Here is a 57,671-nt window from a genome sequence, read left to right as displayed (position 1 = left end):
TCGGCGATCAGATGGCCGGCGCCCGGCCCTATGCCGAAACCGTGGCCGCTGAAGCCGGCGGCGAGAATGAAGCCGGGCAATTCGCTGGTTTCGCCGATTGCGGGCACACCATCGGGCGTGCTGTCGATGAAACCGGCCCAGGCGGCGGAAATCCGGGTTTTGCCGAGGGCTGGCAGAAGCTCCAGCGCCCTTCTATGTGTTTCGCGGATGGCGGCGGCATTGGGTTTCGGATCGAGAATACGAACCCGTTCCATCGGTGTCGGCGCATCGAGCCGCCAGCGTTTCAGCGTCTCGTGGCCGCCGCGAATGCCTTCCAGCCCGCCTGGCCGCAGGCTTCGCCAGCGCTTGAGGAACATCGGGATGAATTCACGGGCAAACCGCATCTGCTGTGCCGTCGGGTCAATGCGCCCCAGCCCGCTGATGGCAAGTGTGTAACCGCCGTCTTTTCTCTTCGTTGCCGAGACGGCGGCGGTGTGCAGCGCATCCGGCAGCCCTTCCGCACCCGGTGTGACGGAGAGGATGGAAGAGCGGACGGAGGCCTGCGGGAAACGAATGCCGAGCTGCCGGCAAAAGGACGACGCCCAGGCCCCGCCGGACATGATGGCGGTTTTGGTGCGGATCGTGCCTTTTTCGGTGACGACGGCGCTGACCCGGCCACCTTCCGTCTCAAGCCCGCGTGCGGCGCAATTCTGATGCACCGTGCCGCCCAGCTTGATGATGGCGCGCGCCACGGCGGGCGCCGCCATGGAAGGATCGGCCGTGCCGTCCGTCGGCGAAAATACGCCGCCCTTCCAGCGCTTTCCCGTGGATCGGCCGCGTTCGCTCGCTTCATCGGCGCTCAGCATATGGGTCGTTACGCCTGCGGTAATGGCAAAATCGCGCCAGCGCGCCCAGCCGGCAAGTTCGGCCTCATTGTCGCTCAGGTAAAACAGCCCGCAGCGGCGAAAACCCGTGTCTTCGCCGCTCTCTGCGCCAAACTCTTCCCAGAGCGCCAGGCTCTTCGTGGAAATCGGCAATTCGCGGGCGTCGCGGTTCTGCTGGCGGCACCAGCCCCAGTTGCGGCTGGATTGCTCGGCTCCGATCAGCCCCTTTTCGACCAGCGCCACCTTCAGGCCGCGCCGGGCGAGATAATAGGCGGCGAAGACACCGACGATGCCGCCGCCGATAATGACGGCGTCTGCGGATTTCGGCAGTTCCGGCGATGTCGTGATCTGTTGCAGCGGGGCGGGCATGGTCGGACTCCTTATATTCGTCCTAATTTACCTCGGCCGGCGTGTAAACGCTGCCAGACTGGGCCTCTTGCCGGAATCTCCTGCTGTTGGGCGAGGCCTCTGCAACTCTTTATGCTGCATCAAAAAAATATCCCCACGTCGACAGGGCTCGCCCATGTGGTAAGATTTCCTTTGCCGCGCCAGAATTTTATGCCGCGTGTTCAAAAAACAAAAAAGGGGTTCCGCACGTGATGAAACTTGACCGGATCGATATCAAGATCCTCTACGAATTGCAGAAAAACGGTCGCATCACCAATGTCGAGCTGGCGGAGCTTGTCAATCTGTCGCCAAGCCCCTGCCTGATGCGGGTGAAGAAGCTGCAGGCGGAAGGTTATATCGAGGGTTATTCGGCGCAGATCAACATCAACAAGCTCGGCCAGACGCTGACGGTGTTTACGGAAATCACGCTGAAGAACCATCGCCAGATCGATTTCGCTCGCTTCCTCGGCGTTGTCGAAAAGATCGACCAGGTGGTGGAATGCCACCTTGTTTCGGGCGGTTACGATTACCTGCTGAAATTCGTCACCTCTGGCATCGTCGAATATCAGTCGATCATGGAACGACTGACCGATATGGATGTGGGCATCGACAAATATTTCAGCTTCGTGGTGCTGAAATCGCCGATCATCAAATCGCATATGCCGCTGACCAGCCTGTTTCCGCTGTGAGGTGGAGGGAGCGCCTCAGGCATCCGCAGACCGATGGATTTGGGAAGGCGTTGCATTCACCCTCCGTCACCCCGGACTTGATCCGGGGTCCAGCGCGATCAAGTCTTTGATTGCATGAGACTTATTTCACGACGCAGACGCGTCGTGGCTGAATGCCGGATCAAGCCCGGCATGACGGAGGAGAGGTTCTAATACCTGTTTGGCATTCGTCCAGCTCACCTTTTCGAAAACGCCCGCACCAGCTCCGCATCCTGCTGGAGATTGTCGAGCCATGTCGGGTCGAGTTTCGGCACCGAGGAAAACAGCAGTTTCGAATAGGGGTGGGATGGCGATTTGATCGCTTCGGTTTCCAGATGCTCCACCTTCTGCCCGCCATACATCACGACGATCTCGTCGCAGATGGTCTCCACCACCGAAAGATCGTGGCTGATGAAGATGTAGGAGAGGTTCAGCTCCCGCTGCAGTTCTCCGAGAAGATCGATGATCGCGGCCGCCACCACGGTATCGAGCGCTGAGGTGATTTCATCGCAGATGATAAGCGAGGGTTCGGCGGCAAGTGCGCGGGCAAAATTGACGCGTTGTTTCTGCCCGCCGGAAAGGCCGGAAGGGTGGCGGTGACGCACCGAGCGCGGCAACTTCACCATATCGAGAAGCTCATCGATCCGGGCGTCGCGCGCCTTGCCTTTCATGCCGTGATAGAAGGTCAGCGGCCGGCCGAGAATATCCTCGATCGGTTTCGAGGGGTTGAGTGCGGTATCGGCATATTGGAACACGATCTGCATCCGGCGCAGCTGGTCGCCGGTTCGACGCCGTGCATCCGTATCCAGTTCCCGGCCTTCAAAGATGACATGGCCGCCGGCCGCCGGCAGAATGCCGGCGATGGCGCGCGCCAGCGTCGATTTTCCGCAACCGGATTCGCCGATAATGCCGAGATTACGACCGGGATGGACCGAAAGGCTGACGTTATCCACCGCACGCACCAGCGGCATCTTGTCTTCGCCCTTTGTTCCGTAACCGGCGATCAGCTTTTCGATGTCCAGCAGCGGCGTTGCCTGCTCCTGTCTGGCGGGTGTGATGACACGCGCCTTGTCATGAAACGCCGTCAGCAGTTCCTTCGTGTAGGGATGCTGGGCATTTTCGAGGATATCCGTGGTCGTACCTGTTTCCTGAACCTCGCCGCCTTTCAGCACAACGATCCGGTCGGCGATCTGGGCGACGACGGCGAGATCGTGCGAAACATAAACGCCGCCGATGCCGTTCTTGCGCATTGCCGATTTGAAGGCGCGCAGAACCTCGATCTGGGTCGTGACGTCGAGCGCGGTGGTGGGCTCATCGAAGATCACCAGCTTTGGATTGCCGATCAGCGCCATTGCGGCGGAGAGGCGCTGAAGCTGGCCGCCGGACACCTGATGCGGGTAACGCTCGCCGATGGTCTCGGGGTTGGGCAGCGACAGCGCCTTGAAAAGTTCCACCGCCCGCGTGCGTGCTTCCTGCGGCGGCATCAGATGGTGGATGCGGGTGACTTCGATGACCTGGTCGATGATCTTTTGCGCCGGGTTGAAGGCGGCGGCGGCGCTTTGCGGCACATAGGCCACTTTCGTGCCGCGGATTTTGGCGCGTTCGACTTCGGAAAGCTGCACCATGTCTTGGCCCGCCACCTTGACGCTGCCGCCGGAAATGCGGCAGCCCGGCCGGGCATAGCCCATCAGGGTCAGCGCGATGGTGGTCTTGCCGGAACCGCTCTCGCCGATCAGCGCGACGATCTCGCCATCGGCGATGTCGATGTCCACGCCCTTGATGATGTCGATACGGCGGCCGGAATCGGTGGTGGCCTCGACTTTCAGTCCACGGATTTCAACGAGATTGCTCATTATTCGCTCCTGTCGCGGATTTTCTGCGGCAGATTGTCGATCAGCAGGTTGACGCTGATCGTCAGGCTGGCAATGGCCAGCGACGGGAAGATGACGGCAGGGGCTGCAAACGGCAGGCCGCCGATGTTTTCACGCACCAGCGCGCCCCAATCCGCATTCGGCGGCTGCAGGCCGAGGCCGAGGAAGGAAAGGCCCGACAGAAGCAGCACGATGAACACGAAGCGCACGCCAAGATCGGCCAGTACGGGCCGGACGATGTTCGGCAGGATTTCGGAACCGATCAGGTAGAGCAGGCTTTCGCCGCGCACCCGGGCGACGGTGACGAAATCCATGGTGTTGACGTTGACGGCGAGCGCCCGGGCGAAACGATAGGCGCCCGGTGTATAGATGACCGAGAGCGTGATGATCAGCACCGGAATGGAAGAGCCGACGGCGGCGACGACCACGAGGCCGAAAAGCTTGCTCGGAATGGAATTTACCGCATCGAGAAACCGGCTGAGCGCCGCATCGAACCAGCCGCCGATGACGGCGGCGCACATGCCAAGCACGACGCCGGAGGTGCAGGCGATGGTGACGGCGGCGAGCGATATACCGACCGTGAAACGCGCGCCCATGAGAATGCGGGAGAACACGTCACGGCCGAGATAATCGGAACCGAGCCAGAGATCGGAGGTCATCGGCCCGAAATAATCGAGATCGACGATCTCACCGACCGGATGCGGAATGAGATAGGGCGCGAAGATTGCGACCATGGCCCAGAAAAAAATGACGAGAAAGCCGAAAACGCCGACTGCGTTGATCTTGTAACCCAAACGCGAGGTCCCCGAAGTTGTTTTGATATTGTCGGCCATCAGCGCAGCCTCGGATTGGACATGATGGCGATGATATCCGCCGTCGTGATGAGGAGGAGATAACCGACGCAGAAGATCATCGCGCAGCTCTGGATCAGCGGCAGGTCGCGGGTTGCGACGCCATCGACCATCAGCTTGGCGATGCCGGGATAATTGAAGATCGTCTCGACGATGATGACGCCGCCGACGAGATAGGAAAGCGACAGCGCCACCGCATTGACGATGGGGGCGAGCGCATTGGGAAGCGCATGGCGAAGCACGATGCGCATGCGCGGCGCGCCCTTTAAAAGCGCCATTTCCACATAGGGCGTATCCAGCGTCTCGATGACGGCGGCGCGGCTCATGCGGATCATCTGTGCGGAAACGACGAAGGTCAGCGTGATGACCGGCATGGCATAGACCCGCAGCACATCGAAAAGCGTGTGAACTTCGCTGACCAGCGACAGCGCCGGAAGCCATTTCAGATAGACGGCGAAAAGCAGCACGGCGAGTGTGGCGATCATGAATTCCGGCACCGAGATGACGCCGATGGTCAGCACGGTGACGGCCCGGTCATAAAGCGTGCCGCGCAGCATGGCGGAGCTGATGCCGAGGGTCAGCGCCAGCGGCACGGCGATGATTGTGGTAATGCCGGCAAGCTTCATGGAGTTGACGAAGCGCGGGCCGATAAGATCGGCAATCGCCATGTTGTTGGCGTAGGACGTGCCGAGTTCGCCCTGCAGCAGGCCGAGAAGCCAGCGGACGAAACGCAGGAGGGCCGGATCGTCGAGATGCATGGCGGTGCGCAGGCCGGCCACGGCCTCCGGCGTCGCCGCCTGACCGAGAAGGATCGTCGCCGTGTCGCCGGGCAGCAGGCTGGTGGCGGAAAAGACGATAAACGACACGATAAGCAGCGTCGTCAGCATGACGACCAGCCGCCTGGCGATAAGGGATAATATCCGGCTGTTCATTCACATGCTCCTGCGACGTGCCTGATTGTGGAGGCTTTCCGCAACGACGGAAAGGCTGCCGGGCGCATTTTCGCGCCCGGCTCCATGGTCTATCAGGCTTCGAGCCAGACGTATTCCGCAAAGGCATAACCCATCATGCCGCCGAGCGGATTGGCTTCCAGGCCCTTGAGTTTGGAGCTGATGGCGTCGACGTTCGAAATATAGGCGGGAATGATGGTGCCGGCTTCTTCGGCGATCATTGTTTCCAGTTCGAAGTAGATTTGCTTGCGCTTGTCCATATCGAGCATGCCGCGCGCTTCCAGCATCATCTTGTCGAACTTCGGCGACTTGTACTGGCTTTCGTTCCACGGTGCGTCGGAAGCGTAGAGCAGGGAGAACAGGATGTCCGGTGTCGGGCGCGGGTTGATGTTGCCGAAATGGACCGGCGCCTTCAGCCAGTAATTGCTCCAGTAACCGTCCGAGGGAACACGCTGCACATCCAGCTTGACGCCGATTTCGGCAGCCGAAGCCTGGATGATCATGGCCATGTCGACTGAAGAGCTTGCCGCATCCGATGCGATGACCGGAATGGACTGGCCGATGAGGCCGGCCTTCTGGAAGTGGAACTTCGCCTTGTCAGGATCGAAGGCTTTCGGCTTGAGGTCCGGATTGTGATAGGGGCTCATCGGCGGAACCGGCTGGTCGTTGCCGACTTCACCGAGGCCGCGCAGGGCCGCCTTGACGATCTGCTCGCGATTGACGATCGACTTCATGCCGGCGACGAAATCGGCGTTATTACCGGGCGCCTGGTCAAGACGCATGTTGAGGTTGGTGTAGTTCCCCGATGTCGTCTTGGACAGAACGACACCTTCCTGCTTGTCGAGCAGGCGCAGCGCACGCGGGTTGATGGAGGCCGCGAGCTGGATATCGCCCGAGAGAAGGGCGTTGACGCGGGCATTGTCGTCCGAAATCGCCATGAATTCGAAGCTGTCGATGTGCGGGCCGCCAGACTTCCAGTAATTGGCGTTCTTGCTCATGATCGAACGCACGCCCGGCTCGAATTTTTCGAGCTTGAAAGCGCCGGTGCCGTTGCCCTTGGAGAAATCCGTGGTGCCATCGGCAACGATCATGAAATGGTGCAGGGCCAGAATGGATGGCAGGTCGGCATTCGCGTTCGCCAGCGTGATTTCGACCGTGCTCTTGTCGAGAGCCTTGAAGCCGGTCATCTGCGCGGCAATCTTGGCGACCTTGGAACCGACGGCCGGATCGAGATGGCGCTTCAGCGAATAGACCACGTCGTCGGCCGTCAGGGCCTTGCCGTCATGGAAGGTGACGCCTGAACGCAGCTTCACAGTCCAGGTCTTGGCGTCCTTCGTTTCGATGGCTTCGGCCAGCTCCAGCTGCGGTGTGCCGGAAACGTCCAGGAAGCTCAAACGGTTGTAGAGCGCGCAGCAACGAACATAGTCCGTCGAAAGCGAGGCCTTCGCCGGATCGAGCGTATCGGCGGTGGAGGAGGACCAGCCGGCAGCTTTCAGCGTGCCGCCGGATACCGGGGTTGCGGCCACGGCGCCAGAGGCGCGGCCGAGGATGGCCGAGCCGGCGGAAAGGGCGACGCCGCCCGCCAGCAGCATGTGAAGCAGCTCACGCCGCGTTGCGCCGCGTCGGATCGCCTGTTCAACGGCGGCGTCGTCGGAGCGGGTCCAGTTTGTAATCCTGTCACTCATGGTCTTCCCCTTTTGTATGATTTGTTGAAATGCGTCTGAAGAAATTTCCGGCATGCCGCATCCCAGTTCGCGGCACGCCATTGGCGGGGCGGCTCAGCCGCCCGTCTGTTTCACTGCTTCGGCAAGGCCGGCCATGGAGGTGAAGTGGTAGTCCGGCTCGGTAAAGTTTTCCGGCTCGATCGTGCCGCCATATCCTTTCTGGGCGTGGCGACGTTCGATCCAGCAATTGGTCATGCCCAGTTTTCGGGAAATGCCGATATCGTGGTACTGGCTTTGCGCAACGTGCAGAATGTCGTCCTTCGATGCGCCCTCGCTTTCCACAAAGGCGAAGACCTTTTCGAAAAAGGCGGGATCGGGTTTTTCGGTGCCGGTGTCATCCGCCGTGAAAGCGGCATGAAAGGGATTGCCGAGTTCCTTCGAGAAATATTCGAAGGCCCAGCGCTGGGCGTTGGTCATGGCGATGAGGCGATGCGTCTTGGCAAGTTCGGCCATGGCGGCGCGGCTGTCTTCAAAGCCTTTCCAGCTTTTTGCCGCATCGCGCAGGCGTTCACCGAGTGCGCGTTCCGCCGGCAAGCCAAGTTCGGGAGCGATGATCAGGTATACGCGGACGAGGTCATCCGGAAACAGGTCGGTCGCGTCGGAATAACGGGCTGCGCGGTAAAGCGCGAGCGCCTTTTCACCATCGACCTCCACGCCGTTTTCCGCGCCGATTGCGGCCAGCGTCGATTTCAGGCCGCCTTCGAAATCGATGAGGGTTCCCACCACGTCGAAGCTCATATATTTGAAGTCGCACAGTTTTTTGGGCAATGTCGGTCTCCGCTTTGCCGCCGTAAGCCTCTTGGGGAGCCTGCGGCAGATTATTCTGTTCCCGGACGGGATCCTTGCCCCGTTCCCATTTACGATTACGCCCTTTTTTATGGCGTTTAGTGCCGTTTGCATTAATAGTTTGGCACTTTCGGCACACCGGATTCGCCGAAATGGATCGGCTCTTCGGCAGAATATTGCGAATATGCGGTGCGTTGCGACATTTCGAGAGGATGCCGCAACGCCACCCGGCTATCGCCTCAGGCCATGGCGGCCCGCACCGCGGGGTCTTCGAGCGTCTGGTCGAGGGTCTTCAGCGTCCGCTCGATGATGGCGTCGATCTCGCTGTCGGTGCAGCAGAGCGGCGGCGCGTAACCCAGAATACCGTTCGCAAAGGCGCGCACGATCAGACCGTTTTCCCAGGCGCGGTCGAAAACCTTGCGTGCGGGGGCCGCAGCGGCCGGCAGCGGCGTTTTCTTGTCCTTGTCGGTCACGAGTTCGACGGCGGCGAGCATGCCGCGCCCGCGGACATCGCCGACCAGTGGATGGTTTCTCAGGCTCTCAAGCCCCGCCATCAGCCTTTGACCGGCGCGGCGGCCGTTTTCCAGCAGCCCGCCCTCGTAAAGTTTCAGCACTTCGAGGCCGACGGCGGCGCTGACGGGATGGGCCGAATAGGTGTAGCCGTGCCCGATTGCGGCCTCGCCTGCGAAGTCGGCTATTGTATCATAGACGTGGTCCGCCATGAAGACGGCGCCCATCGGCACGTAGCCGGAGGTCAGACCCTTGGCGGTGGTGATGAAGTCCGGCACGATATCCTCGTCGGCACAGGCAAACAGCGGCCCCGTGCGGCCAAAGCCGGTGATGACCTCGTCGGCGACGAAGAGGATGCCATAGGAACGGCAGAGGTCGCGCATGGCCTTGATCCAGCCGGGAGGCGGCACGAGAACCCCGCCGGAACCCTGGATCGGCTCCGCATAGAAAGCGGCGACGCGGTCCGGACCGATGGCCTCGATCTTGTCCTTCAGGATTTGCAGGGAGGATGCGATGATGGCGGTCGGGTCGCTTCCCACCGGGTTACGGTAGGCGTAGTGCGACGGGATTTTGTGCTGCCAGTCGTAGGGCACGCCGAAACCGGCATGGAAAGCCGGCAGGGCGGTGAGGCCTGAGCCGGCGGTAGTGGAGCCGTGATACCCCTGTTCGATGGAAATGAACTGGTCGCGCTGCGGCTCCCCTTTCGCGTGCCAGTAATAACGGATGAACCTGATGGTGCTGTCCACCGCATCGGAACCGCCAAGCGTGAAATAGACGTGGTTGAGATCACCGGGCGCGCGGTCGGCAAGCTCGGAGGCCAGCCGGATCGCCGGTTCGCTGCCAATGTCGAAATAGGCGGTGGCATAGGGCAATTCACGCATCTGCTTTGCCGCTGCTTCAACAATGCTGTCGTGCCCGTAGCCGGCATTGACGCACCAGAGGCCGGCAAAGCCGTCGATCAGCTGATGGCCGGTCATATCGGTGACGGTGGCGCCGCGTGCCGATTGCAGCACCCGCACGCCCAGCTTTTCATGGCCGCGGAAGGAGGAGACAGGGTGCACCAGATGGGCGCGATCCAGTTCGATCAGTGAATTGCTTAACATGGGGTCTCTCCGGATTCAGCCCAGGGCCTGGCTGGTCAATGCGAATGTTTTCAGTTTTTTGTCGGCGGGGATTTCGGTTTTCGACCGGCGCATGGCGATGCCGCCGCCGACATGGCCAAGACCGCGTTCGGCAAGCCAGGGGGCAAGGCCCGTATCGGCCGTGGTGTCCACACGAAGGAATGCGCCGGGACGTTCAGAAAACACGAATGCGATCAGATCTTTCGCGATTTCAGCATTTTCCGCCACGACAGGGCCGATGACTTCGCCGCGTCCGAAGGCGCGAAGTGCTGCAAAGCCCTTGATGACCCCCTGTTCCTGGACGAGTGCGAAACGCGCCCTGTCGGCAAGGGCTGCAAAGAGGGCCGTGCGATCCGCACCGAAAGCCTGCGCATCGAGCGCGGCGAGTTCGGCCGGATCAATGGTTGCCGCCCAGGTGACACCTTCCGGCCTTTCGGTCGCGGCCGGAATGCCCTGATGCTGGAGCACCTCGCCGCAGGCGGCGAAGCCCAGCTTTTCATAAAGGGGCAGGCCGTCGGCCGTGGCTACAAGACGGCACTCGCGATTTTCTGCTGCGTCCAATGCCGCGCCCATCAGCTGGCGTCCAAGGCCGCGGCCGCGCATGCTCTCGTCCACGATCACCATATTGACGGTGGCGCAGGTGTCTCCGAGAAGCGTCGCCATGGCGGTTCCGACGACGCGTCCGTTTTCCAGGGCGACGAAACCCTTGCTCAGGGAAAGGACCAGCGCCCAGTCTTCTTTCCGGTGCGGCCAGCCGGCCTGGCGGGAAAGTTCAACGGCCGCGTCGAGGTGGTCCGGTTGAAACGTTTGGATATCGATCAGGCTCGCCTGCATGCCGGAACTCCGTTTTTCTGCTTATTCATTGATAGACCGATGCCGAAAGAAGATTGTCCCGACAAATGGGAAGGTTCGATATGTTTCGCTGTTGCTTTTATCCGCCGCCGCATCTTATGCCGCATCTTGTCCGCACTCGGCCGTAAACCGGGGACCGGCGGCGGCTTCCGGTTTGCCTCGACGCAACTCTCTGCCAAACTGGCGGCTGCATACGCAACAATCTGCTTCCGCGAATGGCAATTGCGGTGCGTCGACCGGGCAAAGGCTTTCTATGATCAATTCATTCCGGCACGGCCGATCCCCAAGCAAGGATGACGACGACATGACCATCTTCCGCCCGAAATACATCTCCTTCGATTGCTACGGCACGCTGATCAATTTCCAGATGGCAGAGGCCGCCCGCGATCTTTATGGCGATCGTCTCGATGAAGCGCAGATGCAGCAGTTCATCAAGAATTTTGCGGCCTATCGTCTGGATGAGATCATGGGCGACTGGAAGCCCTACGCCCAGGTGGTTCACAATTCGCTCTCGCGCAGCTGCAAGCGCAATGGTGTGGCCTTCAAGGATGAAGACGCCACCTTCGTTTACGAGCGCGTTCCGACCTGGGGCCCGCATGCCGATGTTCCGGCCGGGCTTGCCAAGGTTGCGAAGGAAATCCCCCTCGTCATCCTGTCCAACGCCATGAATTCGCAGATCATGTCGAATGTCGAAAAGCTCGGTGCGCCCTTCCACGCGGTTTACACCGCCGAGCAGGCACAGGCCTACAAGCCGCGCTTCAAGGCTTTCGAATATATGTTCGACATGCTGGGCTGCGGTCCGGAAGACATGCTGCATGTTTCCTCCTCGTTCCGTTACGACCTGATGTCGGCCCATGATCTCGGCATCAAGAACAAGGTCTGGGTCAATCGTGGTCACGAGCCGGCCAATCCCTATTACGGTTATGTCGAAATCGCCGATATTTCCGGCCTGGCAGGCGTGGTTGGATTGTAAGGAAAGGTCGGGACCATGAAGTTCGTCTCCTATTGGCACGATACCGCGCCGCAATTTTCAGGTGCCGCGCAAGGTCCCGTCGAAGGTCATTACGATGTCGCTGTCATCGGTGGAGGTTTCACCGGTCTCGGGGCCGCGCGCCAGCTGGCCAAGGCCGGCGCGCGGGTGGTCGTTCTTGAAGGGGAGCGGGTCGGCTGGGGCGCCTCTGGCCGCAATGGCGGGCATCTCAACAACGGTCTTGCCCATTCCTATCTCTCCGCCAAGGCCGAGCTTGGCAAGGAACGGGCTATCGCGCTCTACAAGGCGCTCGATTCCTCCATCGATACGCTGGAGGCGTTGATTGCGGAGGAGGGGATCGAGTGCAATTTCCGCCGGGCAGGCAAGCTTAAAATGGCGTCGAAACCGCAGCATTTCGAAGGTCTGGCGAAGAATTTCGAAGCGGTTCACGCCGAGGTCGATCCCGATACGGCGCTTCTTTCCGCGGCCGATCTAAAGTCGGAGATCGGCTCGCCCTTTTATGGCGCCATGCTCTCGAAAAAGAGCGCCATGATGCATATGGGTCGTTATGTGGCCGGCCTTGCCGAAGCCGCCAGCCGTCATGGCGCGGTGATCTTCGAAAATGCGGCGGTGACGAAGCACATCCAGAACGGCAGGACCCACGAACTGGAAACCCCGCGCGGCAAAGTGACGGCCGACAATGTTCTGGTGGCGACCGGCGCTTACACGCCGTCCGGCTTCGGTTATTTCCGTCGCCGCATCATCGCCGTCGGCAGTTTCATCATCGCCACGCGGCCGCTGACGGATGCCGAGATCAAGGCCTCGGTTCCCGGCAACCGCACCTATGTTAACTCCATGAATATAGGCAATTATTTTCGTCTGGCGCCGGATAATCGCTTGATCTTCGGCGGTCGCGCCCGCTTTTCCGCCACGTCGGACCAGCGTTCGGACGCCAAAAGCGGCGCGATCCTGACGGAAAGTCTGCATCGCATCTTCCCGCAGCTTTCCCATGTGCCGATCGATTATTGCTGGGGCGGTCTGGTGGACATGACCAAGGACCGTTATCCGCGCGCCGGTTTTCATGACGGTGTGTGGTACGCGATGGGTTACTCCGGCCACGGCGCGCAGCTCTCGACGCATCTCGGGATGATTATGGCTGACGCCATTCTGGGACGGCCGGACAAGAACCCGCTGAAGGGGCTTGATTGGCCGGCGGTTCCCGGTCATTTCGGCAAGCCGTGGTTCCTGCCGCTGGTGGGCTTTTATTACAAGATGCTGGACAAAATTCAGTAGAGTGCGGTCGCTTTTCTGTCGCTCGGGTTTTTTACAAATCATCCTCCACACTCGACGTCATCCTCGGGCTCGTCCCGAGGATCTGTCCACCTATCGTAAAATCAATCGGTAGCAGATGCTCGGGACAGGCCCGAGCATGACGGAGGAGAGGTTTGTGGGCGTTCCATCAGTCTAACAGCAGCTGTCCGGCCGTTTTTTGTTGCATCCACACAAAAAGAAGGGCCGCAGAGCGGCCCTTTAGGCGGGGAGGAAAGAAGTGGGCGTCAGGCAAGCCCACCGATATGAAAGGCCTTGGTCTCCAGATATTCTTCGATCCCGATCTGCGCGCCCTCGCGGCCGAGACCGGATTGCTTGACGCCGCCGAAAGGGGCGACCTCGGTGGAGATCAACCCGGTATTGAGACCGACCATGCCAAATTCCAGCGCTTCGCCCACACGCCAGGCGCGCTTGAGGTTCTCGGTGTAGAAATAGGCGGCAAGGCCGAAGGGTGTTCCATTGGCGATGGCGAGCGCCTCTTCCTCCGTCTCGAAACGGAAGAGCGGAGCGACCGGTCCGAAAGTCTCCTCGCTTGCCAGCTGCATCGCCGTCGTTGCGCCCGTCAGCACCACGGGCGCTGTATATTGCGGACCTTCCGGCAGATTGCGCGGCTTGGTGATGACCGTGGCACCCTTGGAAACGGCGTCATCGATATGGGCGCGGATTTTCGCGATCGCCGGTTGGTTGATCATCGGGCCAATGGAGACGCCCGCTTCCGTTCCGGGGCCAACGCGCATGGCGTCGACGCGATCCGCCAGTTTTTTCGCAAACGCGTCATAAACGCTCGACTGCACGAGAATGCGGTTGGCGCAAACGCAGGTCTGGCCGCCATTGCGGAATTTCGAAACCAGCGCACCTTCGATGGCGAGATCGAGATCGGCATCGTCGAACACGATGAAGGGCGCATTGCCGCCGAGTTCCAGCGACAGGCGTTTGACGCTGTCGGCAGCGCCGCGCATCAAAAGCGAACCGACGCGGGTGGAGCCGGTGAAGGAAATCTTGCGAACCGTCTCGTTGGCCATGATTTCATTGCCGATTTCCGTCGGCATGCCGGTAACGATGTTGATGACGCCCGCGGGAATGCCAGCCCGTTCGGCAAGCACGCCGAGCGCCAGGGCCGAATAGGGTGTGAATTCCGAAGGCTTGATGACCACGGTGCAGCCGGCCGCAAGTGCCGGCGCGACCTTGCGGGTGATCATGGCGTTCGGGAAGTTCCACGGCGTGATGATGCCGCAGACGCCGACCGGTTCTTTCAGAACCACGATACGCCGATCCGGCGTCGGGGAAGGAATGATGCTGCCGCCGATACGCCGGGCCTCTTCCGCGAACCATTTGACGAAGGACGCGCCATAGCGAATTTCGCCCTTCGCTTCATCCAGCGGCTTGCCCTGTTCGGTGGTCAGGATCAGGCCGAGATCGTCGATATTCTCGATCATCAGCGCGAACCATTTTTCAAGAAGGGCGGCGCGCTCGGCGTGGGTCTTTTTCTTCCACGGGCCGAAGGCGGCATTGGCGGCTTCGATGGCCGCGCGGGTTTCCGCGCCGTCCATATCCGGCACGGTGCCGATTACCGCCTGCGTCGCCGGGTCGATCACGTCGACCGCCCTGCCCGATGCCGCCGCCTTCCAGGCGCCGCCGATCAAGCCCGTCTGGCGAAAGAGTTCCTTGTCCTTCAAACCCTGCATCATAATTCTCCGAAATCAGTCGAGCGCCGCAAGAACCGCGGCAGTGATGGCGTCTGTCTTGTCCTTGCCCGGCACAGTGCCGATGCCCCGGCCGGTCGCCGTTTCCAGCGCCGTCATGATACGCACGGCCGCGTCTTTTTCGCCGAGATGCTCGAGCATCATCGCGCCGGACCAGATGGCGGCGATGGGGTTGGCGATACCGAGATGGGCGATATCCGGAGCCGAACCGTGCACCGGCTCGAACATGGACGGCGCGCTGCGGTCAGGATTGATATTGGCGGAAGCGGCAAAGCCGAGGCCGCCCTGAATGGCTGCGCCGAGATCGGTCAGAATATCGCCGAAGAGGTTGGAGGCGACGACGACATCGAGGCTTTCCGGGGCCATGACCATGCGGGCCGCCATGGCGTCGATGTGATAGCTGGAAACCTCGACATCGGGATATTCGGCAGCGAGCTTGTGGGTCACCTCGTCCCAGAACACCATCGAATATTTCTGGGCATTGGACTTGGTGATTGAGGCAAGCTTGCCGCGACGCTTCTGCGCCTGTTCGAAGCCGAAACGCAGAATGCGCTCCACACCTTTGCGGGTGAAGATCGAGGTTTCGACGGCAACTTCGTCGTCGGTGCCCTGATGCACGCGGCCACCGGCGCCGGAATATTCGCCCTCAGTGTTCTCCCGGATGCAGAGAATGTCGAAGCCATCGGCCTTCAAAGGCCCCTGCACACCGGGCAGAAGCCGGTGCGGGCGGATATTGGCATATTGCACGAAAGCCTTGCGGATCGGCAGCAGCAGGCCGTGCAGCGAGACAGAGTCCGGCACTTCCGCCGGCCAGCCGACTGCACCGAGGAGAATGGCGTCGAAGCCGCGCAGTGTTTCGATGCCGTCCTTGGGCATCATCGCGCCGGTTTCCTTGTAGAAGGCGCAGGACCAGGGGAATTCCGTTCCTTCAAGCGCAAAACCGGAGCTTTCAGCAGCGGCGTTGAGCACCTGCCATGCGGCGTTCGTCACGCTTTTGCCGATGCCGTCTCCGGGAATGAGTGCGATGCGATGCGTTTTCAAGACATTACCCCTGTTACAGTCCGATAAGGACGCTTTTGCTCTTGCGGTTGGCGAGATAGGCCTCGCGTCCGAGATCCTTGCCGATGCCGGAGCGTTTGTAACCGCCGGTCGGCAATATGTGGTCGCGCGAGCGGCCATAACGGTTGACCCAGATCGTGCCCGCCTGAATGGCGCGGGACAGGCGCATGACGCGCGAGACGTCACGGCTGAAAAGACCCGCCGCCAGACCGTAGGTCGGATGCTCGGAAAGCGCCAGAGCCTCTTCTTCCGTGCGGAAGGTCTGCAGCGTCAGCACCGGCCCGAAGATTTCCTCGGTGACGGCAGGAGAGGTCTGGTCGACATTGGCGATCAGCGTCGGCTGATAGAAATAGCCGGGGCCATCCATCACTGCACCGCCGGTCAGGCATTCACCGCCATGGGCGACCGCCGCCTGCACGATGCCGTCGATGCGCTTGCGCTGCACCTCGGAGATGATCGGCGAATATTGCGTCGTCTCGTCCCAGGTCGGACCGGGCTTCACCGCCTTCATGCGGGCGATGATGGCGGTGGAAAGGGCATCCGCCGCACTTTCTTCGACGATGATGCGCGAGCCGGCCACACAGGCCTGCCCGGCATTGGAGAGGATATTGCCGGCGATGGCCGCTGCCGCCTTCTCGATATCTGCATCGGCGAAGACGAGTTGCGGGCTCTTGCCGCCGAGTTCCAGCGTCATGGGCTTGATGCCGGTGCGGGCGATATTTGCCATGATGGCCGAACCCGCGGCCGTGGAGCCGGTGAAGCTGACCTTGGAGATATCGGGGTGTCCGGTGATGGCATTGCCGGTCACGGGCCCGTCGCCCAGCACGATGTTGATGAGACCTGCCGGCAATCCGGCCTTTATCGCCAGCTGCGCCATGAAGATGCTGGAGAAGGGCGTCATTTCAGAAGGTTTCAGCACCACGGCATTGCCTGCGGCGAGCGCCGGGCCGAGCTTCCAGCCGGCCATGGAGACGGGGAAATTCCACGGCGTGATGGCGCCGACGACGCCATAGGGTTCGGTCATGATCATGCCGAGGCTTGCATCGTCTGTCGGCACCAGATCGCCGCCTTCCTTGTCCGCGAATTCGGCAAAGAAACGGATTTGTTCGGCCGTGACGGCGATATCGCCGGCGATTAGTTGGCCCACCGGTCGCGTCGAGGAGAGCGCCTCGATTTTCGCCAGCGTCTCGGCTTCCTGTTCGATCAGGTCGGCCCAGCGCTGCAAGACCTTTGTGCGCTCGCGCGGGCGCACGCCGCCCCAGTTGCTGCTCTTCAACGCGGCCTTGGCAGTCTGCACAGCCTCATCGACCAGCGCCGCATCCGCCTTGGGACAACCGGCATATTCGATGCCGTCCGAAGGGCGGCGCATGTCGATGCCGTTTGCCGCCGGAACCAGCCGGTCGCCGATGAAGTGGCCGATCGGCAGGGATAAGCTGTCTGGATCGAAGCTGAGCGTCATGTGGAATCCTCTTTGGATATGCCCCAACGCTAATCCCTGATGGCAAGCAGCATCGACCGACTGCGGCGCGGGCGGTGAATGAAAATCCTGTTTTGCCACCGGCAGACAGCGCAATCTTCGGCGGCCGGTATATGCCGCAGGTCAAACGCCGTAGCGGGCGCTTATCCGGTCGAAAATCCCGGCCATCCGCTCGCTAAGGGGGCGGGGATCATCGCCCTCGTTTTCCACCGCTTCAAACACCCGGTGTTTCAGGAAAAAGCGCCATCCCACGGGCGATTTTTGCAGGAATTGCGTCAGAAGATCATAACGTTCCCGGGTCCAGACCGCCTCGAAGGCGAGCCGTTCTGGTCCGTAGCTGATGATATCGTCCGTCTTCCGGCGCGGCGCGGCGCGCAGGGCAGCCGTCGCCTCTTCGTCGATATCATCACCGTTGAGCGCCACCCCATAGTGCCTTGCAGCATTTTCTGCCGAGACCGCACCACGCCGTACATCGCGCAGCACGGCCTGCGGCGGGCGGGTGAAGGGGTCGCCGTAACCGCCGGCTCCCGGTCCTATGACACGAATGACATCGCCCGGGCCGCAATGGACGATATCGGTATTGCCGAGCGAGATTTCGCCCTCGGTATCGGGATTGCGGAGGAAGCGGGAAATCAGCCCCGGGCCTGCGCCGTTGACACCCCAGCTCGCCATCACCGAACGGTTGCGGTTGCGGGCCGTGACCACAGTTTCCGGCGAGGATATTTCAAACTCCATGACAGCGGAAAGCCCGCCGCGAAAACGGCCCGCCCCGCCAGTGTCGCGTTGCAGCCCATAACGGCGGAAGAGGATCGGTACTTCCGCTTCGCTGATTTCAATCGGCGTGTTGCGCAGAAAACCGGTGGCGCCGCCCGCGCCGTCGCTGCCGTCGCAGAAGGGCGTGCCGCCGCCGCCGCCGCCAACCGGGCCGATGGAGGCCATGACCGGGCGGCCGTTCCTGTCGCTGGTCTTGATGTTCATGATGGCGTTTCCGCCGGGTGAGGCGGCGGGGATAAGCTCCGGCAGGGCCTTTGCAAAAGCGCCGATGGTGACGATCTGGGTCATGGCGCAGGTCAGCGAACGCATGCCGACGGCGGCCGGGCGCTGGCAATTGACGATCGTGCCTTCCGGCAGCACGGCCCGCGCCGGGCGCAGGGTGCCGGCATTCAGGAGCAGGCTGTTATCGAGCGTATAAAGCACATAGGTCAGGCCCACCATGACGAGCGAATGCCGCTCTTGGCCGCCGGTCGGCATGTTCAGCGACGAGCCGAGCTGTGGGTCGCTGCCGGTATAATCGAGGATGGCTTCGCCGCCGCGGATTTTCAGCGTCAGCGCCACGCGGCATGGCCGGCCGCCAACGGAATCCTCATCAGCATAATCGGCAAAGAAATAGTCGCCATCGGGCACCCGGGTGAGGATTTGCCGGGTCTGCTCTTCCGCATAGTCGAAAATCTGGCGCACACCGTCCAGAAAATCGTCGAAGCCGAAACGGGCGACGATCTCCTGCATCTTGCGTTCGCCGATATTGACGGAGGCGATCTGGGCGTGGAGGTCGCCGATATTCTGTTCCGGCATGCGGACATTGGCCTTCATCATGTCGATGATGAAGGGATCGAGCCTGCCTTTGCGAACGAGCTTGACCGGCGGGATGCGCAGGCCTTCCTGCTCGATTTCGGAAAGCGAGCGAGACAGCGAGGCGGGAACCGCGCCGCCGACATCGGTATTGTGGATGTGCCCGACCACGAAACAGGCGATTTTGCCCTCATGGAAGACCGGTTTCCAGATGTGGATGTCCGGAGAGTGAGTGGCGACGAAACCGCTATAGGGATCGTTGGTGATGCAGATATCGCCTTCGTCATACTCATCGAACATGGAAAGCAGCGGCGCGTAGTCGATGCCGCTATACCAGGGCGCGCCGAATTGCCGGGGATTGGCGAAGGCCAGCCCTTCGCGCGTCACCACCTGACAGGAAAAATCCTCGGTTTCCTTGACGAAGGCGGAATGGGCGGTGCGCATCAGCGTAAAGGCCATGGCATCGGCGGCGGCCGAGCAGAAATTGGCGAGCACCTTGAGATTGCGGCGATCGATGGTCATGGGTCAAAACTCCCGCTTGGTAATGACGAGATTGCCGAAACGGTCCACATGGACCGTAAAGCCGGGCGGCACGACGGTGGTGGTATCGTCCTGAAGAACGATGGCGGGGCCGTCGAAATCGTGACCGCTCGCCAGATCGTCACGGTGATAGATCGCCATGTCGTGTTCCATGCCGCCAAACCAGCCTTTCGTGTGAAAGCGCGGCTTTGCGGGGCCCGTGGCCACGCCTGTCTGGCGAAGCGGCGGCTTCGGTGTTTTCCCGGAGACGACGAGCCTGAGATTGACCATCTGCACGGCCGCCCGCTCATCGGAATGACCGTAGAGGCGGGCATGTTCTTCGTGAAATGCCCTGTTGATCGCGCCGGCGTCGCCGCTGCCCAGCCATTCCGGCTGGAGTGTGGTTTCGATTTCGTAGGATTGGCCGCGATAGCGCATGTCGGCGGAAAGCCGCATCTCGCAATCGCCGTTAAAACCCTGTTCCTTCAGCCAGTTGCGGCCGGTTTCCTGCATTTCGGCGAGAAGGGGGGCGAGATCGGAGGCCTCCCTGTCGTTCACATCGCAATAGGTGGTGCGGATGAAATCGTTCTTCAGATCGGCAATCAGGCCGCCGAGCGCGGAAACGACGCCCGGGGTGGGCGGCACCACCACACCCTTCATGTCCAGTTCGCGGGCGAGGAAGCAGGCGAGCATCGCGCCGGCGCCGCCGAAAGCGAAGAGGTGAAATTCGCGCGGGTCGATGGCGAAACGGGAGGTCAGGGCGTTCACCTCCGCATACATGCCGGAGACGGCGATATCGACGATGTTGCCGGCGAGCGCCTCGACGGAAAGGCCGAGCTTTTCGGCAAGGGGCGAGAGCGCGGCGCGCGATGCGGCGTGATCGACGGTCACCGCGCCATAACCAAGCGGCATATGGCCGATGAGATTGGCGGCTGCCATGGCATCCGTGATCGTCGGGCGGTCGCCGCCGCGTCCGTAACAGGCTGGCCCCGGCGTCGAACCGGCACTTTCCGGCCCCACCTGCAACAGGCCGAGGCTATCCACCCATGCGACCGAGCCGCCGCCCTGGCCAACAGAGCTGACGGAAACGGAAGGGACATGAATCTGGAAATCGCCGATCAGCTCGCCGACCCCATATTGGGCCTCGCCATCAAGGATAACGGCCACATCGGCGCTGGTGCCGCCGATGTCGAGGCTCATCACCCGGTCAAAGCCGCTGGCCTTCGCCAGATAACCCGCGCCGATGACGCCGGAAGCGGTGCCCGACAGGATCATCTGCACACATTCCCGCCGCGCCTGACCGATGCCCATGACGCCGCCATTGGTCTTGGTGATGAGCAGCGGGCAGGCAATGCCTTGCCTGCGCAGCACCGTTTCGAAACGGTCGAGGTAATGTGCGACGCGCGGCTGGACATAACCGCTGATGACGGCGGTGACGGTGCGCTCATATTCGCGGATGATCGGCCATGTCTCGGCAGAGGAGACCACCGGCAATTGCGGCGCGATGCGTTCGATCATCGCCTTCACGGCAAGTTCGTTTTCGGGATTGCGGTAGGAATGCAGGAAGGCGAGCACGATACCGTCGCAACCGGCTGCAAGGGCGCCGGCGACGGCCTGCGCCACATTCTCTTCGTTCGGGGCGAGCTTTACCTCGCCGGTCGCCAGCATGCGCTCGGCTATGCCGAAAACCCGTTCGCGCGGGATGAGCGGCTCCGGCCGCACGGAATAGAGATTGTGGATCTGCGGAATTTTCAGGCGTGCAACGCCCAGCACGTCCTCGAAGTTTTCGGTGGTGAACAGCGCGACGTTCTGGCCGTTGCGCTGGATGACGGTGTTGACGCCGACGGTGGTGCCATGGGTGAAATAGGAAACGTCCTTCGCTTCGATGCCGTCGCGCTTTTTCAGCGTGTCCAGCGCGAGAAGGATTTCTTCTCCGGGCGCATCGGGGCGGGAAAACACCTTCAGGGTGGAAAGCGAGCCGGTCCCATCGTCGAACACGGCAAAATCCGTGAACGACCCGCCAACATCGACGCCAATGCGATATCCCATCTCTTCCGTCTCCTTTTCCAGTGCGGACGATGCTGTCATCGGGACCGGAAAAGGGCCAAGCATTTATGGGGTAAGGGTCATAGCCCCAGGTTATGAGGATGGCCGGGGTGGCGCTTGGGGAGCGTTATTCAACCTTCGCCGGGTTTCGGCACCGTCATGTAATATTCGGGATGAGGTGCTGCGCGATAACCGGCCTTTTCGTAAACGCCATGGGCGTCGCGGGTCGCCAGCATCCAGCTCGATACCGTCGAAAGCTCCGGGTGTTTGCGTATCTCGGTGGCGATCCAGGACGCAAGGCCGCGACCGCGATGATCCTCCACCGTGAAGACATCGCGCAGATAGCCGAAAACGGCATAATCCGTCACCAGACGGGCGAAGGCGGCCATGGAGCCGTCGGGGGCGTAGACGCCGACCGGCAGCGAATGCGAAAGCGCTCGCTTCAGCCGGTCGGCGGTCATTCCTTGCGCCCAGTAGGAATCGCGGGCGAGAAAACCATGGACCAGATCGAAATCCACCCGTGCCGGATCGGTGCTCAGCACATAGCCGTCGCGGGTGATTTCGAAAATGGCCGGTTCCCAGTTCATCCGTTCACCGTAACATAGATCTTGCGGACGGTTTCAATGGTTTTCCACACGCCGACGAAGCCCGGCTTCATGACGAAACTGTCGCCTGCCGTATAACGCAGCGGTGCGCCGCCTTCCGGCGTGATTTCGATGACGCCTTCGAGAATATGGCAGAATTCGAAGGTTTCTCCCTTGATCGAACGGCTTTCGCCCGGCGTCGCTTCCCATATGCCGGTGTGGACGGTGCCGTTGCGGGCTTCGTCCAGCGGCCAGGTCTTGAAGGACGGATCGCCGGAGATGAGGCGTTCCGGCAGGGCCTTGGAGGCTTTCGGTTCGAAGGCGGGGTGCGTGTCGATGGTCTTGAGAAGCGGCATGGGTGTCCTTTCCTGGAACGGGATGATCAATATCCGCGATTGCGATCGACGAGGCCGAGCGGCTCGAGGCCGGACTGGTATCGTTTGATGTTCTCGACAACGGTGCGTGCTGCCGAATGCGGCTGGGTGACGCTGGCGATGTGCGGCGTCAGGAGAATTTTCGGATGCGTCCAGAAGGGATGGTCTTCCGGAAGCGGTTCCGGATCGGTGACGTCAATCACCGCGCCCGAAAGCCTGCCGCTGCCCAGCGCGTCGATGAGGGCGTCATGGTCGAGCTGTTTGCCACGCCCGGCATGGACGAGGCCAGCGCCTTCTGGAAGCAGCGCCAGACGTTCGCCATTCAGAAGTCCCGTCGTTTCGTCGGTCAGCGGCAGCAGGCAAACGAGAATATCGCTGGTCGAAAGCGTCGTGGATAATCCGGCTTCGCCATGATGGCAGGTCACACCATCGATCTCGCGCGGTGAACGGCTCCAGCCGGAAAGCGGAAAACCGAAGGGTTTCAGCCGTTCCAGCGCCGCAACGCCCAGCATGCCGAGGCCGAGAACGCCCACCCGGCACTCTTCCGCCTGACGCTGCGGCAGGGCCTTCCAGAGTTGCTGGCGCTGCTGCTTCAAATAGACCGGCAGGTTGCGGTGCAGCGAAAGCACGCCGAGGCTCACATATTCCTGCATCATGCGGATGATGCCTTCATCCACCATGCGCACGACTTTTACATGCCCAGGGACGGTGTCGATGTGGAACTGATCGACGCCCGCACCGATGGAAAACAGGATTTCGAGATTGCGGTAGCGGCCGATATCATCAGGCACGGTCCAGGTAATGAGGTACCGAACCGCATCCGGATCGACGCTTTCGGCATCCATCGAAAAAGGTAGTTCCGGCAGCTCGCGGGCCAAGGCCTGCCGGAAAATCTCGCCGCGCTTCGCGTCGGAATTGAAGAAGAAAGTCATCTGAAATCCGTGGTTCCGAAGGTTTAAACCGTGCAGCGGTTCGCCAGTGTTTCCAGCATTGACTGGCAGGCCGAAAGTTCGCCGGCCGTTATGAATTCGTCCGGCTTGTGGGCGCGGCCGATATCGCCCGGGCCGCAGATGATGGCGTCGATGCCGGCCGCCTGAAAAAGCCCGGCCTCCGTGCCATAGCTGACGGCGGCGATGCAGGGCGCGCCGGTCAACTCTTCCAGAAGCTTCACGAGGGGTGCATCGGCGGCAAGGGACAGCGCCGGATAATCGCTCATCGGCGTCCATTCTATGTCGATGCCCTCGGCGGCGAGCGCTTCGACACGGTCGCGCACCGGCTGGAGCAGGGCGACCGGCGATACACCAGCAATCGCCCGCGCCTCCAGTTCGATGGCACAGAGATTGGGGATGATATTGATCGCCTGTCCGCCTTTCACCCTGCCGATCTGCAGGGAAGAATAGGGCGGCTCGAATGTCGCTTCGAAAGGCCCCTGGGTGAGAGCCTGTGCTGTCTCGACCGCCTTTGCCATGATGCCGGTCATCAGATGAATGGCGTTCACGCCCTGATCTGGCCGCGAGGAATGGCCGGAGCGGCCGCGAATGGTGATGCGTGCGGCGGCCTTGCCCTTGTGGGCGCGCACGGCGCGCAGATTGCTCGGTTCGCCGATGATCGCGCCCGCCGGTTTTGCGCATAGTTCCGGCAATCGGGCAATGAGATGCGGAACGCCGCGGCAGCCCGCCTCCTCGTCATAGGAAAAGGCGATATGAACGGGCCGCTTCAGCGCCATGCGTGAAAATGCCGGTGCTGCGGCGAGAACCGCGGCCAGAAACCCTTTCATGTCGGTGGTTCCGCGTCCGTAGAGACGCTCGCCTTCGGTTCTCAGCGTAAAGGGATCGGAGGACCATTCCGGCTCACCGGCAGGCACCACATCCATATGGCCGGACAGGATGTATCCGCTGGCATCGGTCGGGCCGAAGCTGGCAAAGAGATTGGCGCGGTCGCCCTCCGGGCCGGCAAGCAGCGATACTTTCGCGCCGTGGCTTTCCAGATAATCGGCGATCCATCCGGCGATGTCGCCATTGGCGGTTCCGACCACCGACGGGAAGCCGACAAGACGCTCCAGAATGTCGATTGCGTTCATGGCTGTCTCCGTCGCTTCAACGCCGAAAAGCTTAGAGCGGCCTGCGGCGTTTATCTGCTGAAATACGGGTGATTTCAGTAGATTGTTGTGTCCTTCCAGCGCTTTCGGAAAATTCCTGCTGACGAGGCTGGTTATCTTCGGATGTCGTGAGCTGGGCTGCCGGGATCAAGGTTCCGCGCCGGAGGGAATGAGAGCCGTTTGTCATGGAGCTGCTCAAAGTCGATAGTTTCGAGTTGCGGACAGTGGATATCGCCGATGTGGAGGCCGATCATCTGCATGCTTTGTCCATGGCTGTCGGATGGCGATATCACGCGAACGAATGGCGTTTCCTGCGGCAGTGCGGCGTCGGCCTTGCCGCGCTTGACGAAATCGATCGCGTTGTCGCAACGGCAATGCTGTTTCCCTATGATGAGGCTTTCGCGACGGTTGGCATGGTCATCGTTTCCCCCCGTTTGCAGGGGCAGGGCGTTGCACCATGGCTGGTGGGCCAACTCATTGCGGGTTACCCTGACGCCCTGCGGTTGAACGCCACGGAAGCCTCGCGACGGCTTTTCGCACGGCTGGGTTTTGCCGGAGATACGGAAAAAGTACATCTCCTACGCGGCAAGGCGCGCTGCCCTGCCGAGATGCCGACGCTTGGAAGAAAACAGAGAATCGAGCCGCTGTCCGAGGATCATTTGTCCGCCGTGGCGGATCTGGATCGGGCTGCTTTCGGTGTTTCGCGCCGGGGCGTCCTGCAACGCCTTCTCCGGGAAAATGCGGGTTACGGCCTGTTCGAGGCCGATCGTCTTGCCGCCTTTGCATTGCGGCGTGCAGCGGGCCGGGGCCATATTGTCGGCCCGGTCGTCGCCGGTGACGAGGCGGATGCGATTGCGTTGGTGAGGCGACATTTTTCCGATCTCGACGATCAGCTTGTCCGTCTCGATGCCGTGCGGGATAGCGGTCTTCTGACCGAGTTCCTGGCGCAATCCGGGCTGGTGGTGATCGAAACGCTCACCACCATGTCGAAAGGCGCGCCGCAACCGGCAGGCTCCGGTTCCGCAAAGATTTTCGCCCTGGCAGGCCCGTCTTTGTGCTGAGGTGCGGCACTATCACAATTGACGCCCCGCCTCTTGCCCCTTATGTGAGAAAGCGACGGTTCCTGCAGCCGAAAGGCGAAGGGATTAATAGGGAACATGGTGCGGGCGATCTTTTTCGCCCAATGCCGTGGCTGCCCCCGCAACTGTAAGCGGATTGTCGTTCATCCCAGTGACGCTTCAAGGCGTCATGCCACTGTATTCTCCGGAATGCGGGAAGGCAGATGAGTGACGCAAATCCGTGAGCCAGGAGACCTGCCGTCGAAATATAAACCATCGTTACGGGCGGGGAAGCCCGGAGGAGGAGATTGTAATGTTATTTCATAACATTTCGTTTGCGTCCTATTGCCGTTCTCCGTACAAGACGTCCCGCTGTTGCTGCGCGTTCTGACGCCTGCTGCTCTGGAATAAGATTTACTTTCGACTGGAGAACACATGTTTCATTCTAGACGCCTGCCGGTCCATGCCGGCTTTCTGGCCGCTGCGCTTGCAGTTTTGCCTGTCGCCGGCGCCAATGCTGCCGAAACCACCTATCCCCTGACGATCAACAGCTGCGGTCAGGAGATCACCTTCAAGCAGGCGCCCGCCCGCACCGTGTCCGTCGGCCAGAGCACGACAGAGGTTCTTTATCTTCTTGGCCTCGCCGACAAAGTGGTTGGCACGGCACTGTGGATCGGTCCGGTTCTGAAGGGCTACGAGGAGGCCAATGCCAGGGTCGAGCGGCTGGCTGACAATGATCCGAGCTTCGAGGCGGTCATCGGCAAGAAGCCGGACCTCGTGACGACGCAGTTCCAGTGGCAGATCGGCCCGGAAGGCGTTGTCGGAACACCGGCGCAGTTCGCCGAGCTTGGCGTTCCCGTTTATACCTCGCCCGCCGATTGCATGGGCAAGGACAATTCCGGCGGCGGCGACGGCGTGCGCAACACCGTCTTCACCATGGATCTGATCTACCAGGAAATCCGCGATCTTGCCAAAATCTTCAACGTGCAGGATCGCGGTGAAGAGGTCGTTGCCGACCTGAAGAAGCGTGAGGAAGCCGCCCGCGCCAAGATCGCCTCCGCCAACGGCAAGCTTTCGGCTGTCTTCTGGTTCTCCAGCGCCGAGCTGGATATCGATCCCTATGTGGCCGGCCGCAATGGCGCTCCCGGCTACATCATGTCCGCGCTGGGCTTAAAGAACGTCATTGAAAGCGATGAAGAATGGCCGACGGTCGGCTGGGAAACCATCGCCAAGGCAAATCCGTCAATCATCGTCGCCGGCAAGATGGATCGCCGCCGTTTCCCGGCTGACGATGTGGCCGTTAAATTGAAGTTCCTCGCCACCGATCCCGTGGCCAGTATCATGCCCGCCGTCAAGGAAGGACATGTGTTCGAGATGGACGCGCAGGCGATGAACCCGACCATTCGCACCATTGAAGGCATCGAAACGCTGGCCGAGGCGATTTCGGCTGCCGGCCTCGCCAAGTGAACGGCCTTTCCATCCATCTTGGCAGGGCAGGGCTGGCTTTTGCCGCGCTCGCCCTGCTGCTCGTCGCGCTGATGGCCGGGGCGGCCATCGGCGAGACCGCCATTCCTTTCGACGTCGTGGCGAAAACAATCGCCAACCGCGTCTTCCATGCGGCCTATCCGCTGGAACCGCTGGATGAGGGCATTGTCTGGAGTTACCGTCTCAGCCGCGCCGTCGTCGCCGCCTGTTGCGGCGCTTCTTTGGCGCTCGCCGGGGCGGTGCTGCAATCGCTTTTGCGCAATCCGCTTGCCGATCCTTATATTCTCGGCATTTCCGCCGGCGCCTCCACCGGTGCCGTCGCTGTCGCGCTGCTTGGCTTCGGAGCGGGGTTCCTGACGATGCCGGCCGGGGCGCTTATTGGTGCTTTCGTCGCGTTTTCGCTGGTCAGTCTTCTGGCGGTGCGGGCGGGACACGGCAACAGCGCCATCATTCTGGCGGGGGTGGCCGGGTCGCAGCTGTTCAACGCCATGACCTCTTTCATCGTCACCAAATCCGCCAATGCGGAACAGGCGCGCGGCATCATGTTCTGGCTGCTGGGCAACCTCTCGGGGGTGCGCTGGCCGGATGTCTGGCTGGCGCTTCCGGTCAGCCTTGCTGGACTTGCGGTGTGTCTCTGGTATGCCCGGGCGCTCGATGCCTTCGCCTTTGGCGGTCAGGCGGCTGCCTCGCTCGGCATTCCGGTGCGCTGGGTCTATGCCGTGCTGATCTCCGTTTCGGCGATCATGACGGCTGCGATGGTGTCTCTGGTCGGCTCCATCGGCTTCGTGGGCCTCGTCATTCCGCATGCCGCGCGTATCTTCGTCGGGGTTCGCCATGGCATATTGCTGCCGGTAACGGCGCTGACCGGCGCGGTTTTCATGATCGTCGCGGATATTCTCTCGCGCATTGTCATTCCCGGGCAGGTGCTGCCCATCGGCGTCATCACCGCGCTCGTCGGCGCGCCCGCCTTTGCCTTCATCCTCGGGCAGAAGAGGGGGCGTTCATGAAATTATCCGCCCACGACCTGCATTTCCACGCCGGCAATATCGACATTGTGCGCGGCGTCTCGCTCGATGTCGGTTCCGGTGAGTTTCTCGGCGTCATCGGACCGAACGGTTCCGGCAAAAGCACGCTGCTTTCCATGCTGGCAGGCATTCGCAAACCACGGCGGGGGCACGTTACGCTCGGGGATGAGCCGCTTGCCTCATTGGGACGGCGAGACCTTGCCCGCCGGCTCGCTTTCGTGGAGCAGCAGGCCGAAACCACCGAACGCATCACCGCACGACAGGCGGTGGAGCTTGGGCGCACACCCTATCTCGGGCCGCTTTCCGCCTGGTCGCAGCAGGACGACGCCATTGTTGATGCAGCACTTGCCAATGTCGACATGGCCGACAAGGCGGAGCGCAACTGGCACCATCTTTCCGGCGGCGAACGCCAGCGCCTGCATATCGCCCGCGCATTGACCCAGGAGCCGCATATCCTGCTTCTGGACGAACCGACCAATCACCTCGACATAGGTCACCAGATCGGCCTGCTCGATCTGGTGCGCCGGCAGGGCCTGACCGTTGTGGCGGCGCTGCACGATCTCAATCACGCCGCCATGTTCTGCGATCGCGTCGCCATCATGCATCGGGGCGAGATGATCGCGGTCGGTCCGCCGCGGGAGGTTCTGACGCCGGCGAGAATAGCCGCTGTCTTCGGGGTGGAATGCGTCGTCACCACGGATGAGGGCGGCTTTTCCCATATTCGTTTTCTGCCGGCCCATGGGCGGGCCGAGCATCCAAGGAAAGTACTGGCACGATGATGACATTGACGACGCTCGCAAACGCCGCTGCAAGGACCAGCATGTTTTGGGCCGCTGCCGTCATTGCCGTGGCGTTCACGGGCTTTCCGCTTCAGGCTTCAGCCGAGACCTTCGAGGTGAAAATGCTGAACCGGGGCGAAAAGGGCCCGATGGTATTCGAGCCCGATTTTCTCGAAATAGCGCCCGGCGACCGCGTGCGCTTCGTGCCTACCCACAAGAGCCACAATGCCGCGACCATCGATGGCATGATCCCGGAAGGTGCCGAAGGTTTCAAAAGCCGGATCAATGACGAATTCGAGACCGGCTTTGAAAAGCCGGGCTTTTACGGCATCAAATGCTCGCCGCATTACGGCATGGGCATGGTCATGCTGATCAAGGTCGGAGAGGCCACCCTGCCGCAGAGCTACCGGACGGTGGACGTGCCCGGCCGGGCAAAGCCAAGGTTCGAGGACCTCTTCGAGCAGGCGGAAAAATGAAGCTGCACCGAGCTCTCATCCGTCATGCCGGACTTGATCCGGCATCCAGCCGCGGCGCGTCTGCGCCGTGGGAAGAGTCTTTTGCGATCAAGGACTTGATCGCACTGGACCCCGGATCTAGTCCGGGGTTACGGAGTAGTTCCCCGGCTTCACCGCACACACGGCATAACGATGCTGCAGCCCGCGCAGAATGCCTTTCAGCAGGCTGAAGTTTTTCGCCTGGGCACGGTGAATGGCCTGAAGCTCCTGATCGATTGCGACAGGTTCGAAGCCGGTCGCACGCAACAGCGCCGCGACATCGCCAGCCCTTGCGCCCTTCGAAAAATAAACGCGGGAAAGAATGCTGTTGAAGGTGTTTTCCGGGTCCGCCGGCTTGTGCGGCTGGTCCGGTTTGACGAGGCCGATGCTTTCGAGACCGGCCGCCAGTTTCTTCACCAGTTTTTCGCGCCAGCCGGTATTCACGAAATCGCCGTCGACGATCAGAAGCCGTCCGCCCGGTTTCAGCACGCGGAACCATTCGGCAAAGCTTGCCTGCGGGTCCACCAGCGTCCAGACCAGATGACGGGTGATGATGACATCGGCGCTTTCATCCGGCTCCATCGTGTTTTCGGCATCGCCGACGAAAAAGCGGATGCTGCGGCCACGGCTTTTCGCTTTTTCACGGGCAAGCGCCAGCATGGTTTCCGACCAGTCCATGCCGGTGACCTGAAAACCGAGATCGTCCATCAGGTGCGAGATGACACCGGTGCCGCTGGCAAGATCGAGCGCCCTGCGGCCTTCTCCGCGGCCGAGATGTTTCAGGATAAGCGCGTGCCAGGCCTCGCGCTCGTCTTCGGAAAAAATTTCATGTCCGGGGGAAAGGTCGAAAGTCGCGGCGCGGCCGGACCAGTAGGATTTGATTTCGTCTCTTAGACTGTCGTTTTTGCCATATTGGATTGTGTCGATCATCGGTCTTCAACTCATGTACCGGTCAGTTAAGAATGGCTCTAAAACATAAATGTTGACTAGTACAGTCAGAAAATAATACAGCCGCGCCAGTCAACACTGGAGAGCAATATCCGATGCGCATCTCAGCCAAATCTGCGGCACTTGCCCTTGGCCTTCTCGTATCCGCCGCATGGCCGGCATTCGCCGAAAAGGTCACCGTCAAGGATGTGACGGGCCGCGATGTCGAAGTGAATGTGCCGGTATCGCACGTCATCCTCGGTGAAGGCCGCCAGATTTATTTCCTGGCTGCACTCGACAAGGAAAACCCTTTCCAGCACGTGGTTGGTTGGCGCGACGATCTGGCGAAAGCCGACCCGGAAACCTATGCTGCCTATCTCGCCAAATATCCGGAGATCGCCAAGCTGCCGACATTCGGCGGCATGAAGGACGGCACTTTCGACATAGAACAGGCTGTTGCCCTGAAGCCTGACGTGATCCTGATGAATATCGACGCCAAGACGGCGACCGAAGAAGCGGGCTATATCGAAAAGCTCGCCAAGGTCGGCATTCCGCTGGTCTACGTCGATTTCCGTGAAAAGCCGATGGAAAATACCGAGCCGAGCATGCGCCTCATGGGCCAGCTGACGGGCAAGGAAAAGATCGCGGAGGACTTCATCAAGTTCCGCGCCGACTCCATCGCCAAGGTTACCGATACGCTCGAAAAGGCCAATCCGAAGAAGCCTGTCGTGTTCATGGAGCGCGCCGGCGGTTACTCCGACGATTGCTGCATGTCCTTCGGCAACGAGAATTTCGGCAAGATGGTGGAGCTTGCCGGCGGCGTCAACATGGCCAAGGACATCATTCCCGGCACTTTCGGCACCGTCAATCCGGAACAGATCATTGCCTCCAACCCGGAGCAGATCATCATCACCGGCGGCAACTGGAACGGTTATGTTCCGGGCGGCAACTGGGTCGGCGTCGGTTATGGCGCGGATCTGAAGGAAGCCCATCGCAAGCTTGAAAACCTGACCAAGCGCCCGGCTTTCACCGGTGTACAGGCGGTGAAAGCCGGTAATGTCCACGCCATCTGGCATCAGTTTTATAACAATCCCTATCAGTTCGTGGCCGTTCAGGAAATCGCCAAGTGGCTGCATCCGGACCTCTTCAAGGATCTCGACCCGGAGGCGACCTTCAAGGAACTGCATGCCCGCTTCCTGCCGCTCGACTACAAGCCCGGCTACTTCGTTTCGCTGAAGGACGCCAAGTAATAGAGGGACGGTGAAGGGGAGCGCCGTCCGACCGATGGATAAAGCCGCAGCCATGCGGCTTTATCGCTTTGTTTTGGAACTCAATGAGGACTGCTCATGCGGCTCAACGCTCTCAGGCATCTTGCGGTGCTGGCTTTCTTCCTTCTCGCCGTGCCGGTTCTGGCGGCCGAGATTACCGATGTCACCGGTCGCAAAGTCGAGCTGGACCTGCCGGCCAGACGCGTCATCGTCGGTGAGGCGCGCCAGGTGCATGTCATTGCCGCGCTCAAGGGCGACCAGACCTTCGACACCATCGTCGGCTGGCGTGACGATCTTCTCAAGAAGGATCCCGACAGCTACGCCGCCTATGTCGAGCGTTTTCCGCAGATCGAGAAACTGCCGCGCTTCGGTTATGTGCCGCAGGGCGATTTCAGCCTGGAAACGGCCATCACCCTTTCGCCCGATGTGATCACCCTCAATCTGGAAGCGGAGAAATCCGCCAAGGAGAGCGGTTTCGAAGAAAAGGCCGCCGCCGCCGGCATCAAGATCATCTATCTCGATTTCCGCATCGATCCTGAAAAGAACAGCGAAGCCTCGGTCGAAATTCTCGGCAAACTCTTCGGCGCCGAAGAGCGCGCGAAGGAATTTATCGCCTATCGCCGTGCCGAAATCGCCCGCGTGACCGACCGGCTCGCCAGCGTCAAGGACTTGAAGCGCCCGAACGTCTTCATCGAACGCGCGCCCGGCATTTCCGGCGAAAACAATTGCTGCCGCACTTTCGGACCGGTCAATTTCGGCGCGATGGTCGATCTCGCCGGCGGCCACAACATCGCCGACGGCATCATCAAGACGACCTTCGGCGATCTCAATCCCGAACAGCTCGTCGTTGCCGATCCTGACCACGTCATCGTCACCGGCTCCAACTGGGCCGCTGAGTCCGACATCAACCAGTTCGTTCCTGTCGGACGCGGGGCGGATATGGCTCTCTCCCGTGAGCGACTGGCCAATCTGATGAAGCGCACGCCATTTCCGGAACTGAAGGCCGTGAAGCAAGGCAATGTCCATGCGGTCTGGCACCAGTTCTATGGCGCGCCCTACGAATTCTTCCCGATCCAGCAATTCGCCAAGTGGTTCCATCCCGATCTCTTCGCCGATCTCGATCCGGAAAAGAATTTTGAGGAGTTTCACCGCAAATTCCTCCCCGTCACCTACAAGCCGGGCTATTTCGCCTCGCTCGAAAAAGGTTTGAACCAATGAGTTCGCTGAATGAAAGCGCGGTTGGCATCAGTGGGCGCGATCAATATCGCGCCCTTGCCGCGCGCAGGATAATCATCCTCTTCGGGCTTTTTATCGCCCTGTGTTTCAGCATGGCCGCCGACATGGCGCTCGGTCCGGCGCGCTATTCGCTCTCCGAGGTTCTGGCGACGATTGCCGATCCGGCCGCCGTCGGAAACCAGCTTCGGGTGGTGATCTGGGATATTCGCATGCCGATCGCGCTGATGGCGGTGACCGTCGGAGCGTCGCTTTCGGTTGCGGGTGCGCAGATGCAGACCATCCTGTCGAACCCGCTCGCCAGCCCCTTCACGCTCGGCATTTCGGCGGCGGCAAGCTTCGGTGCGGCGCTGGCGCTGGTTGGCGGCGTGGCGATCTTTCCGGGCGCCGTGCATTACATGGTGCCGATCAATGCCTTCATCATGGCCATGGTCGCGGCTCTGTTCATCCATTTCGCCTCGACGCTTCGCGGGGTGACGGTCGAAACCATCGTGCTGCTCGGCATCGCGCTGGTGTTCACCTTCAATGCGGCGCTGTCGCTGCTCGAATATCTGGCCTCCGAACAGGCGCTCGCCGCCGTGGTTTTCTGGACAATGGGCAGCCTGACGAAGGCGACCTGGGACAAGGTCTATATCACCGCCGCCATCCTCCTCGTCACCGTGCCGCTGTTCATGCGCAATGCCTGGGCGCTGACGGCGCTGAGGCTTGGCGATGACAAGGCGGCCAGCATGGGCATCAATGTCCGGCGGCTGCGGTTGACGACCATGCTGACGGTCAGCCTGCTGGCGGCCATTCCGGTTTCTTTTGTCGGCACAATCGGTTTTGTCGGGCTGGTCGGTCCGCACATCGCCCGCATGGTGGTGGGTGAGGACCAGCGTTTCTTCCTGCCCGGCTCGGTGATCTGCGGTGCGCTGCTTCTGTCGGCAACCTCGGTCATCAGCAAGGTTCTCATTCCCGGCGCTATTCTGCCGATCGGCGTCATCACGGCGCTCGTCGGCGTTCCGTTCTTCTTCGCGCTTATTTTCGGCAACAGGAGGCGCGCATGGTAGCGCTCGCACTGAAAGATGTCGGCGCCGCCTATGGGCGCATCACGGTTCTCTCCAAGGTCGGCATCGATACGCTGGAAAGCGGCAGTGTGACGGCCGTGATCGGCCCGAATGCCGCCGGCAAGTCCACGCTTTTCAAGCGCATCGCCAGCCTGATTTCCGGTCCCGGACTGGTCGAGCTCTCCGATACGGCCCGCGGTAACCGCGCCATCTGCTACATGCCGCAGGATACCGGCGCCAACGCCGTTCTGACCGTCTATGAATCCGTGCTTCTTTCCGCCAAGCAGGGCGGCGGCTGGCGGGTCCATGACGATGAGCTTTTCGAGATCGACGCCATTCTCAAGGCGCTGAAAATCCATGACCTTGCTTTCCGCGGGCTTGGCGAATTGTCCGGCGGCCAGCGACAGCTTGTTTCGCTGGCGCAGGCGCTGGCGCGCAAGCCGGAAGTGCTGCTGATGGACGAGCCGACGTCTGCGCTCGATCTTCATCGGCAGATCGAGGTTCTGGGCTTCGTCACCGATCTGGCGCAGAAGACCGGCATGATCGTGCTGATCGCCCTGCATGACCTCAACCATGCGCTTCGTTATTGCGCAAATACGATGGTTATCGCGCGCGGTGAAATGGTGGTGAGCGGTAGCACGGAGGCGGTTATAACCCCGGAGATGCTGCGCGATATCTATCGCATCGATGCCCGTATCGAGCCCTGCTCGCAGGGCAGACCCATGGTCATCGTCGACGGGGCCATCTGACAGGTCAAGACCCGGCCGCCTTCGCTGCCGGGTCCGCTCGATGCGGCCCGCACAAATTCTTGATGATAATAGTCATGAAATATCTGTTCGATCCACGGTTTGGGTGCTAGAGCTTTGAGCGGCAGAACTGCGCGGCCATTCGGGGGCGACAGGTTTCGTCGATCCTTGAAATTTCTCTCGGTTGAGACATGGGCATACGGGAAGATGACAAGCGTTATAACGCTTACGTCGCGCATAGGGTCGACCTGATCAAATACGCCACCCTTATTCTGGGGTCGCGGGCGGATGCGGAGGACGTGGTTCAGGAAGCATTCCTGAAATTCGTTCCCGAAGCCTCCGGCAATCCTTCCAATCTCAAGTCCTATCTGTTTCGCATCGTTCGCAATCTTGCGCTCGACAATCGCCGGCGCAGCCGCCAGGACCTTCGGGAACGGCCGGACGATACGCCGTTCTGGGGTGTGCCGCAGGACAATGGTACGCCGGAGGAGCATGCCCTTTTCTGTGACGAAGTCCGGCAGATGCGGACTATTTTGGCCGGCCTGCCGGTTCAGGCGCGGGTGGCATTGGAAATGCACAGATTCGGTGGTTACAATATGGAGGAGATTGCGCGTCACCTCGGCGTGTCCGTGGCCAGCGCACATCGTCTGATCAAGGGCAGCATTGCCGCGATTACCAAAGAAATGAAGTAAAATAGTCCCGATTGTCCCGCCTTGTGAAAAAAATCTCTTCCTCAAACGTCTTTATAGCAATGCAGAAGACGACGCTTCTCCTCCGCCCCGCAAAGGAACTGGCCCGGTTCAATGACCATTGATCCAGAGAAAAAAATTGAATTGCCGGCCGGGAAGGCGGAAGAGGCGGCCGACTGGCTGCTGCGCTTGCAGTCTGGCTCGGCGGAGCCGCGGCTGAAGGCGGAATTCGAGCAATGGCTGGCGGCAGCGCCGGCAAACCGTCTCGCCTGGGAACGAACATGCAAAACATGGCGGAACCTCGGCCTGGTGGAGCCGGAATTTAAGAACCTCTGGGAAGATGCGCCGCATCTGCCCGGCAAAACCGCGACAAAGCCGCAACGGCGGCGCTGGTCCGTGCGGCATTATGCCGGCGCGGCCGTGGCGGCGGCGTCCCTCTGTCTTGCGGTGCTGTTCGTTCCGGCATTTTTCGTTCGCCTGGAGGCGGACTATCAGACCACCACCGCCGAAAGCCGCACGATCACCCTCGAAGACGGCAGCAAAGTGCAGCTTGCCGCCGCGAGTGCGCTTTCAACGGATTTCACGAATGACCGTCGCAATGTGACGGTGCTGAAGGGGGAAGCCTTTTTCGACGTCGTGCCGGACAAAACGCGTCCCTTCGTCGTGGAGGCAAAAAACGTGACCGTTCAGGTGCTGGGCACAGCTTTCGACGTCGACCTGACGGATGGCGTAACCCAGGTGGCGCTGGCGCACGGTTCTGTGGAAGCGTCCTTCCGCAATGCGCCGCCAACGCGGCTGGTGCCGGGCGAGATGCTGATTGTCGACGCTTCCGGCGCGATCCGCAAAGAGACTGTTTCCGCCGAGGATATTGGCGGCTGGCGCAATGGCGAACTCTATGTGGTCGATGCGACGATAGGCTCGGTCGTGGAGCAGATCCAGCGTTACCATCCGGCATGGCTGACCATGGCTGACAAGCGGCTTGCCGAGCAGAGGGTGACTGGCTTTTACGATCTGCGCGACCCGGATCGCGCGCTGGAAGCCCTGGTGGAACCCTATAAGGGCAAGGTGCATGCGATTGGCGGCAGCGCCCGTATCATCACCCGCTTCTGAAATATTCCGAAACAAAAAATCATATTTATTTTCAGTAATTTATAAAATTTCTTCCGAAAGCCTGAAAAAAATCGACGAGGCAATCGTCTTTTTGTTGAGTAATCCGGTCAAGATATATCCGGAGCGAAAGACAGGAAGACAAAAGCAATATGCGCCTCCAGACATGCAAGACCGGTTCAGGGGAAAAAGCAGCAAAGCAGGCTCGCAGGGCCGTGCTGCTGGCGACAACGGCGGTCGTCGTTTCATTCGTGACGCCCGTTCTGGCCCAAACCGGAGCAGATACCGCCAATTCCCAGCGTCCCGGCGGCGAGCAGGGGGTGACGCGGCCGTTCAATATTCCCGCCCAGTCGCTGTCATCGGTCGTGGGTGCTTTCGGGCGGCAATCCGGCCTTCAGGTCACGCTGGCCACGCCGGCGGCGGGCAATGTGCGCACCAATGCCGTCACCGGCAGTTTCACGGTGCGGGAGGCGCTGTCACGGTTGCTGGCGGGAACGGGCGTCAATTTCCGTATCGCCGGTAATGGCAGAACCGTCGTCATCGGCACAGGGCAATCGACCGTCGATCTTTCCGCGGCGGAGGGTACGACGGTTCTGGAAACCATTACCCTGACCGGCAAGACCGGGCGCAACTCCATTGCCGGTTCCGGTTATCAGGGCACACCCGACTGGGTTTATGAAACGCCCGCCAGTGTCAGCGTGGTCGGCCGCGAGGCGATCCAGTCGGCCGGCGTGCGCAACACGCGCGACGTTTTCAACCGGGTTTCCGGTGTTTATGCCGGCGAGGGCAACGGCAGCTTCCCAACCGTTTCGCCCAATGTGCGCGGTTTGCAGGAAAGCGGCCGCGTGGTCGTCTCCATCGACGGGGCGCGGCAGAATGCGCAGCGTGGTGCGGCATTTGGCGGCGCCACCAGCTACACCGCAAGCGCCGGGCAGGGTTATGTGGATGTCGCTTTCATCCGTGCCGTCGAAATCGAGAAGATAACCAATGCACGGTCGGGTAATGCCGGCTCTCTGGGTGGCAAGGTCGAGTTCCGAACCGTCAGCGCCGACGATCTGATTGCCGAGGGTGAAAACAAGGGCGGGGAAGTGAATGTTTCCCGCGGCACCAATGGTTATGATTTTCAGGGCTCGGTTCTCGGCGCCGTTCGCTCGCCGGATGGTCCTCTATCTTTCGTCGCCGGCTACAGCCGCACGATCATGGATGAATACAAGATCGGAACAAAAGGCGAGGCCCGCAGCACCGCGCCGACGATGAAGGATCTGCTTGGCCGCGACGGCTGGTCGACCTTTTTCAAGGGCGAAGGCGACTTCGGCGACGTGAAGGCCTCGCTTTCCTGGATGCATCAGGAGAATGACTTCGTTCAGGGCGCATCTGAGGTGATCGACCGGGAAAGCGTGCGAAACGACAGCGTCGTCGCGAAGCTGGACTGGGACCCGGAGAGCGAACTCATCGACTTCAAGTCATCGCTGTGGCTGAACGATAATATGACGCATGAACTGCGTGCGGCGCGTACTTATGCGGTAGAGACGAACCTTGACATGGGCCTGCGCAGCTTCGGTGGCAGCCTGGAAAATACCAGTCGCTTTGATACGGCGGCGGGCGCGCTCAGCCTGAACTATGGGGCAGAAGCCTTCCGGGACATTGCCACGTCCGTTGCGACAAGCGCCAAAATCGCGGAAAATCCTTCTTTCGCCAGCAGCTACACGTCATTCAGCCCTGCGGGACGGCGGGATGTCGCCAGCCTGTTCCTTAACGGTGAACTTGAGCCGGCGGATTGGATCACGCTGAGTGGCGGCGTGCGTTACGACTGGTCGCGTCTCAAGGGATCGGCGACCTATTATAGCGTTCGCGATTACACGGTGACCACGACCGTACCCTGCGATGCGATCCGCAATCACTATACGGCTCTCGATTATTTCAATCAGGTCTTCGCCCCCGCCAACCCGAGCTGGGCGGCACGTTACGCCCTCTATCTTGCGCGCGTCTGGCCCACGACCTCGGCCAACTGCATGCCGGGCACCGGTACAACCACCAATACGCCGGTCACCGAATACCCTGAGCACAATGTCGATATCGATCGCACCTACAGCGCCTGGCTGCCCTCCGCCACCATCGAACTGAAACCCGTCGACTGGTTCCGCCCCTATGTGAGCTATTCCCAGAGCCTGCGTCCGCCGACAATTCTCGAGGCTTTTTTCGCTGGAGCGCGTCCGGGCGACAGCCCCGGATACGAATACGCTCCGAACCAGGCCCTGCGTGCGGAAAAAGCGACGACCTACGAAGTCGGCGCGAATATGAGCTTCGACGGCGTGCTGCTGGACGACGATTCCATTCGCATCAAAATGGCCGCCTTTCGCCGCGAGGTGAAGGACTATATAGCGCTCGGTTATCTCGTTACGGATCAGGTGCTCGACCGCACCTATACCAGCTTCGTCAATCTGGACGGCACGACCTATATGCGCGGGCTTGAATTCGAGGGCAATTACGATGCCCGCAGTTTCTGGGTCGGCGGTTCGGCAACCTTTCTGAAAACAGAATGGCCTGAAAAGACGCAGGTTTTTTCCAACGGCACGACCACCACAACGGGCGAAATCGTTGCCTGGCCGGGCGACGTCGCGCCCAAGGTGAAGCTGACGCTCGATGGCGGCATGCGTTTCTTCGATGAAAAATTCTCGCTGGGCGCAAGGCTCAACCACGTTACGCCGACACAGTCTCGCACGCTGGATACGGAAGGCAATCTGCGCGAGGTGACCGATCCCTACACAACGGTGGATCTCTACGGTTCCTATGCCTTCAACGACAAGGCCACGCTTCGCTTCGCCGTCAACAACCTGACGGACCGAAAATACATTCCGGCAGCCAGCGCCTACACGGCGCCGGGCCGCACCTTTATCGCGACGATGAACGTGAAGTTCTGAACCGTGGAAGAAATTCTCCGGGCTGGGTTGCAGCCCGTCCCGGAGATGAAACGCCTTCGCCACAGGACGAAGGTATCGATATTGGCCAGCAAAGGAGTACACCTATGGCTACCACAATTCAACTGACGCAGTCTTCCTCCGATCTGATCGGCTACCTCAACGGTTGGACGAGCGGTTTCGGTTCGACCTATGGTGCGTTCTACGACGCTCAGACCAGCTCTCTCGCCACCACCACCATCGATCCGAACACGACCTATGAGGCGTGGGGCGATGGCAGCTCCGGCGGCAAGGGCATCGTCATGAGCGGCGCTCTGCAGTACTCCCAGGGCAACCTGACGGGTTCGATCGACAGCATCGTTCTGGGCACCGGCTACAGCCAGTCCACCAGCGGCATCGCCGTCAGCCAGCAGGAACTGCTGATCGATCCCGACAGCGCCTATTCGCTCGCCGGCGCTCGCGATCTTCTCGATCTCGCCGTCTACCAGCTTGCCCGCTTCGGTTCGCTGGCCGGCTTTTATGATTACTTTGCCGCCACCGGCACGGTAATCGAGGACACGGCTGCCTCCAACACCCTGACCGGCTTTGCCGGCGCAGACACCTTCGTATTCTCCGGCGGCAATGATGTCGTACAGGCCGGCCCGACCGGAACCTACGGCTATCAGGACGGCACGGATACGCTCGATGTCTCCGCCTGGGGCGCAACTTCGGTGGACGATTTGTTGTGGTATAATGATAATGGAAATGCCGTTATCCTTTCGGCCACAGACACGTCCGTCTCCGTCACACTGAATGGCGTCGATGCAAATGTGCTCGACGCATCGGACTTCATTTTCGCCAGCGCATCGGCGCTTGCCGCGTAAAGGAAAATCAGGCTGTGGGCTTTCAAAACCACCAGCAGACGCCGCCGCAGTCCCTCACTGCGGCGGTTGTTTCGCCCCTTAAGAGCACATTTCTCGGCGTTGCGCTCGTCAGCGGCGTGGTCAATATACTCGCGCTCACGTCGCCGCTCTTCATGCTGCAGGTTTATGACCGGGTTCTGGCAAGCGGCAGCCTGCCGACGCTGGTCGGGATCGCCATTCTCGCGCTTGGCCTTTATGGCTTCCAGTGCCTGCTCGATATTATCCGCGCCCGCGTTCTGATCCGCATCGGTGAAGATTTCGACATGCGTCATTCCGGCAGGGTGCATGATGCCGTGGTGCGCCTGCCGCTCGTCAACCGCATGCCGGGCGACGGTCTCCAGCCGCTGCGCGATCTCGACAATGTGCGCGGTTTTCTCTCCGGCACGGGGCCGACCGCCTTTTTCGATCTGCCGTGGATGCCGCTTTATCTCGGCATATGTTTTCTGTTTCATTTCTGGATCGGCGTGACGGCGCTTGCCGGCGCGATAGTGCTTGTCTCCCTCACGATCCTCACCAATATCTTCTCGCAGAAGCCGATCCGCGACACCATCGTCGAGAATATGGCCCGCAACCGGCAGCTGGAGGCCTCGCGCCGCAATGCCGAAGTCGTGCAGGCCATGGGGCTTGGTGGTCGGCTCGGAAAACGCTGGCAAAATTCCAACGAGGCTTATCTTGCCGCCAATCGCAAGGCGGGCGATGTGGCCGGCGGTCTCGGCAACATCGCGAAGTCTTTGCGGGTCGTGCTGCAATCGGCCATTCTGGCGGTCGGCGCGTGGCTCGTCATCAACCAGGAAGCTTCGGGCGGCGTGATGATCGCCAGTTCGATCATGATGGGCCGGGCGCTGGCGCCCGTCGATCTCGCCATTTCCAACTGGAAGTCCTTCGTAGCCGCCCGGCAGAGCTGGGCGCGGCTGAGGGAGCTTTTTGCACAGATGCCGGCCAATGCCGCCGCCATGGCCCTGCCGAAGCCTGAAAAGGAACTGCGGGTCGAAAACGTCACCATCGTTCCGCCGGGAGAAAGAAAACCGACCGTCACCGGCCTTGGCTTCATCGTGACCGCCGGAAACGCGCTCGGCGTCATCGGCCCCTCCGGCTCGGGTAAATCCACGCTCGCGCGCATTCTCACCGGCGCGTGGATGCCGGCGGCCGGCAAGGTGCGGCTGGACGGTGCAAGTTTCGAGCAATGGGACCGTGAGGCGCTGGGCCGCCATATCGGCTATCTGCCGCAGGGCGTGGAGCTGTTCGATGGCACGATCGGCGAAAATATCTCCCGTTTCGAGGATAATCCCGATCCTGACGCCATCATCGCGGCGGCCAAGGCTGCGGGCGCGCATGAACTGATCCTGCGTTTCGAAAAAGGTTATGACAGCGATATCGGCGAGGCGGGTTCGGCACTTTCCGCCGGGCAGCGCCAGCGCATCGGCCTTGCCCGCGCGCTATACCGCGATCCCTTCATCGTCGTGCTGGACGAACCCAACGCCAATCTCGATGCGGAAGGCGAAGCCGCCGTGGTCAAGGCGATTTCCTCGGTCAAGGCGCGTGGCGGCATTGCCGTCGTCGTCGCCCACCGGCCGAGCGCCATCGGTGCTGTCGATTTTATTTTGATGATGGAAGAGGGGAGGATGAAGGCCTTCGGTCCGCGTGACGAGGTTCTGTCGAAGGTACTGCGCGTTCCGCAGACGCAGACGGCCAAGGGATTTACCGCATCCGCCCAGACGATCTCGCCCCTGCGCGTCGTCGCCAATACCCAGCCGCAGGCGTTGGTGCTGGAAGACGTCCGTGAAGAGAACAGCCAGGAAGGAGATGCGGATGTCAAACATTGACCAGCGCAGCCATGTGTCCCGCTCCATCCGAAAACATCTTGTTGCCGGCCTTGCTGCGGGTGTAGCGCTGCTGGCCGGCGTCGGCGGATGGGCTGCGACGACCAATCTTGCCGGCGCGGTTGTCGCCTCCGGCCATCTGGTGGTGGATTCCTACAGCAAAAAGGTGCAGCACCCGAGCGGCGGTGTCGTCGGCGAAATTCTGGTGAATGAGGGCGACAGGGTGAAGGCCGGCGATGTGGTCATGCGCCTTGATGCGACCCAGACCCGCGCCAATCTCGCCATCGTCACCAAGCGTCTGGATGAGCTGAATGCACGCATGGCAAGGCTGGAGGCCGAGCGCGACGATCTGCCGGAACTCGTTTTTCCGCAGGCCCTGATGGCGCGAAAAGACGATGCCGATGTCGCCTCCGCCATGCGCAGCGAGACCAAGCTTTTCGAATTCCGCAAATCCTACCGCGAAGGGCGCAAAGCACAGCTTTCCGAGCGCATCACCCAGTTCGAACATGAGATCGAAGGGCTGAAGGCGCAGGAAGTCGCCTATGATAACGGCCTTGCCGTGCTGCAGGCTGAAATCACCTCGCAGAAATCCCTGCGCGAACAGGGTATCGTTTCGGTGCAGAGGCTGAACAGCCTGCAGACGCAGGCCGCGACATTCGGCGGCGAGCGCGGCGAAAAAATCGCCTATCAGGCGCAGACGGCAGGGCGCATCACCGAAACCAGGCTGCAAATCCTGCAGATCGACCAGGAATTGCGCACCGAGGTCGGGCGGGAACTGCGGGAAATACAGGCGCAGATGGGCGAATTCGTCGAGCGCAAGGTTGCCGCCGAAGACGAGCTGAAGCGCATCGATATCGTCGCGCCGCAATCTGGCATGGTGCATGAAATGGCCGTGCACACGGTGGGCGGCGTGGTGACGCCGGCGGATCCGATCATGCTCATCGTGCCTGACGGAGACGAGCTGGCGCTGGAGGTGCAGATCGTGCCCAAGGATATCGATCAGCTTCAGGTGGGGCAAAAGGCCATGCTGCGCATGACCGCTTTCAACCAGCGTGTCACGCCGGAACTGGAAGGCCATGTCAGCCGCATTGCGGCGGATATCACCACCGACCAGCGCAGCGGTCTCTCCTATTATCTGGCGCGGATTTCCGTGCCGGTTTCCGAGCGGCAGAAGCTGAACAATGCGCCGCTGGTGCCGGGCATGCCGGCCGAGGCGTTCATTCAGACCAGTGAAAGGACGGCGCTGTCCTATATCGCCAAGCCGCTGACCGACCAGATCAGCCGCGCCTTCCGGGAAGAGTAGGAATCCGGGTACGGTTTCCGGGCTTTATCCGCCTTCACCAAAACGGAAGGCGGCAAAGCCTTTCGTCTGTGTCGGGATCGCCCAGACGCCGCCTGAAAACGGTGCTTTCGCCAGCCGGTCTTCGGACATGTTGTGGCGGTGTGATGTCAGGAAAAGGATGCTGAAATCAGGTCCTCCGAAGCACGGCATGGTGGGGTGCGGGACGGGCGCTGCGAGCACCTCCGCATGCCTGCCGTCTGGCGTGAAAACGTTCAACAGGCCGGCGGAAACGCCCGCGCTGTAATAGGTGCCGCTGCTGTCGAGACAGCCGCCATCCGGTCTTCCCGTCTCTTCCGTCATCCGGGCCACCAGCACGCCCTCATCGAATGTGCCGTTCCTGCTGTCGAATTTTCGCCGGCGTATCCATTTCTGGACGGAATCGCTCTGCCACATGATGGAGCCGTCCGGGGAAAAGGCGAGGCCGTTCGGGCATGTCAGGCCGGTCTGCATGCGCTCGGCGCTTTTTTCGGTGATCCGCCAAAGTTCACCATGGGGCTCCATGTCCGCGAGTGGCACGTTGTGCATGGTTCCCACCCAGAAGGCGCCGTCGGGGCCGATCCGTCCGTCGTTCAGCCGGCAAGGAATGCCGTCCGGTGACGGCAGGGAGTGGAGAAGGCGTGTTTTGCCGCTCTCCGGATCGAGGATGACAATATCCATGCCGCAGGCGACGACGAGGTCGCCGTTCCGACAGAGACCGAGACTCGACACCGTATGGGGAAACGCCCATTCGCGATAAAGGCCGGGCTCGAGCGCTGCGGACCGCACCGTCCTGCCGAGTATATCGCACCAGAAAAGCACCTGTCGCCGCTCGTCCCAAACGGGGGATTCCGCAAGTGTGCTCATCGTGTCGCACAGAAGTTTCGCCTGCGACATGGCAAGCGCTTTTTCGGGAGTTGCCGTATTCATGATGCTCGAACCGTTGAAAATGATGGCGCAGAATTATTCGAAATAGTCCTGGTGGTTCTCGAAAACCTGCGAAAGAATGCCGAGGACGCGTCTCAGGTGCTTGCGCAAACCCTCGGTCGCACGGGCTTCGTCCCCGGCCTTGATCGCATCGTAAACCGCCTCGTGTTCGGAGAGCAGCCGCGCCATATGCGCCTCGTCGGTGATGGCGAGCGCGCGCAGGCGGTCCAGCCCCGCCTTCTCGCGGATCAACAGCGTCTCCAGCCTCTCAAGCCCCGTCGCGGCGGCAAGCGCGCTGTGGAACTGGTCGTCATGCACACGGAAAGCCTTTCTGTCTCCGCGGTGCATGGCTGCGCGCTGGCCGGTGAGGGCGTGTTCGATCTCCTGCTCGGCCTCCGCCGTTATGCCGATCTGGCACAGCCTGCAAACCGCAGCGACCTCCAGCGCCTCGCGGATGAATTGCGCGCTGCGAATGTGCTTTTCCGATAATCTGGAGACATAGGTGCCGCGGCTTGGCAGGGTAACGATCAGGCCGTCATCCCGCAGGCGGCTCAGCGCTTCGCGCACCGGCGTGCGGCTGGAATTGAACAACTGTCCGATCTCGTTCTCCGAAACCGCCTGGCCGGGAAAAAGCTCCCGGGAAAGGATGGCCGATTTCAGCGCGGAATAGATCTGGTCCACGACCGGACGGTTAAGATCCAGCCGTTCCATTGTCGGCACGGTGCCACCTGTTACGGGAATTTTCGGCATATACCCTCCAGCGTTTTCATAACCGGTATACCGGAACACAAGTCTGTTGACAACCGGCATACCGGTATGCAAATGATTGGGCATTGGGAAGGAGGCTCCCGAAATGCAAAATATCAAGACCTGCGTCATCGTTGGTGCCGGAATGGTAGCGAAGACGCATGTGCTTGCCTGTGCGGCAAGCCCTGAAAAAATTCGCCTGAAAGGCATAGTCGATGGGGGTTCCGGCCGCGCCAAGGCGCTGGCCGCCGAAGCCTCGAAACATACCGGATATGAAGTTGCGGTTTATTCCTCAGTTGAGGAGGCGGCGCGCGATACGGATGTCGATTTCGCCATCATCGCAACACCGCCAAATGCCCGTACTGATATCGTCGGGAAACTGGCGAAAGCGGGCAAGCATATCCTGATGGAGAAGCCCGTCGCTCGCAATACGCAGGAAGCAGAGGGTCTCGTCGCCCTGTGTCGCGAGGCAGGTGTTACTCTCGGCATTATCTTCCAGCACCGCATGCGGGCTGCATCGCAAAAAGCCCGTGAACTCGTTGATGGCGGCACGCTCGGGGCGCTGGGCCTCTGCGAAATCTCCGTGCCGTGGTGGCGCGCGCAATCCTATTATGATGAGCCCGGCCGAGGCACGCTGGCGCGCGATGGCGGCGGTGTTCTGATCTCCCAGGCAATTCATACGATCGATCTGGCATTGAGCCTGACGGGGCCGGTGGCCCGTGTGCAGGCCATGGCTGCGACGACGCGTTTCCACCGTATGGAAACCGAAGATTATGTGTCTGCCGGGCTGCGTTTCAAGAACGGCGCTGTCGGCTCGCTCGTTGCAAGTACCGCAAGTTTCCCCGGCGCTGCGGAATCAATACTCCTGCATTTCGACAATGCCAGCCTGAGGCTCGCTTCGGGTCTGTTGCATCTCGACTGGCGCGATGGCCGGCAGGAGACTTTTGGCGGCGCTGCCGCTGGCACGGGCGGCGGCGCCGACCCCATGGCTTTCACGCATGAATGGCATCAGGGCGTCTTCGATGATTTCGCAGACGCCATCTCTTCAGGACGCCCGCCGGTCGTCACCGGTGAAGCGGCTCTTTTGTCTCACAGATTGATCGACGCGATCATCAACTCGGCCGACACCGGCAAGGAAGTGGAACTGCAGGATGAGTAAAGCAATCAAGTTCGTCGCTCTCGGTATTGAGCACCGGCACATTTTCGGCATGGCCCAGAACCTGCTGGATGCCGGCGCCGAATTTGCCGGCTGGTGGACGGAAGGCGAGCCCGATGTCGTGGAAGGCTTCGTCAAGCGCTTCCCGGATGTGCCGCGCGCAGCATCGAAAGAGGCGCTGCTGGCTGACGGCTCGATTGATCTGGTTGTGATCGCCGACATCCCGTCAAAGCGCGCTGATCTCGCGATTGCCGCCATGGAAGCCGGCAAGGATGTCATGTCCGACAAGCCCGGTTGCACCACATTCGAACAGCTCGACCGCCTGCGCCAGACGGTGGCAAAGACAAAGCGCATCTGGACCGTGGATTTCTCCGAGCGCTTCGAAGTGCCAAGCGTGACCAAGGCTGCCGAACTCGTTGCGCAGGGCGCCATCGGCCGCGTCATCCAGACTGTCGGCCTCGGCCCGCACCGCCTGAACCGCCAGATTCGCCCGAAGTGGTTCTTCGAGCGCGAAGCCTACGGTGGTATCATCACCGACATTGCCAGCCACCAGATCGACCAGTTCATGTTCTTCACGGGTTCGACCGAGGTTGAGATCGTGTCCGCCACCGTCGCCAATTACGCCAACCCGCACGATCCGGGCCTGCAGGATTTCGGCGAAGTGGTGCTGCGCGGCGACAAGGGCCACGGCTATATTCGCGTTGACTGGTACACGCCGGATGCGCTGCCGACCTGGGGTGACGGTCGCCTGACCATTCTCGGCACCGAGGGCTACATCGAACTGCGCAAATATGTCGATGTCGGCAACACCGAAGGCACCGACCGCCTAGTTCTCGTGAATGGTGACCGTTGCGAATATATCGATGCCTCCGATGCCGGTCTGCCCTATTTCGCCCGCATCTGCGACGACATCCGCAACCGCACCGAAACGGCCATGACGCAGGAACACGTCTTCAAGGTCTGCGACCTGTCGCTGCAGGCACAGGCCAAGGCTGAGGGAGCCTCGAAATGATTGGTGTTGCCATTATTGGCGCCGGCATCGGCGCCCAGCATCTGAGCGGCTATCGGGCGCTGCCAAAGCGCTTCGTGGTCAAGGCGATCTGCGATCTCGATCTCGAGCGCGCCCGTTCCGTCGCCGGCGATGATACCTCCATTCATCTCACCACCGATCTCGATGAGGTTCTGGCCGATGAGAGCATCCAGCTGATCGACGTCTGCCTGCCGCCGCACCTGCATTTCCCCGTGACGCTGAAGGCGCACGCGGCGGGCAAGGATGTGGTCTGCGAAAAGCCGCTGGTCCGTTCTCTGGAAGAAGCCAATGCGCTGATCGATTCCGTCAAGAAGACCGGCCGCGGTGTATTTCCCGTATTCCAGTATCGCTTCGGACACGCCATGCGCCAGCTGCGCGCGTTGATCGATGCCGGTCTTGCCGGCAGGGCCTTTGTCGCGAGCTCGGAAGTCCATTGGAACCGTGGCGCCAGCTACTACGACATTCCCTGGCGCGGCACCTGGAAGGGTGAATGCGGCGGCGCGATCCTTGGTCACGCCATCCATGCCCATGATCTTCTCTGCCACGTTCTCGGACCGGTCGATGAAGTTTTCGCCATGGCCGATACACGCGTCAACAAGATCGAAACCGAAGATTGCGCAGCACTCAGCTTCCGCATGAAAAGCGGTGCGCTGGCAACCAGCTCGGTGACGCTTGGTGCCGCCGAAGACACGTCGCGCCTGCGCTTCTGCTTTGAGGGCTTCACGGCGGAAAGCGGCACGCTGCCCTATCGTCCGGCGGAAGACACCTGGCGTTTCATCGCCCGCGCCCCGACGACGCAGGATCAGATCGACGCCGTTCTGGCAACGGTGGCTGATGGCGAAAACGGCTTTGCCGGGTTTGTCGAAGCCATTGCCGACGCGATGGAAGGACGCGGCGGCAAGGAAGTGACGGTTCATGACGGCTTGCAGTCCATCGAACTCGTGACGGCCATCTACCGCTCAGTCCGGGAAGGAAAGCCGGTTCGCCTGTCCGACGCGGCCGAAGGCGAATGGATCAAGGGCTGGGCGCCGCGCGCATCTGCCAACGCATAATCATCTAAAGGGAGGAAACCAGATGACCAGAAAATACAGCATGGCGCTAGCGCTCGCCATAGGCGCGGCGTCCTTTGCCGGTGCCGCGCAGGCGGCCCAGGAAGTACGCTTCACCTGCGCTTATGACGGTAACGGCTGCGAGATCCTGAAAGACATTCTTGCGCGTTACGAAAAGCAGCATCCTGATGTGAAGATCGTCACCGATGTCGTGCCCTACAAGGCACTGCTGGAAGGCCTGCCTGTGCAGCTCGCCGGCGGCAGCGGCCCTGACTTCGCAACCGTGACCGATCTTGGCGGCCTCAACCGTTATTATCTTGATCTGACGCCCTATGTGGACGCGAAATATTGGGAAGACAACTTCTCCAACGTGCTGAAATGGTACCGCAGCGGCCCTGACGACAAGGGCATCTACGGCATGCACACGCAGCTCACCATCACCGGCGCCTTCATCAACCGCACCCTGTTCGATCAGGCGAACGTCGCCGTTCCCGGCAAGGATGCGACGCTGGACGACTGGGCGAAGGCCGCCAATGCTGTTGCCAAGGCAACGGGCACGCCTTACCCGATGGCCATTGACCGTTCCGGCCACCGCATCGCCGGCCCGGCCATTTCCTATGGCGCGAAGATTTTCGATGCTGACGGCAAGCCGATCCTCGTCGATGAAGGCTTCACGACGTTCGTGAAGAAGTTCGTGGAGTGGAACAAGGACGGAACCATGGCGCGTGACGTCTGGGCCGGACAGGGCGGCAATACCTACCGTGACGCAGCGCAGGAATTCATCAACGGCCAGTTGGTCTATTATTATTCCGGCAGCTGGCAGACGGCGCGTTTTGACAGCCAGGTGGGCGATGCCTTTGACTGGGAAGTCGTGCCGCAGCCCTGCGGTGGCGCAGCCTGCACCGGCATGCCCGGCGGCACCGGCATCGTCGGTTTCAAGCAGACCAAAAACCCGAAGATCGTTGCCGACATCCTGAACTTCCTCGCTCAGGACGAGAACTATCTCGACTTTACCGTGCGCACCCGCAACGTTCCGGCCAACAAGTCCGTGGCTGACAAGGGCGTGACCTATACCGGTGCGACGCCTGCGACGCAGAAGGCCATGAATGCCTGGCTCGACCAGATTCCCGGTCTCAGCCCGATTGCCTACGCCTACCAGGGCTACAAGAACAACCGCGCCATGTTCAACATCTCAGTCCAGCGCATCACGCAGGCCATCGTCGGTGAAAGCACCGTTGATGAGGCCATGGCCCGTGCGAAGGCGGACCTTGAGGAAGCGTTGAAACAGGCGAAGTGATCCATCGCCTTCCGGCGCGGCGCATGCCGCGCCGCGCCGGATCGAAGGAGGACCCTCATGTATAAATTTCTTGCGCCCGTCATGGGTATTGTCGAACTGCCCTTTTCCTTCCTGCAGAAGGTCCTCGGCCACCGTCGGATCGCCTGGGTGTTTCTGACGCCCAACCTGATCCTCTTTGCGGTCTTTGCCTTTCTGCCCATCGTGCTGAACATGGCCTACTCCGTGACCGGCAGCGAACACATATTACTTTCGGAGCGCCCTTCGGTGGGCGGCGAAAACTTTTCGGTCCTTCTTTCCTGTCAGAATTACCTTGATCCCAATTCCTGCGCGCGCGACCTGTTCTGGCGCTCCGTCTGGAACACGCTGTTCTTCGTCGTGCTGCAGGTGGGTTTCATGGTCGGCTTTTCGTTGATCACGGCCATCGTGCTGAACCGCGATATCAGGGCGCGCGGCTTTTTCCGTGCGGTGTTCTTCTTCCCTGTTTTGCTGTCGCCTGTCGTCGTGGCCCTGATCTGGAAGTGGATTCTCCAGCGTTTCGGCGTTCTTAATGCGGCGATGGAAGGCCTCGGCCTCGGCTCCGTGGACTGGCTGCTCGAGGCCAATCTTGCCTTCGGCTGGTCCGTTTTCCTTTCGGTCTGGGCGCATATGGGCTTCTATACGCTCATTCTCCTCGCCGGCCTTCAGGCGATCCCGCGCGATGTCTATGAGGCGGCGCAGCTGGACAAGGCAAGCCCATGGCGCATCTTCCGGCGCATTACCCTGCCGCTGCTTGCGCCCACCATGCTCGTTGTTCTCGTCCTGTCTGTCATCAAGGGCGTGCAGACCTTCGATGAAGTCTTTGCCTTTACCGGCGGTGGCCCCGGTTCGGCGACGACCTTCATCATTCAATTCATCTATCAGACCGGCTTTGCCGGGACGCCCCGGAATTTCGGTCTTGCGGCCGCCGCTTCGCTGCTGCTCGCCGTGGTGCTCGTGGTGCTGACCGCCCTGCAATTCCGGGCAAACAGGAGCAAGGTCGATGGCTAGGATTGGCGCATTTCTGACCCGTACCCGCGGCCGTAACGGCAAGCTGCACTGGACCGACTGGCTGTCCTACGCCTATCTCGGCGTGGCCGTGCTGATGATGTTCGGTCCTGTCGTTTGGCTCGTGCTCTCCTCGTTCAAGACGGAAGCCGATCTCCAGCGCTTTCCGCCACGGCTGCTGCCCTATAGCCAGGAAACCATGGTGGTGGACGGGCAGCCAAATCCGCTGCCGGCCTATGTCGACAAGGATGGCCGCAAGCTCGGCATGATCAGGCGTATCGGCCTCGTGGCGCAGGTGGTTGATCCCGCCAAGCCGGCGGAAGTCCTGAAGATGCCGTTCAACGAGCTGAAACCGGCTGAAAAGGTGGCGCTGGCGACGGAAAACTACACCGAGCTTTTCCAGCGCTTCAATTTCCCGCTCTATTTCTGGAACTCGACCTTCATCACGGTGACCTCGACCATCATCATGCTGATCGTCAATTCCATGGCGGCCTTCGCGCTCTCGAAATATCAGTTCAAGGGCAGGGGCGCCGTGCTGGCGCTGGTGGTCGGTACGCTGATGATCCCTCAGACAGTTGTGCTTGTACCGCTGTTTCTCATCACCAGCCAGCTCGGTTTGATCAACAGTCTCTGGGGCGTCATCATTCCCGGCGCGGCAACACCAACAGGCGTCTTCCTGCTGCGGCAATACATGCTGACGATACCGGACGAGATCCTCGATGCGGCGCGCATGGACAAGGCCAGCGAGTGGAAAATCTACTGGCGCATTATCCTGCCGCTCTCGGCACCCGCGCTCGCGGTTCTCGCGATCCTTGCGATCATGTGGCGCTGGAACGACTTCCTCTGGCCGCTGATCGTGCTGACCCGCAACGACAACTTCACCCTGCAGCTGGCGCTCAACTCCTTCCAGGGCGAGATGACGACGGAATGGAGCAATCTTCTGGCCATGACGGTGCTGACACTCGCCCCGATCGCGCTGGTCTTCATGTTCCTGCAAAAATATATCGCCACCGGCATTGCGTCCACGGGCGGCAAATAATCCTCAGGGAGGAAATACGACAATGGCAAGTATAGAGCTTCGTCAGGTCAAAAAGACATATGGCGCCCTCGATGTGATCAAAGGCGTCGATCTCGATATCAAGCACGGCGAATTCTGCGTTTTCGTCGGCCCATCCGGCTGCGGCAAGTCGACGCTGCTGCGCATGATCTCGGGCCTCGAAGAGTTGAGCGGTGGTGACATCGTCATCGGCGGTGATGTGGTCAACACGGTGCCGGCTGCGGACCGCGGCCTTGCCATGGTATTCCAGTCCTACGCCCTCTACCCGCATATGACGGTCCGCGAAAACCTCTCTTTCGGTCTTGAGAATATCGGCACGCCGAAGAAGGAAATCGCCGAAAAGATCGCCCAAGTCGCCAAGATGCTGCAGATCGATCAGCTTCTGGAGCGTCGCCCCAAGGATCTGTCGGGTGGGCAGCGCCAGCGCGTCGCCATCGGCCGCGCCGTGGTGCGTGAACCCCGCGTGTTCCTTTTCGACGAACCGCTTTCCAACCTCGATGCGGAACTGCGCGTCGATATGCGCGGTGAGATTTCCAGTCTGCACCGGCGTCTCGGCAATACCATGATCTATGTGACGCATGATCAGGTGGAAGCCATGACCATGGCCGACAAGATCGCCGTTCTGCGCGCCGGCAAGCTTGAACAGTTCGGCGTACCGCTCGATCTCTATAATCGCCCGGCCAATATTTTCGTTGCAGGCTTTATCGGCTCGCCGAAGATGAATTTCTTTGCAGGGGAAGTGACTTCGGACGCGACACCTGCGCTTAAAATCGCGACGGGCGAGACTATCCCGCTGCCACAGACCGGCTTTGCCTATAAGCCCGGCCAGAAGGTGACGCTTGGCGTACGCCCGAACCATGTGGAGCCGGGCGAAGGCGGCGCGTTGACAATGTCCGTACGCACAGCGGAACAGCTGGGCGGGGAGTCCTATCTCTACGGTAATCTCGGTGACGGCACCCCGGTGACACTGCATCTTTCCGGCCAGACCTCGACATCGGCGGGCGAAGTCATCCGCCTGTCGGCGCCACTTCAACACGTCCACCTTTTCGACACGACGAGCGGGCTGACGCTCCGGCAGGACTGACAGCCTCAGGCACCACCCGCAACGCAGGACCAATGACATGACCGATAAAAAACTCCGTTCCGACCGCTGGTTCGCACCTGATGACCTGCGCAGCTTCGGCCACCGCTCGCGCATGATGCAGCTGGGTTATGCGGAGGAGGATTTTATCGGCAAACCCGTCATCGGCATCCTAAACACCTGGTCGGAGCTCAACACCTGTCATTCGCACTTTCCGGAGCGCGTGCAGGATGTGAAACGCGGCGTGTTGCAGGCCGGTGGTTTCCCCGTCGAAATGCCGTCGCTTTCCGTCGATGAGAGCTTCACCAAGCCGACATCGATGCTCTATCGCAACATGCTGGCCATGGAGACGGAAGAAATGATCCGCTCGCATCCGCTCGATGGCGTGGTGCTGATGGGCGGTTGCGACAAGACGACGCCGGGCCTCGTCATGGGGGCAATCTCGGCCGGCGTGCCGATGATCTACCTGCCCGCCGGCCCGATGTTGAGCGGAAATTATGCTGGCAAGGTGCTAGGCTCGGGTTCGGACGCGTGGAAATATTGGGATGAGCGCCGCGCAGGCAATGTCACGGACGAGGAATGGCGTGGCGTGCAGGGCGGCATCGCCCGTTCTGCCGGTGTCTGTATGACGATGGGCACGGCCTCGACCATGACGGCCATTGCCGATGCGCTCGGCATCACCCTGCCGGGTGCCTCCTCCATTCCCGCGGTCGATTCCGAACATCAGCGCATGTCCGCCGCCTGCGGCCGCCGCATTGTCGAGATGGTGTCGGAAGACCTGACACCAAACCAGATACTGACAGCGGCAGCGTTCCGCAACGCCGCCATCGTCGCCATGGCGACGGGTTGTTCCACCAATGCCGTCGTGCACCTCATCGCCATGGCGCGCCGTGCCGGTGTGCCGATGACGCTGGACGAGCTGGACGAACTTGGCCGCGTCACGCCGCTCATCGCCAATGTCCGCCCTTCCGGCAAGGACTATCTAATGCAGGACTTCTTTTACGCTGGCGGTCTCAGGGCGCTGATGAAGCAGCTGGAAAGTCGTCTAGACTGTTCCGTGCTGACCGTGACCGGCCGCAGCATGGGCGAAAACCTCGAGGGTGCGAAGGTCTACAACGACGACGTCATCCGCTCGCTCGATAATCCCGTCTATGCGGAAGGATCGCTTGCGGTGCTGCGTGGCAATCTCTGCCCTGACGGTGCCGTCATAAAGCCTGCCGCCTGCGATCCCAAACTGCATGTGCATCAGGGTCCGGCGCTGGTGTTTGACAGCTACCCCGAAATGAAGGCCGCCATCGATGATGAGAATCTCGACGTGACGCCCGACCATGTGTTGGTGCTGCGCAACGCCGGTCCGCTCGGCGGCCCCGGTTTTCCGGAATGGGGCATGCTTCCCATCCCCAAGGCGCTGATCAAGAAGGGTCACCGCGACATGGTGCGCATTTCCGATGCCCGCATGTCCGGCACCTCCTATGGCGCCTGCGTACTGCATGTCGCGCCGGAAAGCTTCGTCGGCGGGCCGCTCGCGCTTCTGAAGACCGGCGATATCGTCCGCCTCGACCTGCCGCAGCGTCGTCTCGACATGCTGGTCAGCGAAGAGGAAATCGCCAGCCGCCGCGCCGCCTGGCAGGCGCCAGCACCGCGTTATGAACGCGGTTATGGTTATCTCTTCTCCAAGCATGTCACCCAGGCCGATCAAGGCTGCGATTTCGACTTCCTGCAGACGGATTTCGGCCGCACCGCCGGCGAGCCCGATATTTTCTGAGGACGCCATCATGTTGAAGCGATTGCTCATCACAGGCGCCGGCGGCAAGCTGGGCAGCATGTTGCGCGGACGACTTGGCCATGTCGCCGAGACCATCTGCCTTTCGGATGTCGTCGATCTCGGTGAGGCAGCCCCCCATGAGGAGCTTTTTCGCTGCCGGCTCGAAGACGAAGCGGCGGTTCATGAACTGGTGAAGGGCTGCGACGGCATCGTCCATCTCGGCGGTATTTCGGTGGAAAAGGCTTTTGATCCCATCGAGGCCGCCAATCTTCGCGGCGTCTACAATCTTTACGAAGCGGCGAGACAAAACGGCCTGCCGCGCATTCTCTTCGCCTCCAGCAACCACACGATCGGTTATTACCCACAGGGACAACAGCTCGAGCCGGAAACGCCTTTCCTGCCGGATGGCCTTTATGGCGTCTCGAAGATTTTCGGTGAGGCGATGGCAAGTCTCTACCACTCCAAATTTGGCCAGGAGACGGCCATCGTCCGTATCGGGTCGTGCGAAGAAAAGCCCACCAACTGGCGGATGCTGTCGACCTGGCTCAGCTACGGCGACTTCGTCTCGCTGATCGAGGCCACCTTCCGCGTGCAGAAACTCGGCTGCCCGGTTATCTGGGGCGTTTCCGCCAATGACGACAGCTGGTGGGACAATTCCCATGTCGATTTTCTCGGCTGGCAGCGCCGCGACAATGCCGCGCGCTACCGTGCGGAAATCGAACGCGATTTGCCACGGCCCGATCCCGAGGCCGCGATCGCAAAATATCAGGGCGGCATCTTCACAGACGAACCCATTCACAAGACTTGAAACACATCCATCCGCCATTGCGAGGAGACAGACATGAACAATGAAACGCGCGAAAAACTGATGACGATTTCCGTCGCTACGCTGGCGACGGCGCTTTACAAGCGGGGTTTGCGCAACCAGGTCATTCAGGGCGTGCGCCCGCTTGGTTACAAGGGCAAGAACATGGTCGGGCCGGCATTTACGCTGCGTTACATGCCCGCACGCGAAGACCGCAACCAGCTCGTCGAATTCCGCAATCCCGCCCATCCGCAGCGCGTCGCCATCGAAACCTGCCCCCCGGGCCATGTGCTTGTCATGGACAGCCGCAAGGATGCGACCGCGGCCTCGGCCGGCGATATTCTGGTAACCCGCCTGATGGTTCGCGGCGGCGCCGGCATCGTTTCCGATGGCGGTTTTCGTGACGCCGCCACTATCGCCGAGCTGGATATTCCCGCCTACCACACCCGCCCTTCGAGCCCCACTAACCTGACCAAACACGAGGCAATCGAGATCAACGGTCCGATCGGCTGCGGCGATGCGCCGGTCTTTCCGGGCGATATCATTGTTGGTGATGCCGATTGCGTTATCGTCATCCCGGCGGGCATTGCCGACGACGTGGCGACCGAGGCTGTGGAAATGACGGCTTACGAAGATTTCGTGGTGGAGCAGGTCAAGGCAGGCCAGACGATCATCGGGCTTTACCCCTGCACCAAGGAAGAACACCAGACGGCTTTTGCCGAATGGCGCAAGAAGAACAACCGCTGAGCCTTTTCATAGCCAACCCAGTGCTTTCGCCGCGCGGATCGCCTCCGCGCGGCGTTTGCAATCCAGCTTGCGGAACAGGTTGCCGAGGTGAAACTTCACCGTCACTTCTGAGATATTGAGTGTCTGGGCGATCTTCTTGTTCGACATGCCGCTGGCCAGCAGTTGCAGCATCTGCGCCTCCCGCTGCGAAAGCCCGCCATGCAGGGCGCGCGCCTGCGGTGAATTCACCGAGGCGGCGAAAATCGACAACGCGGCGCGGACATCGGAAGAGGTTTCGATGAAACTGCGGATGCGGCGATTGTTCAGAAGCGGCGACAGGAATACGCGTTCTTCCGACAGGACGCCATTGCAGCCAAGGCGGGTTGCCGATTCAAGAGCGGTGAGGATATGGGCGCGGGCGGCGGCGTTGTCGCGGCGCTGGTGCGCGGCGTAGCTCTGCCAGATTCTCAGCGCGACCTTCTCGCGGTTGGTGACCTTGGGATTGGCAATCATCGCGTCGATCTGGCGGGAGAGATAGGCGCGCGGTGTGAAAAGATGCACCGCATCGCGCAGCCAGGCCATGACATAGGCGATCTCATCGCGCCGCGTCAGCCGGGAAAGATCTTCATGCGCGCTCTCCACCCAGTTGCGGCCCATGGGCATGCGGATCGCCGAAAGCGTTGCGGCCGCATCCGCCCACCGGTTGGCGTTCTGATAGGCGATGGCCGTCCTGATCTCCATCATCGCATGGAATTGCAGCCCTTCCGAAAGATGGATCCACAGGCCGTCGAGAAAGCCCGGACGCACGGTCATCGGAAAATGGTCGATCAGCACCTGCGAGGCGTAAAACAGGGCAAACTGCATCAGGCTCGGCCAGATTTCGGCAGCGGCGAAGTGATCGAATTCGTGCTCGACGAAATGCAGCAGGTCGCGCGGTTTTCCCGCTTCATAGGCAAGGCAGGCTTCCGCCAGCCGCAACATCCGGAACTCCTGTACGGCATCATGCGGCACCTGTTCCAGCCGTGCGCGCGCCTCCTGCGCCGCCCGGCGGGCCAGAAGCATATCGCCGCTCATCAACCGCAGCACGATCTGGTGCAGATGGATAAAGAATTCCAGCAGGGGCTGTCCGCCCATCTTGCGCAGATAGATCAGAGCGCGTGCGGCGGCCGCCTCGGCCTCGCGGAAATTGCGGCGGCGGATTTCGAATTCCAGCAGCGCATTGTAATAGGCCGCCCATTTGCCGTGGTCGTCCATGGGGTAGTCGGCCATGAACTCGGCGAGACGGGTTATCACCGCGTCATTGGGCGTCAGGTCTTCGGCAATCATCAGGTTCAGCCGGAAGGTGCGGGCCGCGAAGGAAAACCGCGAGCCACGGGCAAGCACCTTCAGTGGATCGAGATAGTCCGAACCGAGGCTCTTACCGAGCAAATGGCGCACGCGCTGCAATTCGCCCTGTTTCAGCAGGGCGCGGGTAACGGCGAAGAGCACGGTTTCATTCGTTGCGATCATATCCTGCGAAAACCGCATGATGATCTCGCGAAACCTGTCGACGCTGCTTCGATAGATCAGCTCACGGCCATGGGCGCGTTCCAGGATTTGCGCCGCATGGGTCTCATAACCACGGTCAAGCAGCATCGCCATGGCCGCAAGCGCCCGGCCTTCCTTTTCGAAAGCCGATGCGACCTCCACCACGGCGCTGCCTGCCTGCAGGGTGGCGAGACGTTCCCGTGCAGCCACGCCCAGAAGACGTATCAGGGTGGGGTGGCTGTCGGGATTTCCAGTGAGGAAAGGCGGCAGCAGTTCGGTCCAGTCCGCCTCGGGTTCCGCAGAAGGGTTTTCCAGC

Annotated in this window: 50 protein-coding genes and 1 riboswitch (2 of these 51 running past the window's edge); of the genes, 29 read left to right on the top strand and 21 right to left on the bottom strand. The window is 60.9% G+C overall.

Annotation, left to right across the window (positions count from 1 at the left end):
* On the bottom strand, positions 1 to 1,232 hold the 5' portion of the coding sequence (locus tag ACQZ5K_RS05530) for an NAD(P)/FAD-dependent oxidoreductase (RefSeq protein WP_448739820.1). 94 nt of this gene lie to the left of the window's left edge; 1,232 of the gene's 1,326 nt are visible here — the first part of the coding sequence; it begins with the start codon at positions 1,230 to 1,232; its stop codon lies beyond the left edge, outside the window.
* 230 nt (positions 1,233 to 1,462) lie between these two features.
* Here ACQZ5K_RS05530 and ACQZ5K_RS05525 point away from each other — a divergent pair, with 230 nt between their 5' ends.
* Positions 1,463 to 1,939, top strand: a complete 477-nt coding sequence (locus tag ACQZ5K_RS05525; protein WP_003506856.1) for an Lrp/AsnC family transcriptional regulator — start codon at positions 1,463 to 1,465, stop codon at positions 1,937 to 1,939.
* Between the two features lie 215 nt (positions 1,940 to 2,154).
* Here ACQZ5K_RS05525 and ACQZ5K_RS05520 read toward each other — a convergent pair whose 3' ends face one another.
* The 7 genes from ACQZ5K_RS05520 to ACQZ5K_RS05490 form a co-directional block, all read right to left on the bottom strand.
* The gene (locus tag ACQZ5K_RS05520) at positions 2,155 to 3,810 is read right to left on the bottom strand and encodes an ABC transporter ATP-binding protein (protein WP_448739819.1); all 1,656 of its coding nucleotides are present in this window, start codon (positions 3,808 to 3,810) and stop codon (positions 2,155 to 2,157) included.
* Entirely contained in the window at positions 3,810 to 4,661 is an 852-nt protein-coding gene (locus ACQZ5K_RS05515) for an ABC transporter permease (RefSeq protein ID WP_338809506.1), read from the bottom strand. Before ACQZ5K_RS05515 ends, ACQZ5K_RS05520 begins: the two co-directional genes overlap by 1 nt.
* Entirely contained in the window at positions 4,661 to 5,611 is a 951-nt protein-coding gene (locus ACQZ5K_RS05510) for an ABC transporter permease (RefSeq protein WP_448739818.1), read from the bottom strand. The genes ACQZ5K_RS05515 and ACQZ5K_RS05510 overlap by 1 nt, the downstream gene beginning before the upstream one ends.
* Positions 5,612 to 5,703: 92 nt before the next feature.
* On the bottom strand, positions 5,704 to 7,314 hold the full coding sequence (locus ACQZ5K_RS05505) for an ABC transporter substrate-binding protein (protein WP_448739817.1): 1,611 nt from the start codon (positions 7,312 to 7,314) through the stop codon (positions 5,704 to 5,706).
* A 93-nt stretch (positions 7,315 to 7,407) separates the two neighbouring features.
* On the bottom strand, positions 7,408 to 8,121 hold the full coding sequence (locus tag ACQZ5K_RS05500; RefSeq protein ID WP_448739816.1) for an HAD-IA family hydrolase: 714 nt from the start codon (positions 8,119 to 8,121) through the stop codon (positions 7,408 to 7,410).
* Between the two features lie 257 nt (positions 8,122 to 8,378).
* The gene (locus ACQZ5K_RS05495) at positions 8,379 to 9,752 is read right to left on the bottom strand and encodes an aminotransferase class III-fold pyridoxal phosphate-dependent enzyme (RefSeq protein ID WP_448739815.1); all 1,374 of its coding nucleotides are present in this window, start codon (positions 9,750 to 9,752) and stop codon (positions 8,379 to 8,381) included.
* Positions 9,753 to 9,767: 15 nt separating this feature from the next.
* Positions 9,768 to 10,604: a GNAT family N-acetyltransferase gene (locus ACQZ5K_RS05490; protein ID WP_448739814.1), complete on the bottom strand. Its 837-nt coding sequence runs from the start codon at positions 10,602 to 10,604 to the stop codon at positions 9,768 to 9,770.
* Here ACQZ5K_RS05490 and ACQZ5K_RS05485 point away from each other — a divergent pair.
* Genes ACQZ5K_RS05485 through ACQZ5K_RS05475 form a run of 3 tightly spaced genes read left to right on the top strand, consistent with a single transcriptional unit; the run spans position 10,569 to position 12,885 of the window.
* Positions 10,569 to 10,919: a hypothetical protein gene (locus tag ACQZ5K_RS05485; protein WP_127755741.1), complete on the top strand. Its 351-nt coding sequence runs from the start codon at positions 10,569 to 10,571 to the stop codon at positions 10,917 to 10,919. The genes ACQZ5K_RS05490 and ACQZ5K_RS05485 overlap by 36 nt on opposite strands.
* 7 nt (positions 10,920 to 10,926) lie before the next feature.
* Positions 10,927 to 11,595, top strand: coding sequence for a haloacid dehalogenase type II (locus tag ACQZ5K_RS05480; protein ID WP_035221404.1), 669 nt, complete (start codon positions 10,927 to 10,929; stop codon positions 11,593 to 11,595).
* Positions 11,596 to 11,610: 15 nt separating this feature from the next.
* Positions 11,611 to 12,885: an NAD(P)/FAD-dependent oxidoreductase gene (locus ACQZ5K_RS05475; RefSeq protein WP_448739813.1), complete on the top strand. Its 1,275-nt coding sequence runs from the start codon at positions 11,611 to 11,613 to the stop codon at positions 12,883 to 12,885.
* A gap of 263 nt (positions 12,886 to 13,148) precedes the next feature.
* On the opposite strand, the gene ACQZ5K_RS05470 is transcribed toward ACQZ5K_RS05475, so the two are convergent.
* From ACQZ5K_RS05470 to argE, 9 genes are all read right to left on the bottom strand, one after another.
* Complete coding sequence (locus ACQZ5K_RS05470; protein ID WP_448739812.1) at positions 13,149 to 14,606, bottom strand: NAD-dependent succinate-semialdehyde dehydrogenase; 1,458 nt, start codon at positions 14,604 to 14,606, stop codon at positions 13,149 to 13,151.
* A 15-nt stretch (positions 14,607 to 14,621) separates the two neighbouring features.
* Positions 14,622 to 15,665, bottom strand: coding sequence for a tartrate dehydrogenase (locus ACQZ5K_RS05465; RefSeq protein ID WP_448739811.1), 1,044 nt, complete (start codon positions 15,663 to 15,665; stop codon positions 14,622 to 14,624).
* Positions 15,666 to 15,678: 13 nt separating this feature from the next.
* Positions 15,679 to 17,142 carry an aldehyde dehydrogenase family protein gene (locus tag ACQZ5K_RS05460; protein WP_448739810.1) on the bottom strand — a complete coding sequence of 488 codons (1,464 nt, stop codon included), beginning with the start codon at positions 17,140 to 17,142 and terminating at the stop codon, positions 15,679 to 15,681.
* Between the two features lie 141 nt (positions 17,143 to 17,283).
* Positions 17,284 to 19,251: a hydantoinase B/oxoprolinase family protein gene (locus ACQZ5K_RS05455; protein ID WP_448739809.1), complete on the bottom strand. Its 1,968-nt coding sequence runs from the start codon at positions 19,249 to 19,251 to the stop codon at positions 17,284 to 17,286.
* A gap of 3 nt (positions 19,252 to 19,254) precedes the next feature.
* Positions 19,255 to 21,297, bottom strand: coding sequence for a hydantoinase/oxoprolinase family protein (locus tag ACQZ5K_RS05450; protein WP_448739808.1), 2,043 nt, complete (start codon positions 21,295 to 21,297; stop codon positions 19,255 to 19,257).
* A gap of 128 nt (positions 21,298 to 21,425) precedes the next feature.
* Positions 21,426 to 21,881 (bottom strand): GNAT family N-acetyltransferase, encoded by a 456-nt coding sequence (locus tag ACQZ5K_RS05445; RefSeq protein WP_078053503.1) that lies wholly within the window; start codon positions 21,879 to 21,881, stop codon positions 21,426 to 21,428.
* Positions 21,878 to 22,234: a cupin domain-containing protein gene (locus ACQZ5K_RS05440; RefSeq protein WP_003524651.1), complete on the bottom strand. Its 357-nt coding sequence runs from the start codon at positions 22,232 to 22,234 to the stop codon at positions 21,878 to 21,880. The genes ACQZ5K_RS05445 and ACQZ5K_RS05440 overlap by 4 nt, the downstream gene beginning before the upstream one ends.
* A gap of 26 nt (positions 22,235 to 22,260) precedes the next feature.
* Complete coding sequence (locus ACQZ5K_RS05435) at positions 22,261 to 23,184, bottom strand: 2-hydroxyacid dehydrogenase (protein ID WP_448739807.1); 924 nt, start codon at positions 23,182 to 23,184, stop codon at positions 22,261 to 22,263.
* Positions 23,185 to 23,207: 23 nt separating this feature from the next.
* Complete coding sequence (gene argE, locus ACQZ5K_RS05430; RefSeq protein WP_448739806.1) at positions 23,208 to 24,332, bottom strand: acetylornithine deacetylase; 1,125 nt, start codon at positions 24,330 to 24,332, stop codon at positions 23,208 to 23,210.
* Positions 24,333 to 24,535: 203 nt separating this feature from the next.
* On the opposite strand from argE, the gene ACQZ5K_RS05425 reads away from it, so the two are divergent.
* The 5 genes from ACQZ5K_RS05425 (at position 24,536) to ACQZ5K_RS05405 (ending at position 29,173) form a co-directional block, all read left to right on the top strand.
* Positions 24,536 to 25,411: a GNAT family N-acetyltransferase gene (locus ACQZ5K_RS05425; protein WP_448739805.1), complete on the top strand. Its 876-nt coding sequence runs from the start codon at positions 24,536 to 24,538 to the stop codon at positions 25,409 to 25,411.
* Between the two features lie 39 nt (positions 25,412 to 25,450).
* Positions 25,451 to 25,685: riboswitch (cobalamin riboswitch) on the top strand.
* 158 nt (positions 25,686 to 25,843) lie between these two features.
* Positions 25,844 to 26,875, top strand: coding sequence for an ABC transporter substrate-binding protein (locus tag ACQZ5K_RS05420; protein ID WP_137453887.1), 1,032 nt, complete (start codon positions 25,844 to 25,846; stop codon positions 26,873 to 26,875).
* Entirely contained in the window at positions 26,872 to 27,900 is a 1,029-nt protein-coding gene (locus tag ACQZ5K_RS05415) for a FecCD family ABC transporter permease (protein WP_065657203.1), read from the top strand. Before ACQZ5K_RS05420 ends, ACQZ5K_RS05415 begins: the two co-directional genes overlap by 4 nt.
* Entirely contained in the window at positions 27,897 to 28,697 is an 801-nt protein-coding gene (locus tag ACQZ5K_RS05410; RefSeq protein ID WP_137453888.1) for an ABC transporter ATP-binding protein, read from the top strand. Before ACQZ5K_RS05415 ends, ACQZ5K_RS05410 begins: the two co-directional genes overlap by 4 nt.
* Positions 28,694 to 29,173, top strand: coding sequence for a pseudoazurin (locus tag ACQZ5K_RS05405; protein WP_269831723.1), 480 nt, complete (start codon positions 28,694 to 28,696; stop codon positions 29,171 to 29,173). Before ACQZ5K_RS05410 ends, ACQZ5K_RS05405 begins: the two co-directional genes overlap by 4 nt.
* Before the next feature lie 117 nt (positions 29,174 to 29,290).
* On the opposite strand, the gene ACQZ5K_RS05400 is transcribed toward ACQZ5K_RS05405, so the two are convergent.
* Positions 29,291 to 30,121 carry a class I SAM-dependent methyltransferase gene (locus ACQZ5K_RS05400; RefSeq protein ID WP_142844654.1) on the bottom strand — a complete coding sequence of 277 codons (831 nt, stop codon included), beginning with the start codon at positions 30,119 to 30,121 and terminating at the stop codon, positions 29,291 to 29,293.
* A 113-nt stretch (positions 30,122 to 30,234) separates the two neighbouring features.
* Between ACQZ5K_RS05400 and ACQZ5K_RS05395 the strand changes: the two genes are divergently transcribed.
* The 10 genes from ACQZ5K_RS05395 (at position 30,235) to ACQZ5K_RS05350 (ending at position 43,150) form a co-directional block, all read left to right on the top strand.
* A complete protein-coding gene (locus ACQZ5K_RS05395; RefSeq protein ID WP_448739804.1) occupies positions 30,235 to 31,368 on the top strand; it encodes an ABC transporter substrate-binding protein in 1,134 nt (377 codons plus the stop codon).
* A 96-nt stretch (positions 31,369 to 31,464) separates the two neighbouring features.
* Entirely contained in the window at positions 31,465 to 32,604 is a 1,140-nt protein-coding gene (locus tag ACQZ5K_RS05390) for an ABC transporter substrate-binding protein (protein ID WP_448739803.1), read from the top strand.
* Positions 32,601 to 33,668, top strand: a complete 1,068-nt coding sequence (locus ACQZ5K_RS05385; protein WP_137004772.1) for a FecCD family ABC transporter permease — start codon at positions 32,601 to 32,603, stop codon at positions 33,666 to 33,668. Before ACQZ5K_RS05390 ends, ACQZ5K_RS05385 begins: the two co-directional genes overlap by 4 nt.
* A complete protein-coding gene (locus tag ACQZ5K_RS05380; protein ID WP_003524635.1) occupies positions 33,662 to 34,414 on the top strand; it encodes an ABC transporter ATP-binding protein in 753 nt (250 codons plus the stop codon). The genes ACQZ5K_RS05385 and ACQZ5K_RS05380 overlap by 7 nt, the downstream gene beginning before the upstream one ends.
* Positions 34,415 to 34,602: 188 nt before the next feature.
* On the top strand, positions 34,603 to 35,103 hold the full coding sequence (locus ACQZ5K_RS05375; protein ID WP_003524633.1) for an RNA polymerase sigma factor: 501 nt from the start codon (positions 34,603 to 34,605) through the stop codon (positions 35,101 to 35,103).
* Between the two features lie 111 nt (positions 35,104 to 35,214).
* Positions 35,215 to 36,210, top strand: a complete 996-nt coding sequence (locus ACQZ5K_RS05370; RefSeq protein ID WP_448739802.1) for a FecR family protein — start codon at positions 35,215 to 35,217, stop codon at positions 36,208 to 36,210.
* 149 nt (positions 36,211 to 36,359) lie between these two features.
* Positions 36,360 to 39,128 carry a TonB-dependent hemoglobin/transferrin/lactoferrin family receptor gene (locus ACQZ5K_RS05365; protein ID WP_448739801.1) on the top strand — a complete coding sequence of 923 codons (2,769 nt, stop codon included), beginning with the start codon at positions 36,360 to 36,362 and terminating at the stop codon, positions 39,126 to 39,128.
* Between the two features lie 104 nt (positions 39,129 to 39,232).
* Positions 39,233 to 39,988, top strand: a complete 756-nt coding sequence (locus tag ACQZ5K_RS05360; protein WP_448739800.1) for a hypothetical protein — start codon at positions 39,233 to 39,235, stop codon at positions 39,986 to 39,988.
* A 14-nt stretch (positions 39,989 to 40,002) separates the two neighbouring features.
* Positions 40,003 to 41,850, top strand: a complete 1,848-nt coding sequence (locus tag ACQZ5K_RS05355) for a type I secretion system permease/ATPase (RefSeq protein WP_448739799.1) — start codon at positions 40,003 to 40,005, stop codon at positions 41,848 to 41,850.
* Positions 41,837 to 43,150, top strand: coding sequence for an HlyD family type I secretion periplasmic adaptor subunit (locus ACQZ5K_RS05350; RefSeq protein ID WP_135397220.1), 1,314 nt, complete (start codon positions 41,837 to 41,839; stop codon positions 43,148 to 43,150). Before ACQZ5K_RS05355 ends, ACQZ5K_RS05350 begins: the two co-directional genes overlap by 14 nt.
* A 24-nt stretch (positions 43,151 to 43,174) precedes the next feature.
* Here ACQZ5K_RS05350 and ACQZ5K_RS05345 read toward each other — a convergent pair whose 3' ends face one another.
* Both ACQZ5K_RS05345 and ACQZ5K_RS05340 read right to left on the bottom strand, forming a co-directional pair.
* Positions 43,175 to 44,095: an SMP-30/gluconolactonase/LRE family protein gene (locus tag ACQZ5K_RS05345; protein ID WP_448739798.1), complete on the bottom strand. Its 921-nt coding sequence runs from the start codon at positions 44,093 to 44,095 to the stop codon at positions 43,175 to 43,177.
* A 33-nt stretch (positions 44,096 to 44,128) separates the two neighbouring features.
* Complete coding sequence (locus ACQZ5K_RS05340; RefSeq protein WP_065117526.1) at positions 44,129 to 44,842, bottom strand: GntR family transcriptional regulator; 714 nt, start codon at positions 44,840 to 44,842, stop codon at positions 44,129 to 44,131.
* Between the two features lie 103 nt (positions 44,843 to 44,945).
* Here ACQZ5K_RS05340 and ACQZ5K_RS05335 point away from each other — a divergent pair, with 103 nt between their 5' ends.
* From ACQZ5K_RS05335 to ACQZ5K_RS05290, 10 genes are read left to right on the top strand one after another with little or no spacing between them, the layout of a single operon-like run.
* Positions 44,946 to 45,998 (top strand): Gfo/Idh/MocA family protein, encoded by a 1,053-nt coding sequence (locus ACQZ5K_RS05335; protein WP_448739797.1) that lies wholly within the window; start codon positions 44,946 to 44,948, stop codon positions 45,996 to 45,998.
* Positions 45,991 to 47,007, top strand: coding sequence for a Gfo/Idh/MocA family protein (locus tag ACQZ5K_RS05330; RefSeq protein ID WP_137004766.1), 1,017 nt, complete (start codon positions 45,991 to 45,993; stop codon positions 47,005 to 47,007). The genes ACQZ5K_RS05335 and ACQZ5K_RS05330 overlap by 8 nt, the downstream gene beginning before the upstream one ends.
* A complete protein-coding gene (locus ACQZ5K_RS05325; RefSeq protein ID WP_448739796.1) occupies positions 47,004 to 48,077 on the top strand; it encodes a Gfo/Idh/MocA family protein in 1,074 nt (357 codons plus the stop codon). Before ACQZ5K_RS05330 ends, ACQZ5K_RS05325 begins: the two co-directional genes overlap by 4 nt.
* 22 nt (positions 48,078 to 48,099) lie before the next feature.
* Positions 48,100 to 49,371, top strand: coding sequence for an ABC transporter substrate-binding protein (locus tag ACQZ5K_RS05320; RefSeq protein ID WP_448739795.1), 1,272 nt, complete (start codon positions 48,100 to 48,102; stop codon positions 49,369 to 49,371).
* A 57-nt stretch (positions 49,372 to 49,428) separates the two neighbouring features.
* Positions 49,429 to 50,397, top strand: a complete 969-nt coding sequence (locus tag ACQZ5K_RS05315; RefSeq protein WP_448739794.1) for a carbohydrate ABC transporter permease — start codon at positions 49,429 to 49,431, stop codon at positions 50,395 to 50,397.
* Positions 50,390 to 51,433: a carbohydrate ABC transporter permease gene (locus ACQZ5K_RS05310; protein ID WP_448739793.1), complete on the top strand. Its 1,044-nt coding sequence runs from the start codon at positions 50,390 to 50,392 to the stop codon at positions 51,431 to 51,433. The genes ACQZ5K_RS05315 and ACQZ5K_RS05310 overlap by 8 nt, the downstream gene beginning before the upstream one ends.
* Before the next feature lie 22 nt (positions 51,434 to 51,455).
* Positions 51,456 to 52,535, top strand: coding sequence for an ABC transporter ATP-binding protein (locus ACQZ5K_RS05305; protein WP_448739792.1), 1,080 nt, complete (start codon positions 51,456 to 51,458; stop codon positions 52,533 to 52,535).
* 37 nt (positions 52,536 to 52,572) lie between these two features.
* Positions 52,573 to 54,297, top strand: a complete 1,725-nt coding sequence (gene araD / locus ACQZ5K_RS05300) for an L-arabinonate dehydratase (RefSeq protein ID WP_448739791.1) — start codon at positions 52,573 to 52,575, stop codon at positions 54,295 to 54,297.
* 10 nt (positions 54,298 to 54,307) lie between these two features.
* Complete coding sequence (locus ACQZ5K_RS05295) at positions 54,308 to 55,105, top strand: NAD-dependent epimerase/dehydratase family protein (RefSeq protein ID WP_448739790.1); 798 nt, start codon at positions 54,308 to 54,310, stop codon at positions 55,103 to 55,105.
* 33 nt (positions 55,106 to 55,138) lie between these two features.
* Positions 55,139 to 55,849, top strand: coding sequence for a ribonuclease activity regulator RraA (locus ACQZ5K_RS05290; RefSeq protein ID WP_065657222.1), 711 nt, complete (start codon positions 55,139 to 55,141; stop codon positions 55,847 to 55,849).
* A 6-nt stretch (positions 55,850 to 55,855) separates the two neighbouring features.
* Here the strand turns inward: ACQZ5K_RS05290 and ACQZ5K_RS05285 are convergent, their stop codons facing one another.
* Positions 55,856 to 57,671 carry the 3' portion of a response regulator transcription factor gene (locus tag ACQZ5K_RS05285; protein WP_448739789.1) on the bottom strand. 536 nt of this gene lie beyond the right edge of the window, so the window shows 1,816 of its 2,352 coding nt (coding positions 537-2,352); its start codon lies off the right edge, out of view; the stop codon is at positions 55,856 to 55,858.

The organism is Agrobacterium sp. 22-226-1, assembly GCF_053522345.1.
The sequence above is the reverse complement of the archived record's forward strand: the minus strand, read 5'-3'. Positions and strand labels throughout refer to the sequence as shown.

Coding starts and splice junctions, on each gene's coding strand:
- ACQZ5K_RS05475 (WP_448739813.1), top strand. CDS start 11,611: ATGAAGTTCGTCTCCTATTGGCACGATACCGCGCCGCAATTTTCAGGT.
- ACQZ5K_RS05405 (WP_269831723.1), top strand. CDS start 28,694: ATGATGACATTGACGACGCTCGCAAACGCCGCTGCAAGGACCAGCATG.
- ACQZ5K_RS05340 (WP_065117526.1), bottom strand. CDS start 44,842: ATGCCGAAAATTCCCGTAACAGGTGGCACCGTGCCGACAATGGAACGG.
- ACQZ5K_RS05470 (WP_448739812.1), bottom strand. CDS start 14,606: ATGCAGGGTTTGAAGGACAAGGAACTCTTTCGCCAGACGGGCTTGATC.
- ACQZ5K_RS05515 (WP_338809506.1), bottom strand. CDS start 4,661: ATGGCCGACAATATCAAAACAACTTCGGGGACCTCGCGTTTGGGTTAC.
- ACQZ5K_RS05520 (WP_448739819.1), bottom strand. CDS start 3,810: ATGAGCAATCTCGTTGAAATCCGTGGACTGAAAGTCGAGGCCACCACC.
- ACQZ5K_RS05375 (WP_003524633.1), top strand. CDS start 34,603: ATGGGCATACGGGAAGATGACAAGCGTTATAACGCTTACGTCGCGCAT.
- ACQZ5K_RS05370 (WP_448739802.1), top strand. CDS start 35,215: ATGACCATTGATCCAGAGAAAAAAATTGAATTGCCGGCCGGGAAGGCG.
- ACQZ5K_RS05315 (WP_448739794.1), top strand. CDS start 49,429: ATGTATAAATTTCTTGCGCCCGTCATGGGTATTGTCGAACTGCCCTTT.
- ACQZ5K_RS05450 (WP_448739808.1), bottom strand. CDS start 21,297: ATGGGATATCGCATTGGCGTCGATGTTGGCGGGTCGTTCACGGATTTT.
- ACQZ5K_RS05390 (WP_448739803.1), top strand. CDS start 31,465: ATGCGGCTCAACGCTCTCAGGCATCTTGCGGTGCTGGCTTTCTTCCTT.
- argE (WP_448739806.1), bottom strand. CDS start 24,332: ATGAACGCAATCGACATTCTGGAGCGTCTTGTCGGCTTCCCGTCGGTG.
- ACQZ5K_RS05395 (WP_448739804.1), top strand. CDS start 30,235: ATGCGCATCTCAGCCAAATCTGCGGCACTTGCCCTTGGCCTTCTCGTA.
- ACQZ5K_RS05330 (WP_137004766.1), top strand. CDS start 45,991: ATGAGTAAAGCAATCAAGTTCGTCGCTCTCGGTATTGAGCACCGGCAC.
- ACQZ5K_RS05455 (WP_448739809.1), bottom strand. CDS start 19,251: ATGACCATCGATCGCCGCAATCTCAAGGTGCTCGCCAATTTCTGCTCG.
- ACQZ5K_RS05435 (WP_448739807.1), bottom strand. CDS start 23,184: ATGACTTTCTTCTTCAATTCCGACGCGAAGCGCGGCGAGATTTTCCGG.
- ACQZ5K_RS05365 (WP_448739801.1), top strand. CDS start 36,360: ATGCGCCTCCAGACATGCAAGACCGGTTCAGGGGAAAAAGCAGCAAAG.
- ACQZ5K_RS05480 (WP_035221404.1), top strand. CDS start 10,927: ATGACCATCTTCCGCCCGAAATACATCTCCTTCGATTGCTACGGCACG.
- ACQZ5K_RS05495 (WP_448739815.1), bottom strand. CDS start 9,752: ATGTTAAGCAATTCACTGATCGAACTGGATCGCGCCCATCTGGTGCAC.
- ACQZ5K_RS05290 (WP_065657222.1), top strand. CDS start 55,139: ATGAACAATGAAACGCGCGAAAAACTGATGACGATTTCCGTCGCTACG.
- ACQZ5K_RS05325 (WP_448739796.1), top strand. CDS start 47,004: ATGATTGGTGTTGCCATTATTGGCGCCGGCATCGGCGCCCAGCATCTG.
- ACQZ5K_RS05295 (WP_448739790.1), top strand. CDS start 54,308: ATGTTGAAGCGATTGCTCATCACAGGCGCCGGCGGCAAGCTGGGCAGC.
- ACQZ5K_RS05385 (WP_137004772.1), top strand. CDS start 32,601: ATGAGTTCGCTGAATGAAAGCGCGGTTGGCATCAGTGGGCGCGATCAA.
- ACQZ5K_RS05490 (WP_448739814.1), bottom strand. CDS start 10,604: ATGCAGGCGAGCCTGATCGATATCCAAACGTTTCAACCGGACCACCTC.
- ACQZ5K_RS05445 (WP_078053503.1), bottom strand. CDS start 21,881: ATGAACTGGGAACCGGCCATTTTCGAAATCACCCGCGACGGCTATGTG.
- araD (WP_448739791.1), top strand. CDS start 52,573: ATGACCGATAAAAAACTCCGTTCCGACCGCTGGTTCGCACCTGATGAC.
- ACQZ5K_RS05345 (WP_448739798.1), bottom strand. CDS start 44,095: ATGAATACGGCAACTCCCGAAAAAGCGCTTGCCATGTCGCAGGCGAAA.
- ACQZ5K_RS05400 (WP_142844654.1), bottom strand. CDS start 30,121: ATGATCGACACAATCCAATATGGCAAAAACGACAGTCTAAGAGACGAA.
- ACQZ5K_RS05440 (WP_003524651.1), bottom strand. CDS start 22,234: ATGCCGCTTCTCAAGACCATCGACACGCACCCCGCCTTCGAACCGAAA.
- ACQZ5K_RS05525 (WP_003506856.1), top strand. CDS start 1,463: ATGAAACTTGACCGGATCGATATCAAGATCCTCTACGAATTGCAGAAA.
- ACQZ5K_RS05505 (WP_448739817.1), bottom strand. CDS start 7,314: ATGAGTGACAGGATTACAAACTGGACCCGCTCCGACGACGCCGCCGTT.
- ACQZ5K_RS05420 (WP_137453887.1), top strand. CDS start 25,844: ATGTTTCATTCTAGACGCCTGCCGGTCCATGCCGGCTTTCTGGCCGCT.
- ACQZ5K_RS05305 (WP_448739792.1), top strand. CDS start 51,456: ATGGCAAGTATAGAGCTTCGTCAGGTCAAAAAGACATATGGCGCCCTC.
- ACQZ5K_RS05410 (WP_137453888.1), top strand. CDS start 27,897: ATGAAATTATCCGCCCACGACCTGCATTTCCACGCCGGCAATATCGAC.
- ACQZ5K_RS05320 (WP_448739795.1), top strand. CDS start 48,100: ATGACCAGAAAATACAGCATGGCGCTAGCGCTCGCCATAGGCGCGGCG.
- ACQZ5K_RS05425 (WP_448739805.1), top strand. CDS start 24,536: ATGGAGCTGCTCAAAGTCGATAGTTTCGAGTTGCGGACAGTGGATATC.
- ACQZ5K_RS05360 (WP_448739800.1), top strand. CDS start 39,233: ATGGCTACCACAATTCAACTGACGCAGTCTTCCTCCGATCTGATCGGC.
- ACQZ5K_RS05350 (WP_135397220.1), top strand. CDS start 41,837: ATGTCAAACATTGACCAGCGCAGCCATGTGTCCCGCTCCATCCGAAAA.
- ACQZ5K_RS05310 (WP_448739793.1), top strand. CDS start 50,390: ATGGCTAGGATTGGCGCATTTCTGACCCGTACCCGCGGCCGTAACGGC.
- ACQZ5K_RS05460 (WP_448739810.1), bottom strand. CDS start 17,142: ATGACGCTCAGCTTCGATCCAGACAGCTTATCCCTGCCGATCGGCCAC.
- ACQZ5K_RS05380 (WP_003524635.1), top strand. CDS start 33,662: ATGGTAGCGCTCGCACTGAAAGATGTCGGCGCCGCCTATGGGCGCATC.
- ACQZ5K_RS05510 (WP_448739818.1), bottom strand. CDS start 5,611: ATGAACAGCCGGATATTATCCCTTATCGCCAGGCGGCTGGTCGTCATG.
- ACQZ5K_RS05335 (WP_448739797.1), top strand. CDS start 44,946: ATGCAAAATATCAAGACCTGCGTCATCGTTGGTGCCGGAATGGTAGCG.